General features: G+C 42.1%; 48 protein-coding genes (1 of these 48 only partly in view). 27 read left to right on the top strand and 21 right to left on the bottom strand.

Going from position 1 to position 57,671, the window contains the following annotated elements:
- Positions 1 to 280: 280 nt before the first annotated feature.
- Entirely contained in the window at positions 281 to 2,623 is a 2,343-nt protein-coding gene (locus H5164_RS05265) for an FdhF/YdeP family oxidoreductase (RefSeq protein ID WP_182755095.1), read from the bottom strand.
- Entirely contained in the window at positions 2,616 to 3,431 is an 816-nt protein-coding gene (gene fdhD, locus H5164_RS05260) for a formate dehydrogenase accessory sulfurtransferase FdhD (RefSeq protein WP_124015494.1), read from the bottom strand. The genes H5164_RS05265 and fdhD overlap by 8 nt, the downstream gene beginning before the upstream one ends.
- A 135-nt stretch (positions 3,432 to 3,566) precedes the next feature.
- Here fdhD and H5164_RS05255 point away from each other — a divergent pair, with 135 nt between their 5' ends.
- From H5164_RS05255 to H5164_RS05230, 6 genes are all read left to right on the top strand, one after another.
- Positions 3,567 to 4,463, top strand: a complete 897-nt coding sequence (locus tag H5164_RS05255) for a LysR family transcriptional regulator (RefSeq protein ID WP_182755093.1) — start codon at positions 3,567 to 3,569, stop codon at positions 4,461 to 4,463.
- 292 nt (positions 4,464 to 4,755) lie between these two features.
- Positions 4,756 to 5,040, top strand: a complete 285-nt coding sequence (locus tag H5164_RS05250) for a J domain-containing protein (protein WP_124015496.1) — start codon at positions 4,756 to 4,758, stop codon at positions 5,038 to 5,040.
- A 7-nt stretch (positions 5,041 to 5,047) separates the two neighbouring features.
- Positions 5,048 to 5,578 (top strand): hypothetical protein, encoded by a 531-nt coding sequence (locus H5164_RS05245; protein WP_182722656.1) that lies wholly within the window; start codon positions 5,048 to 5,050, stop codon positions 5,576 to 5,578.
- Positions 5,575 to 6,330: a hypothetical protein gene (locus H5164_RS05240; RefSeq protein ID WP_124015498.1), complete on the top strand. Its 756-nt coding sequence runs from the start codon at positions 5,575 to 5,577 to the stop codon at positions 6,328 to 6,330. The genes H5164_RS05245 and H5164_RS05240 overlap by 4 nt, the downstream gene beginning before the upstream one ends.
- Before the next feature lie 11 nt (positions 6,331 to 6,341).
- Positions 6,342 to 7,235 (top strand): hypothetical protein, encoded by an 894-nt coding sequence (locus H5164_RS05235; RefSeq protein ID WP_182755091.1) that lies wholly within the window; start codon positions 6,342 to 6,344, stop codon positions 7,233 to 7,235.
- 246 nt (positions 7,236 to 7,481) lie between these two features.
- On the top strand, positions 7,482 to 8,729 hold the full coding sequence (locus tag H5164_RS05230; RefSeq protein ID WP_182755089.1) for a dicarboxylate/amino acid:cation symporter: 1,248 nt from the start codon (positions 7,482 to 7,484) through the stop codon (positions 8,727 to 8,729).
- Positions 8,730 to 8,781: 52 nt separating this feature from the next.
- On the opposite strand, the gene H5164_RS05225 is transcribed toward H5164_RS05230, so the two are convergent.
- A complete protein-coding gene (locus H5164_RS05225; protein ID WP_220492651.1) occupies positions 8,782 to 9,948 on the bottom strand; it encodes a diguanylate cyclase in 1,167 nt (388 codons plus the stop codon).
- A 535-nt stretch (positions 9,949 to 10,483) separates the two neighbouring features.
- Between H5164_RS05225 and H5164_RS05220 the strand changes: the two genes are divergently transcribed.
- Positions 10,484 to 11,014, top strand: coding sequence for an NUDIX hydrolase (locus H5164_RS05220; protein WP_124015502.1), 531 nt, complete (start codon positions 10,484 to 10,486; stop codon positions 11,012 to 11,014).
- Between the two features lie 117 nt (positions 11,015 to 11,131).
- On the opposite strand, the gene proC is transcribed toward H5164_RS05220, so the two are convergent.
- The 5 genes from proC to H5164_RS05195 all read right to left on the bottom strand — a co-directional run bounded on the left by proC (position 11,132) and on the right by H5164_RS05195 (position 16,088).
- The gene (gene proC / locus H5164_RS05215) at positions 11,132 to 11,971 is read right to left on the bottom strand and encodes a pyrroline-5-carboxylate reductase (protein ID WP_182755256.1); all 840 of its coding nucleotides are present in this window, start codon (positions 11,969 to 11,971) and stop codon (positions 11,132 to 11,134) included.
- A 75-nt stretch (positions 11,972 to 12,046) separates the two neighbouring features.
- A complete protein-coding gene (locus H5164_RS05210) occupies positions 12,047 to 13,294 on the bottom strand; it encodes a glutamate-5-semialdehyde dehydrogenase (protein ID WP_182697533.1) in 1,248 nt (415 codons plus the stop codon).
- Positions 13,291 to 14,397, bottom strand: coding sequence for a glutamate 5-kinase (gene proB, locus H5164_RS05205; RefSeq protein WP_124015505.1), 1,107 nt, complete (start codon positions 14,395 to 14,397; stop codon positions 13,291 to 13,293). The genes H5164_RS05210 and proB overlap by 4 nt, the downstream gene beginning before the upstream one ends.
- A 14-nt stretch (positions 14,398 to 14,411) precedes the next feature.
- On the bottom strand, positions 14,412 to 15,908 hold the full coding sequence (gene putP / locus H5164_RS05200; protein ID WP_124015506.1) for a sodium/proline symporter PutP: 1,497 nt from the start codon (positions 15,906 to 15,908) through the stop codon (positions 14,412 to 14,414).
- A 3-nt stretch (positions 15,909 to 15,911) separates the two neighbouring features.
- A complete protein-coding gene (locus tag H5164_RS05195) occupies positions 15,912 to 16,088 on the bottom strand; it encodes a hypothetical protein (RefSeq protein WP_165870053.1) in 177 nt (58 codons plus the stop codon).
- A 1,060-nt stretch (positions 16,089 to 17,148) separates the two neighbouring features.
- Between H5164_RS05195 and H5164_RS05190 the strand changes: the two genes are divergently transcribed.
- From H5164_RS05190 to H5164_RS05155, 8 genes are all read left to right on the top strand, one after another.
- Positions 17,149 to 17,790: a TetR/AcrR family transcriptional regulator gene (locus tag H5164_RS05190; RefSeq protein WP_259395604.1), complete on the top strand. Its 642-nt coding sequence runs from the start codon at positions 17,149 to 17,151 to the stop codon at positions 17,788 to 17,790.
- A gap of 89 nt (positions 17,791 to 17,879) precedes the next feature.
- Entirely contained in the window at positions 17,880 to 18,863 is a 984-nt protein-coding gene (locus H5164_RS05185; RefSeq protein ID WP_182697530.1) for an MDR family oxidoreductase, read from the top strand.
- A gap of 332 nt (positions 18,864 to 19,195) precedes the next feature.
- Positions 19,196 to 19,633, top strand: coding sequence for a response regulator (locus H5164_RS05180; RefSeq protein WP_124015509.1), 438 nt, complete (start codon positions 19,196 to 19,198; stop codon positions 19,631 to 19,633).
- Positions 19,626 to 21,365 (top strand): bifunctional diguanylate cyclase/phosphodiesterase, encoded by a 1,740-nt coding sequence (locus H5164_RS05175; RefSeq protein WP_182697529.1) that lies wholly within the window; start codon positions 19,626 to 19,628, stop codon positions 21,363 to 21,365. Before H5164_RS05180 ends, H5164_RS05175 begins: the two co-directional genes overlap by 8 nt.
- A 44-nt stretch (positions 21,366 to 21,409) precedes the next feature.
- The gene (locus tag H5164_RS05170) at positions 21,410 to 24,328 is read left to right on the top strand and encodes a PAS domain S-box protein (protein WP_182755087.1); all 2,919 of its coding nucleotides are present in this window, start codon (positions 21,410 to 21,412) and stop codon (positions 24,326 to 24,328) included.
- 433 nt (positions 24,329 to 24,761) lie between these two features.
- Positions 24,762 to 25,277 carry a VF530 family protein gene (locus H5164_RS05165; RefSeq protein WP_124015512.1) on the top strand — a complete coding sequence of 172 codons (516 nt, stop codon included), beginning with the start codon at positions 24,762 to 24,764 and terminating at the stop codon, positions 25,275 to 25,277.
- A gap of 336 nt (positions 25,278 to 25,613) precedes the next feature.
- Entirely contained in the window at positions 25,614 to 28,196 is a 2,583-nt protein-coding gene (locus H5164_RS05160; protein ID WP_124015513.1) for an acylase, read from the top strand.
- A 227-nt stretch (positions 28,197 to 28,423) separates the two neighbouring features.
- A complete protein-coding gene (locus tag H5164_RS05155; protein ID WP_124015514.1) occupies positions 28,424 to 29,893 on the top strand; it encodes a carbon starvation protein A in 1,470 nt (489 codons plus the stop codon).
- Positions 29,894 to 29,967: 74 nt separating this feature from the next.
- On the opposite strand, the gene H5164_RS05150 is transcribed toward H5164_RS05155, so the two are convergent.
- On the bottom strand, positions 29,968 to 31,182 hold the full coding sequence (locus H5164_RS05150) for a 4Fe-4S binding protein (protein ID WP_182755085.1): 1,215 nt from the start codon (positions 31,180 to 31,182) through the stop codon (positions 29,968 to 29,970).
- A gap of 245 nt (positions 31,183 to 31,427) precedes the next feature.
- Here H5164_RS05150 and H5164_RS05145 point away from each other — a divergent pair, with 245 nt between their 5' ends.
- Positions 31,428 to 32,450: a DUF2817 domain-containing protein gene (locus H5164_RS05145; protein ID WP_182755083.1), complete on the top strand. Its 1,023-nt coding sequence runs from the start codon at positions 31,428 to 31,430 to the stop codon at positions 32,448 to 32,450.
- A 9-nt stretch (positions 32,451 to 32,459) separates the two neighbouring features.
- A complete protein-coding gene (locus H5164_RS05140; protein WP_182755081.1) occupies positions 32,460 to 33,260 on the top strand; it encodes an alpha/beta fold hydrolase in 801 nt (266 codons plus the stop codon).
- Between the two features lie 40 nt (positions 33,261 to 33,300).
- Here H5164_RS05140 and H5164_RS05135 read toward each other — a convergent pair whose 3' ends face one another.
- The 4 genes from H5164_RS05135 to H5164_RS05120 are packed head-to-tail and all read right to left on the bottom strand — an operon-like array spanning position 33,301 to position 37,504.
- Positions 33,301 to 34,200, bottom strand: coding sequence for a LysR family transcriptional regulator (locus H5164_RS05135; protein WP_124015518.1), 900 nt, complete (start codon positions 34,198 to 34,200; stop codon positions 33,301 to 33,303).
- A 28-nt stretch (positions 34,201 to 34,228) separates the two neighbouring features.
- Positions 34,229 to 35,815 (bottom strand): cryptochrome/photolyase family protein, encoded by a 1,587-nt coding sequence (locus H5164_RS05130; protein WP_182697522.1) that lies wholly within the window; start codon positions 35,813 to 35,815, stop codon positions 34,229 to 34,231.
- A gap of 11 nt (positions 35,816 to 35,826) precedes the next feature.
- Entirely contained in the window at positions 35,827 to 35,967 is a 141-nt protein-coding gene (locus H5164_RS05125) for a DUF2256 domain-containing protein (RefSeq protein WP_182741590.1), read from the bottom strand.
- Positions 35,957 to 37,504 carry a cryptochrome/deoxyribodipyrimidine photo-lyase family protein gene (locus H5164_RS05120; RefSeq protein ID WP_220492649.1) on the bottom strand — a complete coding sequence of 516 codons (1,548 nt, stop codon included), beginning with the start codon at positions 37,502 to 37,504 and terminating at the stop codon, positions 35,957 to 35,959. Before H5164_RS05120 ends, H5164_RS05125 begins: the two co-directional genes overlap by 11 nt.
- Before the next feature lie 192 nt (positions 37,505 to 37,696).
- Between H5164_RS05120 and H5164_RS05115 the strand changes: the two genes are divergently transcribed.
- Entirely contained in the window at positions 37,697 to 38,335 is a 639-nt protein-coding gene (locus H5164_RS05115) for an NAD(P)-dependent oxidoreductase (protein ID WP_182755079.1), read from the top strand.
- 1,234 nt (positions 38,336 to 39,569) lie between these two features.
- On the opposite strand, the gene rnk is transcribed toward H5164_RS05115, so the two are convergent.
- Both rnk and H5164_RS05105 read right to left on the bottom strand, forming a co-directional pair.
- On the bottom strand, positions 39,570 to 39,983 hold the full coding sequence (rnk, locus tag H5164_RS05110; RefSeq protein WP_124015522.1) for a nucleoside diphosphate kinase regulator: 414 nt from the start codon (positions 39,981 to 39,983) through the stop codon (positions 39,570 to 39,572).
- 254 nt (positions 39,984 to 40,237) lie between these two features.
- Complete coding sequence (locus tag H5164_RS05105; RefSeq protein WP_124015523.1) at positions 40,238 to 41,140, bottom strand: LysR substrate-binding domain-containing protein; 903 nt, start codon at positions 41,138 to 41,140, stop codon at positions 40,238 to 40,240.
- A gap of 172 nt (positions 41,141 to 41,312) precedes the next feature.
- Here H5164_RS05105 and H5164_RS05100 point away from each other — a divergent pair, with 172 nt between their 5' ends.
- Both H5164_RS05100 and ybaK read left to right on the top strand, forming a co-directional pair.
- Complete coding sequence (locus H5164_RS05100) at positions 41,313 to 42,278, top strand: TDT family transporter (protein ID WP_124015524.1); 966 nt, start codon at positions 41,313 to 41,315, stop codon at positions 42,276 to 42,278.
- Positions 42,279 to 42,350: 72 nt separating this feature from the next.
- A complete protein-coding gene (ybaK, locus tag H5164_RS05095; protein WP_124015525.1) occupies positions 42,351 to 42,824 on the top strand; it encodes a Cys-tRNA(Pro) deacylase in 474 nt (157 codons plus the stop codon).
- Between the two features lie 130 nt (positions 42,825 to 42,954).
- On the opposite strand, the gene H5164_RS05090 is transcribed toward ybaK, so the two are convergent.
- Together H5164_RS05090 and H5164_RS05085 are read right to left on the bottom strand one after the other, a co-directional pair.
- Entirely contained in the window at positions 42,955 to 43,638 is a 684-nt protein-coding gene (locus tag H5164_RS05090; RefSeq protein ID WP_124015526.1) for a DUF2057 domain-containing protein, read from the bottom strand.
- A gap of 22 nt (positions 43,639 to 43,660) precedes the next feature.
- Positions 43,661 to 44,506, bottom strand: a complete 846-nt coding sequence (locus H5164_RS05085) for an RNA pseudouridine synthase (protein WP_182755077.1) — start codon at positions 44,504 to 44,506, stop codon at positions 43,661 to 43,663.
- Between the two features lie 179 nt (positions 44,507 to 44,685).
- Between H5164_RS05085 and lgt the strand changes: the two genes are divergently transcribed.
- A complete protein-coding gene (gene lgt, locus H5164_RS05080; protein WP_124015528.1) occupies positions 44,686 to 45,462 on the top strand; it encodes a prolipoprotein diacylglyceryl transferase in 777 nt (258 codons plus the stop codon).
- A 114-nt stretch (positions 45,463 to 45,576) separates the two neighbouring features.
- Here lgt and H5164_RS05075 read toward each other — a convergent pair whose 3' ends face one another.
- Positions 45,577 to 46,428, bottom strand: a complete 852-nt coding sequence (locus H5164_RS05075; RefSeq protein ID WP_124015529.1) for a sulfotransferase domain-containing protein — start codon at positions 46,426 to 46,428, stop codon at positions 45,577 to 45,579.
- Positions 46,429 to 46,739: 311 nt separating this feature from the next.
- Here H5164_RS05075 and H5164_RS05070 point away from each other — a divergent pair, with 311 nt between their 5' ends.
- The 4 genes from H5164_RS05070 to H5164_RS05055 all read left to right on the top strand — a co-directional run bounded on the left by H5164_RS05070 (position 46,740) and on the right by H5164_RS05055 (position 50,267).
- On the top strand, positions 46,740 to 46,961 hold the full coding sequence (locus H5164_RS05070; RefSeq protein WP_182755075.1) for a hypothetical protein: 222 nt from the start codon (positions 46,740 to 46,742) through the stop codon (positions 46,959 to 46,961).
- Between the two features lie 38 nt (positions 46,962 to 46,999).
- Positions 47,000 to 47,452: a hypothetical protein gene (locus H5164_RS05065; RefSeq protein WP_182755073.1), complete on the top strand. Its 453-nt coding sequence runs from the start codon at positions 47,000 to 47,002 to the stop codon at positions 47,450 to 47,452.
- 437 nt (positions 47,453 to 47,889) lie between these two features.
- Entirely contained in the window at positions 47,890 to 49,380 is a 1,491-nt protein-coding gene (locus H5164_RS05060) for a SulP family inorganic anion transporter (RefSeq protein ID WP_182697514.1), read from the top strand.
- A 32-nt stretch (positions 49,381 to 49,412) separates the two neighbouring features.
- A complete protein-coding gene (locus H5164_RS05055; protein WP_182755252.1) occupies positions 49,413 to 50,267 on the top strand; it encodes a universal stress protein in 855 nt (284 codons plus the stop codon).
- Between the two features lie 157 nt (positions 50,268 to 50,424).
- Here the strand turns inward: H5164_RS05055 and fdhF are convergent, their stop codons facing one another.
- The 3 genes from fdhF to H5164_RS05040 form a co-directional block, all read right to left on the bottom strand.
- Positions 50,425 to 54,639, bottom strand: coding sequence for a formate dehydrogenase subunit alpha (fdhF, locus tag H5164_RS05050; protein ID WP_182755071.1), 4,215 nt, complete (start codon positions 54,637 to 54,639; stop codon positions 50,425 to 50,427).
- A gap of 493 nt (positions 54,640 to 55,132) precedes the next feature.
- Positions 55,133 to 55,849: an oxidative stress defense protein gene (locus H5164_RS05045; protein ID WP_124015534.1), complete on the bottom strand. Its 717-nt coding sequence runs from the start codon at positions 55,847 to 55,849 to the stop codon at positions 55,133 to 55,135.
- Positions 55,850 to 56,036: 187 nt separating this feature from the next.
- Entirely contained in the window at positions 56,037 to 57,050 is a 1,014-nt protein-coding gene (locus H5164_RS05040) for an AraC family transcriptional regulator (RefSeq protein WP_182697512.1), read from the bottom strand.
- 156 nt (positions 57,051 to 57,206) lie between these two features.
- On the opposite strand from H5164_RS05040, the gene H5164_RS05035 reads away from it, so the two are divergent.
- Entirely contained in the window at positions 57,207 to 57,536 is a 330-nt protein-coding gene (locus H5164_RS05035; protein WP_182741343.1) for a 2Fe-2S iron-sulfur cluster-binding protein, read from the top strand.
- A 10-nt stretch (positions 57,537 to 57,546) separates the two neighbouring features.
- A protein-coding gene (locus tag H5164_RS05030; RefSeq protein WP_220492648.1) for an alkane 1-monooxygenase crosses the window boundary here: on the top strand, positions 57,547 to 57,671 show its 5' portion. It continues 1,033 nt past the right edge of the window; only the first 125 of its 1,158 coding nucleotides appear in the window; the start codon lies at positions 57,547 to 57,549; its stop codon lies beyond the right edge, outside the window.

The following is a 57,671-nucleotide window of genomic DNA, read 5'->3' as shown; positions in this document are numbered from 1 at the left end:
TAAAGATGGCGTGATTGAGTAGGTTTCAAGCTTTACTGTAATTCGCCGTGCGGCTATTTAACCCAAGCTAAGGTTAATTGATTTACTGACCACTGTGGTTAAGGTGTTTACTGACAAATCATCACTCTTTGTAGGCTGGCGCATTATAACTCGCTAGCATGGACTCTTAATATGACCCCTGATATGACCGCTAATACCAATGCCAGTGTTTACACAAATGGCATTGGTATTATTTACGCTTAGTCATAGATTTTTTGTGAAAGAGTGTCTGTCGACACTCTTATACTAGTGCCACATTAATCACTTGTTTACTTGATGGCGTAATGATCACCGGGATCGATTTTGATGTTGGGGTAGATGAACCGACTCCGACACTGTTAATGGAGACTAGCGGATTTGTTTCAGGGTAATAGGCGGCAATGTTACCGCGCGGGATATCATAAAAAACCACACTGAAGCCTGATACTTTGCGAACGATGTTGTCGTTGGCGATAGACTGTATATCAATAAGTTGGTCTTCAACGAGATTAAGCTGAACGGCATCTTGTTGGTTCATGAACAATACATTCCGCTTGCCTTTAATCCCGCGATATCGGTCGTCCATGCCGTAAATCGTGGTGTTGTACTGGTCGTGAGATCGCAGACTTTGCAGTAACAAAATAGGGTGTTGTTCGGCGGATGACTGAGTTGTTTGTGCGTTGCTTGAACAATCTGCGATGACAGAATCGGGCAACTCACTCGGATTAAATTGAGCTAATTGATTACTGGTATTCCAAACCAGCTCAGCTGCGCTATTGCCGAGATAAAATCCGGCTGGTTGTTCGATTCGTTGATTAAAATCGTTAAATCCAGTAATCGTGTTTTCAATAAGATTGCGGATAAGGCTATAGTCGTCGCGCAGAGCTAGCCAGTTGAGCTTATTGCCTGCATGACTTTGATTGGTATGGCTGTGATTGAGATGACTGAAGGTAGCATGAGCCATTTGGGCGACAATATCGATTTCAGATAAACACTGTTCTGAGACGGGGTCGGTCATACCTGTTGACGCATGAACCATGCTGAAGGTGTCTTCAACGGTGATTTTTTGAATACCGCTAACTTGCTGGTCTAATTCGGTGCGACCTAGACAAGGCAAAATTAATGCATCGTGAGTCACTTGTAAGTGGCTGCGATTAAGTTTGGTGCTAATTTGCACATTGAGTTCAGCATTGCGCATTGCTTGGTAAGTAAAGTCGGTATCAGGTGCCGCCGCTGCAAGATTACCGCCTAAGCATATTAACACTTTACTCTGTTTACTGTGCAGCGCTTTCAGTGCTTCAACCACATTGTGGCCCGCTAGGCGCGGTAAGGTGGTAGCAAAGTAATTATCCAATTTATCGATAAAATCGGCAGATGGCTTTTCATTAATGCCCATAGTGCGGTTACCTTGCACATTACTGTGACCACGGACAGGGCATAATCCAGCGCCTTTTTTACCTATTTGACCACACAGAAGGTGCAGGTTAATCACTTCGCTTATGATGTCGACCGAATGCTTGTGCTGAGTTAACCCCATGGCCCAGCAGCTGATCACGGTTTTACTGTTACTGAACAGCGTGGCCGCTTGAATAATCTGTGCTTTTGTTAGCCCAGATTGTTGTTCAATTTTATCCCAGCTCGTGTGCTTAACTTTGTGTTGATAGTCTTCAAAAAACGCACTGTGCTGTTGAATAAAGTCATGGTCAATTTTGTCTGGACGTTGTTCAATAATAAATTTAGCCATACCGCGTGCTGCTGCCATATCGCCGCCCAACTTAGGGGTTAAATACAAGTGACTAATGGTGGTGGCTGCTGGAGTGAGCAATTCTATGGGATTTTGTGGACTGGCGAATTTTTCTAAGGCGACTTCTTTAAGATTATTAAAGGTCACAATTTTACAGCCTTGCTTGGCAGCCTTACGCAGAGTATTCATCATTCTGGGGTGGTTGGTACCAGGGTTTTGGCCAAACACAAAAATGGCTTCAGCGGCGTCAAAGTCTTCAAGTACCACGGTGCCTTTACCAATGCCGATTGATTTTGTTAGTGCAACCCCGCTGGCTTCATGGCACATATTAGAGCAATCGGGAAAATTATTGGTGCCATACAGCCGCCCAAATAATTGGTAAAGATAAGAGGCTTCGTTACTGGCGCGGCCAGAAGTGTAAAACTCAACTTGATCAGGGCGACTTAAGCTGTTGAGCTTGGTGGCGATGATCGAAAAAGCTTCAGACCAGGTAACCGGTTCATAGTGATCGGTGACAGCATTAAAGCGCATAGGTTCGGTTAAACGGCCCTGATACTCTAACCAATAGTCCGTTTGTTTTGCCAGTTGGCGCACTGAATATTGGCTGAAAAACTCGCGTCCAACTCCTTTACCGGTCGACTCCCATGCCACTGCTTTAGCACCATTTTCGCAAAACTGAAATGCACCTTGTTTGTTATCACCCCATGCACAACCTGGGCAATCAAAACCATCGGTTTGGTTAACGCGAAGTAAGTTTTTGAGATTTTGCTTGGTCTGTTGACTACGCAGTACATGAGTAAACGTCGCTTGCAGTGAAGGAAAACCACCGGCTTTGGTTGGTTTTTGATAATGACTAGACATTGATTTCTCCGATAGGGCTCAGCGATAAACGGTTAACATCGAAATGAGCATCGTAATTTGAATAATAAATAGGCGCTGAATACTTGGGGATGTGAATAATATTAAGGTTATATTGTAGTGCCAGTTTGACTGCGAGTTGGCTGGGCGAGGCAAGACTAATAAGGTTATTAGCGCCAAAAAGAACCGCTTTATGGATTAACTCACTACTGCAACGACTGGTAATTAATAAGGTATTACATGATGTTTCTTGAGTCGTGGTTGTTTGCCTTAGTAACATGCCGATAAGTTTATCGAGGGCATTATGGCGGCCGATGTCTTCACGACAGGCAACAATATCACCTTGTGCTGTTAAGCCCAGGGCAGCGTGTATTGCGCCACTTTGCTGCGCTTTTATTTGGCTGTCAGTTATACGCTGTTTCAGGCTTTCAACATCAGTAATGTCAATGGGACGGGTGATGGGCAATATGGATAATTGTGGCAGTGCATGTTCTATTGCTTCAACCCCGCAAATCCCGCAACCGGTAGCCCCAACGAGTCGACGTTTTTTACTGTTTAAGGCGTATAGACAACGATTAGAAATGGTTACTTCAATAATAAAGCCGTTATCAGATGGCGTTATTTGAATATCATGCACGTCATGATCGTGTTGAATAATCGCTTCTGAAAACAAAAAACCAATGGCAAAATCTTCAATGTTATCTGGCGTTACCATCATCACGGCATAGTTAATGCCGTTAATGCTAATGGCCGCCGCCGCTTCCTCTACCAGATGTTCTATGGGGGGTAACCATTTGTATGCAGCATTCATGGGCGTAGACTCAAAACGGGATCTTAATCACAGTTTAGTGACCGCTAATGCACAAAGCCAATCAAACAAATTTATGCGGTGATAGTTTTTATCTATTAATATGTTGAAATTGATAGCTAGTATTTAGGGCGAGGGATGAATCTTAGGCAGTTACATTATTTTTATGAGCTAGCAAAGTTTAAGCATTTTGCTAAAGCAGCCAAGGCTTGCCATATTACTCAGCCTACCTTATCGGCCAGTATCACGGCTTTAGAAAAAAGTTTTGGTACTGAGCTGGTGGTGCGTGGCAGTCAGTTTGTCGCGTTAACCGATGCTGGGCAGATTGTGTTGCGCTATGCTGAAAAAATGCTCTTGGATCAAGTGGCGTTAAAGCAAGAACTCAGTGTATTTAGTGGGCCGTTAATTGGTTCTCTTCGGATTGGTATTGTGCCGCAGTCGAGTGTGGATATTATGCCGATCATTAAACAATTTAATGAGCTGCATCCTAATATTACAATTACCTTGTTGGTGACCACTAATGAAAAGCTCATCGAGCAACTGACCTTACATCAAATCGACATAGGTTTGGGGTTTGATGACAATCTTACTGAGGCGAATCGGCGCACATTTTATTTTTATCCTCAAATGGATAACGATATGGCCTTGCTAGCAAGTCAAACATTAGTGTCGCAACTTGATACACCACTGAGCGATGGGGCATTAGCCCTTAAGGATTTGCAGCAAAGGCCATTGGTATTGTTAAGCCAAAATATGCAGTTTAGGCAATATATTGATAATGCGCTGGCACAATCTCAGTTACGTTTTAATGTGGTGTTAGAAACTGATTCGCTATTTCATTTAGTCAGTGCGGTAAAGCACGATATTGGTTATGCCATTGTCAGTAGTGGTATTGCCAAATCGGCTGAAAAATTATTTAATTTACATTATTGGCCATTGCAACATATTCAATCAGGTAACACAGTGTTTATTACCCGTAAATACAGTGTGTCGCCAGCAATGAACGAGTTTGTGAGTTTGATTAATACGGGCTAATTTCTGCCTTTGTTTACCATTTGAGCGCCATGCTAGTCAATCTATGGTGGTGAATATGATGCATCACACTTGATTAAGCTTGGCTGGTGACATCCTAACGGCAGCAAACATCAACCCCACTTAAGACAACAGTATTTTTGATAGGTTATTGGCGCTTTAAATGATTAGCAGTTAACTGTGGTTTATGTTTGCTGCTAGCCTGTGAATGTTGATATAATAGCGGGCTAAAAAATTATCTATTCACAGACTTTTTTATCTCGCAATCACTGCCACATCGCCTGCAGGAATAACTATGATTAACCACTTTAGTGTGCTGGGCGTTAGACCCAATGCCAAAGAAGATGACATAAAAAAAGCCTATAAACGTTTATCGAACAAGTACCATCCTGACAAGTTACTTGGGGCGTCTGATGACGAGAAACAACAAGCATCGGTTCAGCTCCAACGAGTCAAAAAAGCTTACGAAGTGTTATCAGATAAAAAGCAGCGAAATGCGTTTATCAATGATTTCAATAACGTAATTGTCACTGATCCCACTGCCGCAATGCGGGAGTTGTGGGACGAATATTATTCCTGAGTATCCCATGGCTAAACATCTTAATATTTCACGCATTAATGAGCTAAAAAATAATGCCCATGACAATATCGAATCTTATAACGATCCTGATACGCCCAATGCACTAGCAAAGTTTACTAGCCAAATCAGAGCGATATTGTTGGCTGATCCTGGGATGCTCGATTCTGTCCCTGAATATTTACCGGTAGCGCTTTATGATAGAGTCAAGTTCTCTCCTGAATCAAAGCGTCAATGGGCACATTGGATTAGCTTGAATATTCATCCTAGCTGGGATGAGTTTAAAACCACGATTGCATTTAACAATGCCGATCTACCACTAGCACTTGCGGTACGCAAATACAGCGAAGATCTGCTCATTGAAAGTTGTGCTGTGGTGTATTTGTTGGAGACGCAGGGAGAATCAGCGCCCAAGCAAATCGCTGATGAGGATGATTCTGATGGTCTTCATGAGCATGAGCGTGACGAGAACGATGACGACAATGACTATGATAGCGATGAAGAAGGTTATTATGACCAATATGATGAGGATATCGAATGAACAGTCTCATTGAAATAACCGCCGCTGAAATACAAGAGCTGGCGAATGTTGAGCCTAAACAGGCAAGCAAGAGATTTGAGTTAATTGCGTCGTCAATGTCTGATGATCAGTTGGTTGAAGTTATAGAAAAAATGGACATAGTTACGCTGACGCAAATTAACAGTCAGCATGATATTTCGTGTCCATCGATCATGTCTGAGCTTATGTCGCCAGAACAGATCCGTGACATCGTCTGCCAGCAACCGCTTTACTGGGAAGAAAAAATCAAGAGTAATGCTGAAGAGTTAATGCATCATACGTTTGATTTTATGACTTACCTTATCCGTATCCAGGACAGCGAAGAAAAACAAACTGCTATTTTAGAATGTTTGGCTGAAGACCCTGCAGCACTGTTTTATCTATCGATCCCATTTATTGAGCTTATCTTAGGTGGAAGCAGTGATGATGAAGATGAGATTAACGATACTTTTGATGATGAAGCGGATGAGGAAACCGTAGGGTATTCTGATTGGCAAGCCGATGAAGAAGCTCATAGTCTGAGCATTGATGATCCGCGAAGTTTGCTGGCGCTGATCCGCGATAGAGCACCTAATGTCGAGAAGTCGATCAAGAACATGCTGCGTAATACTGGCTCTGACTGGCAGTTAATTATCAGCCAATTTGCTAGCGAATTAGTGATTCAGGCGAAAGAAAAGAACCAAGTCACTGACGAGTATGCTGAAGTTGATGACATGTTTAGCTTTCTTGATTAAGGGTTCTGCAAATGCAATTGGTATTACGTGACGAAAATCAGGGTCCCTATTTGAGTCGGGTGTTGGCTTATGGCCGAACCGAAGATGTGCTTAGTAATGAGCAATTGGGACAGATCAAAGCGAAAGCCATTTTGATGAGCCTTAAGTTCGCAGATAAGTTTTATAACAAGTATAAAATGCATTTGCTTGAAGAAGCGGCGCAAGATGTGATTGGTATTGTGAGTATTGGTTTGATGGCGTTGTCGAACCAAAATCAAGATATTGCTATTGCGTTGCTGCTCAATGATGACGGCGTGGTTAAGTCGTTTCAGAAAGGCTGGGGTATGCTAACTAAAGTGAGCCAGTACAGGCTTCATGGCAAATCGGTTTATGGCGATGTGGATAAAATCTTGCTTGATCAAGTGTCGAGTCCACCGGATTGTGATGAGTGGCAAGGTTGGGTTTATTATCAAGAAGCCTTAACCGAGCATAATCGCCAGCAATCTATTAATGCATTGTTAGCTCAGTTTTATATTTCTGGCACCTTTGACCCTATGGATTATATCAATCTGGAAAGTACCTTAGCAGAAGCTGTGCTTTATCGGATATTTTTCGACGGTAAAAAAGTGCGCCCAGATCTTAAACGGCGTATGACGAGTGTAGAACTTCAGCCGCAGTGGTTTAGCCTCGAATTTATCGAGCAACAAACTAAGCTCGCCCTGGCTGAGTTACCTAAGGAGCTTGAAGCTGCTATCCGTTTGGATTTAGGTAAAAACTTTAACTCTGCACTGCTACGCACATTAAATTTCTCTCGAAGTTATCAAGAGTTGGCTGCTCAAAATGCCTCTCCTGAGCGATTAGAGCGATTTGAATACAAGGAAGGTTTAGTCGGTCTTCTTGGTTGGCCCATCTATATCGTCATGTAATGTCACTTTAGGAAGCTTACTTGTGTGTAAGCTTCCTCTATTCGCTTGGTATCTTATTGGTTTTGTGCCATATTTTAGTTCTAGCCATCATCTTGTCGTTACATGTTTTCGAGAGAAATACCGCTCAACTGAGTGATAAGTGACTGTATTTAAAAGTTAACTCATTACTAGCTTGTACGTTAAGTGTTCCTTAGGCCGAGTCTGCTGGCCATTTTTTGTGTTGATTAACTGTCTTTAGGAGCCATTATGTTCAGTAGCCTACGCGCTTATCGTTCGTCAATTATATTGCTGGGTGCTTTATTGCTTGGTGGGCTATTCGGTGGCTTAGTGCCTGAACTCGCCATAAAGCTCAAGCCGATAGGGCAAATTTTCCTTAATCTATTGTTTATGATCATCGTGCCTCTGGTGGCTGTGAGCGTGATGTCATCTATCGCGCACATGACGGATTTAAAGAAATTAGGCGCGATACTGGTGTCGATTATGCTGGTATCAATTGTGATGGCAATTATTCCCGCTGTCGGTGTCGTATTGCTGGCGTTAGCGTACGATCCTGCCCAAGGCGTGACACTTGATTTAGCCAATACGGTTGATGCTGCATCAGGCGGTATGGATTTTGTTAGCTTGTTAACCACCAATGATTTTGTCGGTTTATTGTCTAAATCAAACATTTTAGCTTTGATCATTATGTCGGTGATTGGCGGTGTGGCCATTGGTCAATCAGGTGAAGATGGCCAGAGAGTTGGACGCATGCTAGACAGTTTAAATACTGTGATCATGAAAGTTATTTCGCTATTAATGTATGTTGCGCCTATTGGGCTTGGAGCTTATTTTGCTGCGACCATGGCTAGCCAAGATACTGAGTTAATGGGCACGTTTGCTCGAGCTGTTGGATTATTTTTTGTCGCAATGGCGTTATATATTACCTTAGGTTCAACCCTATACGCATGGATTGGTGGCGGAGTAAAAGGGGTTAAGCAGTTTTGGCAACATATGCTTGAACCCGCAGTGACGGCATTAGGCACTAGTTCATCATTAGCGACATTACCTGTGACCATTCGCAGCGCCGCTAAAATGGGCTTAAACGAGCAAATTGCAGAGATTAGTTTGCCATTGTTAGTGAATCTTAATAAAGGTGGTGCAGCAGCGATCACTGCGCTAAAAATCGTGTTTATCTATTCGCTATTAGGTCTCGATTTTACTCCAGATGTGTTTATGCTGACGATTTTGATTTCGGTATTGTCTGCATTTATCATTGGCGGAGTCCCGGGAGGAGCATTTTTAGGCGAAATTTTTATTGTGACTACCTTAGGTTTACCGATGGAAGTTATCCCTATTTTAGTGGTCATTGGTGCAATCACCGATGCCGCATCGACAGTGATTAATGTGGTACATGATTTAACCGCGACCCAAATTATTCAGCGTATTAATGGCAAACATTATGTGCCTAAAATACTCGATAGCGAGCTGAGTGAGGCAATTAATAAAGCCAATTAAAAAGCTTACTATGCTATGTCACTGCTTGATATTGATTATGCAGCGGCATTTATTAAGCCACTGCCACGCAATTGCGCCCTTGTGATTTAGCTTTGTATAAGGCTTTGTCTGCACGCTCTAATATGCTGTCAGCAGAGTCTTGTGAATTGTATTGTGCAACGCCTAAGCTTATTGTGAGTGCCATACCTTGAATATTTTGCTTGGCGACATATTGGCGTAATCTTTCGGTTAGCTCTATGGTGTCATTTAAGGTTGTATTGAGTAATACCATCACAAACTCTTCACCTCCCCAACGTACTAATAAATCATCATTGCGCATTTGGCTTTGGAGTAAATGCGCCAGTTCACATAAGACTTTATCACCTACCAGATGACCGTGATTATCATTGATGCGTTTAAAATGATCGATGTCGATCATCACTACCGAAATAGGCGATTGAAAACGAGATATCAGCTTAAGTAACCTTGGTTCGGTGGGGGTTTTATCATCTACGCCTATATCAATCGATGGCGATTTATTATCTCGGCTGTCAGAATCAGGCATTACGTCGTTATTCACGGCTTTAATGGTCAGCAGTTGTTCTAGAACCTTATCGAGTTTGTCGCGGTTATACAGCCCGGTGAGTTTATCTGTTTCAGCCATTTTTTGGATTTCTAAATTGCGAAGTGCGAGCTTCTGATAGCCGGAAAAACGAGTTTTTTCGTAAAACCTAATCAGTAAAACTTGTGCTATACACACTTCGATAATATTAAATAAGGCTTGAGTTCTAATCGTTACAGGCTCAGGGTCTTGAGTTTGCTGGTACACCAAAAAAGCACATACGGCGAAGGTGAGGCATGAAATTAGTGTTCCCCATTTCCGTCCTATAAGAAAAAATGAAATCAGTGGGACGAGCGTTGACCAAAATAATGAGTAGGATTGACCCTTAGCTGAAATGGCAAATAGCATGATTAAGCTGCTTACCATTATGGTGGTCGCCCAAGAGGCTATTTTAACACGTCCTGTTTTGCGGAAATGGTAGAAAATAACAAATGAAATACATAACCCAACACTATCGAGTAAGGTGTATTCCAAGCTGTTAAAATACAAAAGATTAATCAGGGCAAGAATGAAAAAGTAGCTCATTGTAATCAGCAATGTATAGCCGATTAATTGGACTCGCCAGTAATCGGGATGATCTGGTGGATATTGGGCGAATTGTTTTAACCAAAATTTCATCGTAAGCAAATTCCAAAGTAAAATTCTATCAATGCTAACCGTTAAGCCTGGTAATAATAGGGGCTATATTTCAGATTATGCGAGCACCAGCAATAATGATTATGAGAGAAAATATAATAATAACGGCCACCTAGTCAGTTGTTTTATGTGCTGTGGTATCGAAAAAAACCTATTATTGTATGACTCGGTTAAAACAGACTTAACTTGATGATAATTAGCGTAGAGCCCCGAGATAAGCTGTTTATTGTATGGCTGATGGATATTTCTTTTGATTGTCTTTAGTTCAGCGGCAAACCCAACAGCCCCTAATGCTCAATAATTTGTCTGTATGAGTATAGGCTATTTTAGCTATGCCATTGTCTATATTGATAATCACTAAGGTGACATTAGTTAGCTTCACTTTTTGAGTGAGTATATTTTGCAATAAACGGGTGTTAACTTGTTTGTAAGCAGCTATTGAATGAGTGTATACGCACACTTGAAGCCTGAGCTCTGGCACAGTATCATGCGCTTTTTATTGCGATGAGCCCGTATAATGCGCTATTTAACCACTCGTTATCATACTGATACTCCAGCAGAATTTATTGATGCCAATCAAAAAACTATGCTGACTCGTATTGCTGCCCGTGCAATTGTCATTCGTGATAATCAAATATTGATGCTTTATACCCAACGCTACCATGACTATTCATTACCAGGTGGTGGAGTCGATGCGGGCGAGGAGATAGAGCAAGGGCTCATTCGGGAGTTACAAGAGGAAACCGGCGCGCAAGAGATCCGCAATATTAAGGAATTTGGCTTATATGAAGAATACCGCCCATGGCAGCGAGAGGGTTATACATCGGTGAACATGCTGTCTTATTGCTTCACTTGTGAGATCGATAGTCAGCTGGGTGAGACTCAATTTGAAGCCCATGAAATCAATAATGGCATGGTGCCGGTGTGGATTGATATTGATGAGGCTATAGCGCATAACTTAGATACGATTGCCAATAGCAGTAAAAAAGGCTTATCGATTGAACGAGAAACCTTTCTACTGAAGCTGATCAAACAAGAGTTACTGTGAGTGAGGCGTAAGCTACTCGTGAGCCTGTCATCAGTGAGTGCGGGCGATAATCAAGTCATTCTCAGCCAGAACAGTGCCATTGGGCCAATGGTATTAACATCAGCCTAGTTCATCGACCTAACCAATAGATAACTCTTTTGCTCTTGATGTTGCACACGCCATTGCATTGGCGACAAGCTCATCGAGATCGCCATCTTGAAATGCCAATATTGCCTGTTCTGTTGTGCCCTTAGGGGAGGTCACTTGGTGGCGCAGGTTAGCCAAATTATGCTGACTTTTCATCGCCATAGATATTGCTCCCATTGCACTTTGAAGCACTGCTTTAGTGGCAGTTTCTTGTGGCAGCCCTTGTTCTACAGCCGCTTTTTCCATTGCTTCTAAAAATAAGAATAAATACGCTGGAGAGCTACCCGCCGCCGCCACTATGGTCGACATTTGGCTTTCTTCTGTTAACCATACCGTTTCACCAACAGCCCGCATGAGTTTTTCTGCTTGGGCAATATCATGTTTGTGAGTGTCGGGACTTGCGTATAATCCTGTTAATCCTTCACCAATGGCGGTCGGTAAGTTTGGCATGGCGCAAATGACTTTGGGTGAAAAATGTAATTTCTGGCGCAGTGTGGCATGTTTGACTCCTGCGGCAATTGAGATAACTAATTTACGGTTATCGTGCTGCATCACTTCACTTAATTGCTCACACACTACCGGTACAACAAAAGGTTTAACGGCAATAATGATGACATCTGCAAACGCAACTGCGGCGGTATTGTCTTGATGTACTTTTACATTGAATGTATCGATTAAGTCGTGTCGGGTGGTTTGACTTGGGGCGCATACTAGAATATTGGCACTGTTGTGACCTTGTTTCAGTAGGCCGCTGATAATAGCTCTGGCCATGTTGCCACCACCGATAAAGGCGATACAGGTATTGGGATCTAATGACTGATGTTGAACGATGGGAACCTCCGAAAGTGTCGCTAAAAAGAAAAGGCCATGCTTTCGCTTGGCCTTTTATCTGTGGTGCCGATTGGATTATGCGCGAACTTGACCTTCACCACTGACTAAGTATTTCTCAGTCGTGAGTGACTCAAGGCCCATTGGGCCGTAGGCATGTAATTTACTGGTCGCAATACCAATTTCTGCACCTAGACCGAGTTCGCTACCATCAGAAAAACGTGATGATGCATTTACCATCACGACTGAGGCATCCACTGTGCGTTGAAAACGCGTAGCCGTTAACTCATTTTGAGTACAAATCACTTCTGTGTGATGGCTACCAAAGCGACGAATATGATTAATCGCATGGTCAAAGTCAGTCACTTGGCGAATAGCAATTTCTAAATCTAAATACTCTTGGCCAAAATCATCATCGCTAATAACATTGGCATGCTCAAAGTATTGTTGGGCATTCTTGCTGACATTAATACGTACTTTATGTGCGGCAAGCTCGGCTGCTACTTTCGGTAAAAATGTGGCTGCTACGTCTTGATGTACCAGTAATCCCTCTAGGGCATTACATACGCCGGTGCGTTGGGTTTTACCATTCAGTAATAAAGACATTGCAATATCGAGGTCTGCGTCTTTATCGACATATAAGTGACAAACACCTTTAAAGTGTTGAATAACAGGGATTTTACTGTTATCTGTCACAAAGTTGATCAAACCTTCTCCACCGCGTGGAATAATCACGTCAATAAAGTCACGTTGCTGCATCAGCTCCAGCATTAAAGCGCGATCTGGGTCGGGTACAACTGTGATCAGTGCGGTAGGTAACTGATATACTTGCAACACATTTTGTAAGATAGAAGCAATGATTTTACTTGAATTAAGCGCTTCTTTACCACCACGCAATATCACAGCATTACCTGATTTAAAGCATAACGCACCGGCATCAGCGGTAACATTAGGGCGTGCTTCATAAATCATGCACACAACCCCTAAAGGCACGCGCATTTTTTGAATGTTAAGCCCATTAGGTCGCTGGCATATTTCGCGCACCATACCGACAGGATCGGGTAATGACGCAACGGTTTCGATGCCTGCCGCCATGGATTCAATACGATCAGGTGTCAGTGTCAATCTGTCTATCATCGCCGCGCCTAAGTCAGCTTTTTCGGCGTGTTCAAGATCTAATAAATTCGCTTTAATGATATCGTCGCTGTGTGCCCTAAGCGCACGAGCCATATCAAGTAAGATGGTGTTTTTAACTTTTTCATCTAATAGGGCTAGAGTTTGTGCAGCTGTTGCTGCGGCTTGCGATAAATCTTTAATTAAACTCATATGTGCTCCAAAATGGCGATGTTTTTGTCAGAGATCAGTGGGCCCGTTTTTTGTTGGGCGTTATTGGCAAATTCACGATCTTCCTGGTCTGCAATAAAATGTAATAAACAACTACTGTAGTTTGATTTGGCTTTTGCCAATTTAGTGCCATCGCCTTTGCGCACTAAAACAGTATCGCCGACGGAAAAGTTGCCTCTTACGGCCACTACATCGTCAGTGGTTAGTTGGGTATCATGTTCTTCAAGGTCCGCGCTAAAGTCATTGTCGACAATTAACTCACCTTGAATTTGTGAGGTATGCATCATCCAATGCAAGTGTTCTTGCATCGGTACATCATACGGGGTAAATAACGTGCCCGGATTCTGACCTTTTAAAAGTTGATTAAAGGTATCTGCGTCGAATCCATCGACAATCATGGTTTCAATTCCGTGAGAAATCGCTTTCTCTGCCGCTTCGATTTTAGTTTGCATCCCGCCAGTACCTACACTACTGGTCGCTCCGCCAGCCATTGCGTAGATTTCAGCATTAATCTCACTTACTTGCTTAATTAGTGTGGCATCTTCATGTAAATTAGGGTTTTTGTTATAAAGCCCTTTTACGTCAGAGCAAATAATTAACGCATCAGCATCTGCTGCAGCTGCCACCATGGCTGATAAATTATCATTATCACCCACACGTAATTTGGCTGCTGTGACAGCATCATTTTCGTTAATAATGGGCAGCAAGCCATTGTCTAACAGAGTAAAAATTGTATTTTTAATGCTGATATAACGGTCACGGTCGCGTAAATCACCATGGGTCAGTAATAGCTGCGCTGAAGGGAAGTCAAATAACTTATCCCAGGTCGCCATCATATCTGCCTGGCCTGCTGCAGCCATGGCTTTTTTAAGTGAAATACTTGGCTCTGCAGTTTCAGCAAATCGATGTTTACCAGCGGCAACTGAACCCGAAGATACCAAAACTACTTGGCACCCTTGAGCACGACAGGTCGCGATAAATTGGGCTATACCTAACAAATAATGGCTGCTACAACCTTGTTGATGGGGCGCAATTAATGCGCTTCCCACTTTAACCACAATCCGTTTCCAATGTGAAGTTGACATAGTATTGTTCTCCATTACTGTTGCTCGGTTAAAACACGATTCGCTTCATGGAAGGTATCGACTGTTTTATTACAAGGATCCGAGTCAAGAGCACTGGTAATCCAAATCACTACGCTACTAACAATAAAACCTGGGATCATTTCATAAATCACGCTGGTTAATGCTTTTCCGTCGCCAAGTACAGGAGCATATATCCAAAAGAGGACGGTAGCTGCACCCGAGACAATACCCGCAACAGCGGCTTTATGAGTAAGGTTTTGTTTATAAAGACTGAATAATACTAATGGACCGAACGCTGCACCAAATCCTGCCCAAGCATTACTCACTAACGATAAAATACTGTTAGAACGATCAAGTGCTAACAAACTCGCCACAATGGCTACGCCTGCTACACCATAACGGCCCATTTTAACCATTTCTTGTTCAGTTGATTCTTTCTTTGATACCACTCGATAGATATCTTCAGTTAGTGAGCTTGATGATACTAATAACTGTGAAGATATCGTGCTCATAATTGCGGCTAAAATAGCTGCCAATAAGAAACCACTGATTAGAGGGTTAAACAATAATTCTGAAAATATAATAAAGATGGTTTCAGGATCACTGACTTTCATATCAAATTTATTGGCATAAGCAATACCAACAAGACCTGTCGCCAGCGCACCAACGATAGTGACTGTCATCCAGCTCATGCCAATTCTGCGGGCAATTTTGATATCAGACACTGAACGGATAGCCATAAAACGCACAATAATATGCGGTTGGCCAAAATAACCTAATCCCCAAGAAAGACTAGAAATTAACCCGAGTATGGTGACATTTTGCATAGCATCAGAAAAGTGCGGAATCGACTGATAAGCGTAGTCCAACATTTTATCTGCACTACTAAACTCTTGGTAGGCAACAATAGGTACCAAAACCAAGGCAACAAACATAATACAGCCTTGAACAAAGTCAGTCATACTCACGGCTAAAAAACCACCTAGTAGGGTGTAAGAAACCACAACACCTAAGGTAACTATCAGACCAAGTTCATAATTTAAATCAAATGCCGAAACAAATAACTTTCCGCCAGCAACTAATCCTGCAGAGGTATATAAGGTAAAGAAGATGACAATGATAACCGCTGCGATAATCCGTATATGGCTATTAGGTGCATGAAAGCGTTTTGCAAAAAACTCTGGGATGGTCAACGAGTTGTCCGCTACTTCGGTATAAACCCTCAGTTTTGGCGCGACAATTAAATAATTAACCAGAGCACCAAGTAATAGGCCTATTGCAATATAGATGGTTTCAAAACCCACTAAGAACATTGCACCAGGCAAGCCCATAAGCATCCAACCACTCATATCCGATGCGCCAGCTGATAGTGCGGTAACTTGTGGGCTGACTTTTCGGCCACCCAAAATATAGCCAGATACATCGCTTGTTGATTGTTTATAAGCAAACAATCCAATGCCTAGCATTACCATGAAATAAATTGCTAATGAGACATAGGTTAGGTAATGCATGAATTATTTGCCTCCCAACGCTTTGTGATTTTGAATCCCTTCAGGTTTCAACATAACAAAGAGATAGGTGCTTAAAAGAGCGCACAAACATAATAATTGCGAAGCTTCTTTCAGCTTTAACGTCACTGTGTTCCACATATTCGTAATGAGATTTTCTTCGCTTAAAGTGCCTGTTGACATAATGTCCTCCTGGGTTAGAGCTAATCGGTTTATTGTTTAAGGATTTAAATTTAACAATAAAAAACCACCAAGATAGTTAGTGGTCTAATCATAATAGCATGATTAGACGTCAAATTTCCAATTGATTATCGGATAAGGCTACTTTAGAGGGTTTTATCTCGACTGTGCATGCTGTTATTGGCCATGCTATTTGAGCTGACAGGGCCATACTTGATGAGCTGGAGAGGGCTTTTTTACGATTGTTATTATTCAATCATGTAGCTGAATACTCTCATGAGAATATAAATTGTTGTAAATTATATTTTTTATTTATATGTAGGATCAGTTTTATTGTTTTAGGGCCATTTGATTGGCATATTAGAGTCTTTGATAGGGTGTTTAATCATCGAAATATTAATCGAATAATTATTTTTATATTTTATTTCAGCATCTTATGTTTTTTTTGATAGTTAATGTGTAACAAGTAAATAGACTTTTCATTATGTTTTATTGATTTACACACTTTTTATTGATGCATATAGAGGGTTAGGATAAATGGTAAAGCCATAACACTATTGTTATTGCCGACTATGATTTTTCATCTCAGTTAAAGTGACACGTTGTGTTATGGCGCGATTATCTAATCCATTACTCGATTCAATATGCACGTTCGCGCAGCGGATGTATCGATTAGTTCATCTTGCTAATAATTACAGCTCAAATGGTTTTTGTTCAAATTATTTTTGTGGTTGACAGTTTGTATCGCAAAGCCACTTTTAGCGTTAACGGCTCGATTTGCAATTGGGGTTGAGTTGATTATGTAAAGTAGTGGATACATTTTATCGAGGTTACTAGTGCCTGATTTTGCCAGTATCACCTTGTTAAACAATCTAAAATTCTTATTCAGTTTAGTCAGTCTTAGGCATTTATCTGATGTATTATTAACATAAGTTGCCCCAGTGATAGCGTTGATATTTGAAGAATGTGAGATCCAGGTTGCGCTTAAACACAATAATATTGTATTTAATTAGACGTTCGGTCTAATATGATTATTATGAACAATTTAAGCTTAGATATAATAATGAGTGCAGATATAAGTCCAAGCCAGAAACCCCGTCGTGGAAGGCCTCCTAAAGTGTCGCGTGATAATCCAGATACACGGGCTGAGCTTATTCGAAGTGGTCTCGAACAACTGACAGAACAAGGCTTTGCCTCATCGGGTATTGAACCGATTTTAAAAAAAGTGGGCGTCCCCAAAGGCTCCTTCTATCATTATTTTGCTAGTAAAGAAGCATTTGGTCAGGCGGTATTGAAAAATTATGCCGACTATTTTTTACATAAGCTGGAAATTCATTTACTGGACGAATCATTTTTGCCACTAAGGCGAATTAGGAATTTTGTCGACAATGCCAAAGCAGGCATGATCCGTTATGAATTTAAGCGTGGTTGTCTAGTGGGTAACTTAGGGCAAGAAGTTGGCGTATTACCAGAAAGTTTTAGGCCGCAAATTATTGAGATATTGGTGAGTTGGCAAGACTGTCTAGCTCGGTGTCTTAAAGAGGCGCAATTACATGGAGAGCTGGCAGAAAGTGCAAACTGTCAACTTTTAGCTGAAAACTTTTGGGTCGGTTGGGAAGGGGCTGTCAGTCGAGCAAAGTTGGTGCAACAGGCCACACCGCTGGATAATTACTGCGATCTTTTTATGGCTGCATTACCCAAGTAATTTTAGCTTAGCCACTCTATTTTAAGTTGGTACAAGTTCACTCAAAATGTATTCATTAATAGACGAGTAGTCTAAATTAGGAGAAGACAATGTTTCATGGCATGTTAATTGAAAAAGATGATCAAGGTTATCGTACTACAGTGAAAAGCATTGATGAAAATGTGCTTCCTGCAGGAGATGTAACGGTAAAAGTACTTTATAGCACGCTTAATTATAAAGATGCCCTCGCTATTACAGGCAAAGCACCTGTGGTGAGAACATTTCCTATGGTGCCTGGTATTGATTTAGTGGGCGTAGTCGAACATAGCGATAGTGATAAATTTGCCGCTGGTGATACGGTATTATTGAATGGTTTTGGTGTCGGTGAAACCCATTGTGGTGGTTTAGCCACTAAAGCACGTTTAAAAAGTGAATGGCTCATTCCACTACCAAGCGCATTTTCCCCGCAGCAAGCCATGGCGATTGGCACCGCAGGCTACACGGCAATGTTATGTGTAATGGCACTTGAGAAAAATGGTGTCACACCCGATAAGGGTGAAGTGTTAGTGACCGGTGCTAATGGCGGTGTCGGCAGTTTTGCTATCGCAATTTTGGCCAAGCTTGGGTATCAGGTAGTGGCATCTACCGGGCGGGTTGATCAAAGTGATTATTTGAAAAAGTTAGGCGCTAAAGACATTATTGATCGTGCCAGCTTATCAGAAGCTGGTCGACCTTTGGCTAAGGAGCGTTGGGCTGGGGCGGTAGATTCTGTTGGCAGTCATACATTAGCCAATGTGTGTGCCAGTACAAAATATGGTGGGACTGTGGCTGCATGTGGTTTAGCACAGGGGATGGATTTTCCAGCGAGTGTCGCGCCTTTCATTTTACGCTGTGTGACGTTAGCGGGTGTTGACAGTGTGATGCGACCGTTAGCCGATCGTATTGAAGCATGGCAACGTCTTGGTGAAATCCTTGATCCTGCCATTTTTGATGACATAGTTCATGAAATCAGTTTGATTGAGGCGATTGATGTCGCCAGTGACTTATTGGCAGGTAAGGTTCGCGGCCGTGTTGTTGTTGACGTAAATCGTTAACATTCATGTTTAATCAGTTAGCCTAAGTTGATGATCGATTAGCTCGCTAAATATTAAAAATGCGACTAAGTAGGGTTATTTTGTTTAAGATGAGCTAATATTGATTTGTGGTTTATTTTTGAACTATTATGTTTGTGAGATAGTATCAAGCAATCAGTAAATAAACGCTGATATTAAGATATTTTTAGTGTTGATATCAGCGTGATAAGGCCATTAAATACTTTAAATATTATAATCTTAACTCTTTTTTATTTTACGATTATTTTTATGATGACTGAACCGTAACAGTTCTTAATCATTATGGTTAACATGTCAAGGATGATGAAATATTTATGCGCGAGAACATTCTGCTACACAAGCAAGTGACAATATTTATTGTTGATGACGACGATGTAGATGTCCTTGGTATTGAAAGAGCCCTCAAGAAACTTAGAATCGCTAATCCCACCATACGCGCCAAAGATGGTATCGAAGCGCTAGAACTGCTTCGTAAAAAAGCCATTGCCAAACCTTATATTATTTTACTTGATATCAATATGCCTCGAATGGGCGGAATCGACTTTTTGAAAGAACTCCGTGCTGACGATGACCTATGCGGAAGTGTTGTCTTTATATTGACTACTTCAAGTGACGATCAAGATAAAATGTTAGCCTACAAAAAAAATGTTGCTGGATACATAGTCAAAAAACAAGTTGGCGAATCCTTTTTGAACATTGTTGATATGTTGGGGCATTATTGGCGTGTAGTGGAGTTGCCGTACAATGAATAACGTCGCTGCTAACCAAGAGTTACCAATCACGCTGTTAATTATCGATGACGACCTTGTGGATAGGAAATCAATTAGGCGTGCTTTAATGTCCAGTCATCGGCCTATTATTATAATAGAGGCCAAAACAGGCGCAGAAGGGATCGCTCAGTTCGAAAACAACATTGTTGATGTGCTCTTGATTGATTACCGGTTGCCAGATATTGACGGTTTAGCATTAATTAAAGTTCTATTAGCGCGAAAAAAAACAGACGCAACGATTATTATGGTGAGTCAGCATGAAGATGAAATTTTATCATTAAATGCACTCAATGTTGGCGCGCACGACTTCCTGTTAAAAACCGAGGTCAATTCCGAACGTTTAATGAGAACTATCCGTCAGGCGCAACATCGTCAGTTTCTTGAAGGCGTAGTGCGTGAGAAAAATAACGCATTAGAATGGCTAGCAAATAGAGATTCATTAACACAATTAATCAATCGTTATACTTTTGAGAAAACACTTAAAGATGCTTGTACTAGAGTTTTATTCACCGGTGATAACATCGCGCTTCTGTTTATCGATTTAGACAATTTTAAAAAAGTGAATGACACATTAGGCCATTTTACTGGGGATAAGCTGTTACAAAACGTAGCCACTAGATTAGCTTCAGTAATTAAAGACGGTGATTGTTTAGCGCGTCTTGGCGGTGACGAATTCGTTATTTTGGCGAATAATATTGATTCAGAGCAACAAACATTCGCCATTGCCACTCAAGTTATTGATGCATTGACCCCTCCTTTACAAGTCGGAAATACGGCTTTTTCGATAACAGCCAGTATTGGTATTTCTATGTTAGGTGAGTTTGCCTCTTCACCTGAAGCAATGATGAAGTGTGCTGATATTGCCATGTATAAAGCTAAGCAGAACGGTCGAAATCACTTCTGTTTGTATACCGATATTCTTCATCAAGAAACACAGAGCAACGCCATTCTTGAAGAAGAAATGTCTTATGCGCTGCAATTGGAGCAGTTCGTAGTTTATTACCAACCTCAAATTTGTACAAAAACGAAAAAAGTTAAAGGGGTTGAGGCACTGATCCGTTGGGATCATCCTACCCGAGGTGTTTTAGCGCCAGGCGTATTTCTTGATATGGCTGAAGAATTAAACTTAATTAGTGAGATCGGTCAGTGGGTATTACAAACGGCTTGTAATCAATTAAAGCAATGGCAGTTGCAATATAACCTCTTAGACGAAGAGCTGACCATATCGGTCAATTTGTCTGCCTTACAATTACAAGATGTGCGATTGCTCAGTTTAGTTTCTCATGCCTTAGAATCGAGTCAATTATCACCATGTTGTTTAGAGCTAGAAATTACTGAAAGCTCGATTATTCATAGCCCTGAAAACATAGTTGAAAGGCTCCATGAGCTGACCAGAAAAAATGTAAAATTAGCTTTGGATGACTTTGGTACCGGCTATTCATCGATTAAACATTTACACCTGTTTCCTATTCATTCTTTAAAAGTGGATAAGAGTTTTATTGCTGCCTATAAGCAAAAAAAATCCCAAGATAAAGTGCTTGAAGCCATGATTAACTTTGCTAAATACCTTGGACTATGTGTGATTGCCGAAGGGGTAGAAACTGCAGAGCAGCTTGATTTTTGCCAATCTCAAGGCTGCGATTTGATACAAGGTTATTATTATTCTAAACCGATTTGCGCCGCAGATTTTGAAGCTAAATATTTAGCCATATAGTGAGTGAACTGCATATTTGGTAATGAAACACTATTGAGATAATTATGTTAAAGCAAATACCTTTGTTAAATCGTATTAAACCGCATTCATCGGCAATCACTTTTGTATTTGCGGCAGTGTTAATGCTGATTATTTGTCATTTTGTTTATTGGCAAGAAGTCGGCTCGATACAGCGTGAAATTGATACCGTCGCGCGCGCGAAAGCCGACATACTTAGAGAACACATAGATAACTTAAAACGTGAAACTTTATTCCTATCTAAACTGCCTGATGTAAAAGGCATTGCATCACTTGCTCACCAACCAGTATTAGACACTGAACAGCAAGCCCAATTTAATACCCATATTGCTCACTTAAAAGACGTATTTAAATATTATATTCAAAGTATTCCTGAGCTAGAACAAGCGCGTTTTATTGATAGTAAAACGGGCTTTGAGACGATTCGAGTAGAACGAATGAAAGGTAGCGTAATCGCGTTACCTGATTCATCTTTACAACAAAAAAGTGATAGAGATTATTTTATTGAAGCTCAAAAATTACAAGAGGGTGATGTATACGTATCGCCTTTTAATCTCAATCAAGAAAATGGCTCACTTGTCTTCCCTTACTTACCGGTAATGCGGGTGAGTACATTAGTTTTTTCTCAAGCGAAACCGCAAAAAGAATCGATTGGGCAAATCGTGATTAATGTGTCTGCTGAAGTACTATTTTCTCAACTAGATATCACCAGCACTTACTCAAATATTAATATCTATTTAGTCAATGATGCTGGTGATTACTTACTTCATCCAGATAAGACGAAAACCTTTGGCTTTGATATTGGTCAACGATACACACTAGAAGACGATTTTACTGATGTTGGTGACGGTATGTACCTCACCAAGGATGACAGTGATTTTTTTAGTTGGCTTAAGGTATTATTTTTTTCTGAGGAGAATGTTTACTTAGATAGCACCAATACACAGCGAAAAGTGGTGGTGCTTGCGGTGGCAAATAATCACCTAGCAATAACCAAAACACTCACGGTGATTTTTTGGTATTGGGTCATTATTGGCATTTTAATACTGCTATTGAAGAACACAAAAAATGAAGTCGCATTAAAGGCTAAGCAACAACACCTCAATACTGTTTTGACTATGGAGCAAGAACTAAACTCAATATTAAGCCATGCCCCTAATGGTATTATGGTGGTTAATCGACAAGGTATTATCACCCTCGCCAATACTCAAGTTGAACGTATTTTTGGCTACTCTCAAGGTGAGTTGTTAGGCCAATCGATGAATGTACTATTACCGGCAAGGTTTTGTCATGTACACCCTAATTTTATGCAAGCGTTTTTCTCTGCACCTGAAACTAAATTAATGGGCGGCGGTCGAGAATTATATGGCTTACACAAAACCGCCAAAGAAGTACCGCTTGAGATAGGTTTGAGTGTTATTGAATATAAGGGTGAGTTACAAGCTATTTGCGGTATTGTTGACATCACATTGAGAAGGCAATTAGAGCATTTGTTTGAGATGGTTGTAGATACCTTACCCAATGCGGTTTTGCTGGTTGATTATAATGGCGTTATTGAGTTAGTTAATAAACAGACTGAGAGGCTGTTTGGTTATTCAAGAGACGATCTCTTAGGTAACAATATTGCTATGCTGGTGCCTGAGTCTTTTCGTGAACAGCATTTAGCCTGGCGACAATCGTTCTTTATTGCCGCAGGTGAAGAGATTGATACCGAACGCTATTATATTAGTGGTTTATGCAAAGATGGCACTATATTCCCGTTATCCATTGGGTTATGCACTATTGAAACGCATAAAGGTAAAAAACTGCTTTCATCTATTGTTGATTTAACGGATAGCGAACTCGAAGCAAGCGCATTAAAAAAGGTCACCGAAAATTTAGACCGCACCAGTAAAATGGCTGGCATTGGTGGCTGGGAGCTCGATTTAATCACCAACGAGTTGTTTTATTCTGAAGAGACCTATCGTATTCATGGCTTGCCATTGGGTTCTAAATTATCTCTAGACGAAGCAATTGCATTTTATACGCCAGATTCACAACCGATTATCCGCAAAACCCTTATAGAAGCCATTGAAATGGGGAAAGATTGGAATGTTGAGGTGCGTTTTACTAATGCTGCCAATAAGCTCATATGGGTCAAGGTTGCGGGCACTATAGAGTATGAAAATGGTAAAGCCGTTAGGCTTGCAGGAACCATGCAAGATATTTCAGAACGCAAATATTTCATTGAGGAACTTTCCAGAAGTAATACCGAACTGGATAACTTTGCCTACGTTGCCTCGCATGATCTTAAATCGCCTTTACGCGGCATTGATCAATTAGCCAGCTGGTTAGAAGAAGATTTAAAAGACAAATTAGAAGATGAAGATGCTGAGCATTTACGCTTAATGCGTGGTCGTATTAGCCGGATGGAAAAACTGTTAGATGACTTACTCTCCTATTCAAGAGCGGGCAAAAAAGGCGATGTTATTCATTCAATTAATATAAAGTCTGTGGTCGAAAATGTGTTTGATTTATGCAATACCAAAAATGCCTTTTCGCTGGAGTTTGAGTCCGCGACAACCGACATAACGACTGCTAGTGTGCCACTTGAGCAAGTGATAAGAAACCTGATTAATAATGCGATTAAACATCATGACACCGGAAAAGGCACTGTATATGTATCTATGGTGGTGAACGCTCCTTTTTATGAATTTGTGGTTAGAGATGATGGCCCAGGGATACTTGATGAGTTCTCTGAGAAAATATTTACCATGTTCACCACCTTAAAACCTCGAGATGAAGTGGAAGGCAGTGGCATGGGATTAGCGATTGTGAAAAAGATAGTGGTCGCCATGGGGGGCGAAATTAGCTTAGATACGAGTGTGCAAAAGGGCGCTTGTTTCAAGTTTACTTGGCCAATGGAAATACAAAACTTGATGCCTAACTCCAGAGATGTCGAGTAGTGTTAATTTTGCCATCGTATGGATCATTCTTGAAAAAAGATTTTATAGGCGCCTCAGCACTTTAGTTTAGCACTTTAGCTCAGCTTTTTAGTTCAGCAACTTAGCTTGGCACCTGATTGGTAAGCTAAATTCCGCTGTAAATCGCCACATAAACTGAAATGTTTAGCCCCTACGGATAACTCAACAGTTAGCGTATCTGTTGAGTCTTTTGGAGGCGATGTTTGGTTAATTTATAAAGTTGTTTATTTGGGTGTCACTATTTATCGCTTATACGCTTAATAATGAAATAAGTGATAGTGAAGCGTCATCTGTAAGAAAGTCCATTTAATTTCAATGCGCATCAGCGACTATGCAAGATGCATAAAGACGATAGCGTCATTTCACGGTAAACTATGTAGATTGTAGAGACAGCTTTTTGAGGTCATGAGAAAACATGGTAGAACTGCAGCAAAATAATCCACTTCACGGTTTAAAATCAGAAACGATGATTTCTGAGTTAGTGGCATTTTATGATTGGAAAATTTTATACGCCGCGTTGCGTTTAGAATGTTTCAACACTAATCCCAATATAGAAGCTTGTGTTAAGTTTCTTAAAAAAACCGAATGGGCCAGAGAACGCGTTGAAAATTTTTATTTGTATCGTTTTAAGCGTATGCCAAAAGGTAACTCTGCACAATTTGAACTAAAACCCCGAGAACGTGGCTTTGCTGACGGTATTTTACCACGCAAACCGCAACCTTTAACGGTTGAGTTAGTCGCAGAAATGAAAGCCAAAGCAACCGCCGATTATGAACAAATGAAGCATAATCAAAGTCGTTCATATGCTTCTCCGTCATCAGTTTCATATTCATCATCGAGTCGTTCAAATGACAGCGATGCAGCGACACAGCGTAGTAATAAAAATAAGCCTCAGCCGACATTTGATCCAAACAATCCGTGGAATAAATAACGGCTCGATTAATCTCATGTCCATACTAACGCAACCCAAAGATAATCATAATATTTTTGGGTTGCGTTTTTTATTGGGCATAAATTATATCTTAGTTAGCGATATAGCGTTCAGTGCCTTTCTAAGATTAGGTTGGCTATTTTTGTCAAGGTGTAGACACGCGACACAATGATTGCTTAAATAGAAATGCATGTCTTTGTTGTAATTAACTACGGCGCATTCGTATCAAGGTAACTGGGGTTATGTTGGTCGTGCTGTTAGCTTAATTTGAGGCATAAGGGATTAAGTACCTCACCCATTTTGCTATTAGCATTGGGATACAACAGGATAATAATAATGAAACTGAATAAAACCTTACTCGCCATGGGTATCGCATCTAGCGTGGTTATTGTTGGTTGCGGTGACGACACTCAATACGGTAAAACACCTCAAGTCACACCTGAGCCTGAAGCCGCTCCTCTACTGCAAGCTTTTGCTCCTAATGGCACTTTAAAAGCGCAAATTCGTCGTACCCAATATGGGGTGCCGCACATTACCGCTGACAATTTAGAAAGTCTTGGTTTCGGTAACGGTTATGCCCAAGCGCAGGATAATTTATGCGTGATGGCGGATGGATTTATCAAAGCCAATTCAGAACGGTCGATGTACTTTGGTCCTCATGCATCGCTTGATTTTACAACAGGTCTTCCGACCAGTGAAGACAACGGTAACCTCATTTCCGACTTTGCATATAAAGCGTTAAAAATACGACAGCTTGCTGAAAACCAATATTCGCAGTTTAGTTATAATTCGCGAGCACTAATGGAAGGGTTTAGTGCTGGATATAATCAATATCTTAGCGACATAGAAGCCGGGACTCAAACCGGCGAGCCATTTTGCGCCGGTCAGCCGTGGGTTAAACCCATTACCGGTGTTGATGTGGCCAGCTATTTATTTTCTATCGCATTATTACCTGGTGCGGCAAACTTTTTAGATTTGATTTTTTATGCTAACCCCGGTGATGGCCAAGAATATTTACCGCGTATAGTGGGGCCGGCACCGTCTGCAGCACAGACCGCGTTTGTACATGATATGAACAACACCTTAATTGCCCGTGCAGCAAACATTACCACTCCAGAAACGAATCCTCGTAATTTGGGATCTAATGGTTGGGGATTAGGCAAAGACAAAACCGAAAATGGCAAAGGTATGGTGTTGGGTAATCCACATTTTCCGCATACTGGTAATTTACGCTTTTGGCAGTCACATTTAACCATACCAGGACAAATGGATGTGATGGGCGGTTCGTTAGTCGGCATGCCAGGGTTGGTTAACATAGGCTTTAACAAAGATGTTGCTTGGACGCATACCTTTTCTACCGCCGAACACTTTGTAATGTATAATCTTGAGTTAGTTTCAGGTGATAGATTGCAATATTTGTATGACGGGTCGCCATTGCCGATCACCAAAGAAACGGTTTCGATATTAGTTAATGGCGGCGCGGCAGGCATGCTGGTGGCGGAAAAAGATATTTATACCACAGCTAAAGGTCCAATGGTTGAAGCGCCGCCCACATTAGCGCCGTTTGGGTGGGATGATGGCCAAGCTTTCTTTATTCAAGATGCCAATATGGCCAACAAGGATCCGATTGATCATTGGTTAGCCATGAACCTCGCTAGCAATAAAGATGAATTTCAACAAGCGTTTAAAAATTATGATGGGGTAATATTCAATAACACCATGTATGCCGATAAAGAAGGTAATGCATTTTATATTGATGATTCTACTGTGCCGGGTTTTTCTGATTTAATGATCGATATTATTAGAACCACCCCAGCGATTGTTGCGGCTAAAGCACAGGCAGGATTTACTATTTTACCTGGTAATACCTCCGCATTTAGTTTTAGCGAGCCTATGCCTTACGAGCGTGCGCCTAAGCTTGAGCGAAGTGACTTTGTACAAAATTCAAATAACTCATTTTGGTCGACCAACCTTGCCGCTCCTTTAGAAAACTTCTCTCCTTTATACGGACCAGAACGAGGCCCATTGTCGCTCCGCACTCGCATGGGGTTAACCTTAATGAATGATGCCGCGGGTGATGACGGGAAATTTAATATTGACGAATTAGAAGCTGCTTTGTTATCTAACCGCGCCTATCTCGCTGAAATAGTGTTAACTGATTTAATTAGCCAATGTGATCAACAAGGTTCTACGCCTGTGATGGTGAGTGCAACATTGTCTAAAGATATCTCAGCATCGTGTGCAGCATTAAAAGCCTGGAACGGTAAACAAGATAATGACAGTAAAGGGGGAGCGTTAATTCGTGAGTTTGCCCATCAATTTGATCAAAATACTATGTTAACTGAGCCGTTTGATTATATGAGCGCCGCAAGCACACCTAATAAGCTTAATACTGATGGCAGCGCATTAATGGCTTTAGCCCATGCTGCGTTGAATCTCGAAGCGGCAGGCTTTGCTGTTGATGCTGCATTAGGGGACGTGCAATTTGTTGAAAAGTCACTCCCTGATGGCAGTGCTTCTGGGGTTAAGTTACCTTGGCCTGGTAGTCATAATGCTGAGGGGGGATTCAACGTATTTTCAACCAGCTTATCTGGTGATGACACCTTAATCCCTCAACATAAATACGCACCAGTATTAGATGTTGTGACAGGTAAAGCGACAGCATCAGGATTAACCGCACAAGGATATCAAGTGCGTTATGGTTCAAGTTGGATGATGACCGTCAGCTTTACTGATGATGGTCCTAAAGCAAAAGGTATTTTGACTTATTCGGAATCGAGTAACGTACTAAGCCCGAGCTTTTCTGATCAGAGTGAATTGTATTCTACACAAAAGCAGTTACGTCCATTGTTATTCACTGAGGCAGAGATCCAAGCATCACTTGAATCCACTACAGAGCTGACCTACCAACGAAATTAGTAGTGGTCAGACCAAATAAACCAACCTGTTAGTTGCAGGTTGGTTTTCCATCAACAATTAACTAAGTTTGTGATTAAAATCAATAAAGCTATCAAATTAGCCCCATTCTGTGCCGCTTTTAGATTATCAACCCCTACTTTGGTATAAGAAGACCTAGCTTGACCTATTCTTGTAACTACAACAAACTCACAACTAAATATTATTATAATTAATGGGATAACAAAACAATGTTGATTTTTCTTATTTGTATTGGCGTGCTGCTGCTTGCATACAAGTTTTATAGTCCGTTTGTAGAACGACAAGCTGGTATTGACCCTAACGCAAAAACCCCCCAAGCGCGTTTTGAAGATGGTGTTGACTATGTTCCTGTTCATCCAGCGAAAGCGTTTTTAATTCAATTTCTTAATATTGCCGGAGTTGGACCGATATTCGGCCCCATTTTAGGTGCGTTGTACGGCCCTATTGCACTGGTGTGGATTGTGCTGGGTAATATACTGGGTGGTGCAGTACACGATTATTTTTCTGGCGTAATGAGCATTAAGGAAGACGGTAAAAGCTTACCTGAAATTGCAGGGCATTATTTTAACATCTACTTTAAAGCGGCCATGTTGATCTTTACCGCTATGCTGCTGTTCTTTGTTGGCGTGGTGTTTATCATGAGCCCAGCAGGTTTGCTGAGTAACTTAGATTATTTTAAAGATACTATTTTTGCTAATAATACCTTTTGGGTATTAGTTATTTTAGCTTACTACTTCTTCGCAACATTACTGCCGATAGACAAAATTATTACTAAGCTTTATCCTTTTTTTGGCGCGCTAATGATAGTGATGACAACCTCTATTGCAGTGGCGTTATTAATCCATGCGCCACAACTTCCAGAATTTGGCGATGTGTTTGCTTACTTTAATCACAGCCACTACAACAATGATTTATTAGAGCCTAATCCAGACGGTTTACCTGTATGGCCATTATTGTTTGTCACCATTACTTGTGGTGCCATCAGTGGTTTCCATTCAACGCAAGCTCCGATTATGGCCCGTTGTTTAACCAACGAAAAGTATGTTCGTCCAGTGTATTATGGCGCCATGGTTGCTGAAGGTATTGTTGCTTGTGTATGGGCAACAGCGGGTATTGCTGCATTCCCTGGTGGTTATGTTGAGCTAAAAGCTATTCTTGCTCAAGGTGGCCCGGGTATGGTGGTTAACCAAGTCGCAACCACTTACTTAGGTGTTATAGGTGGTATTATGGCGGTTATCGCGGTTGCTGTATTCCCTATTACATCTGGTGATACTGCATTTAGATCGTTACGTCTAACCATTATCGATGCGTTTAAAATTCCACAAAGCATGACTAACCGTCTGTTAGTTGCGGTACCTGTGTTAATTATCGCTTACTTTATGACCAAAATTGACTTTACGTTAATTTGGCGTTACTTCGCATTCTCTAATATGTTGTTATCTACCAGCGTATTGTGGCTAGCGACTAAGTATCTGTTTGATCGCGGCGCGTTCCATTGGATTGTTAGTCTGCCTGCTATTATCGGTACTTGTGTGACTCTGTCGTACATTTTAACCGCCGGTATTGGCTTAGGTTTTCCACAAGAGATGAGCCAGCCAGCCGGTATCGTGGTGGGGGTAGTGTGTCTTATTGCTCTGATTATTGCGCACAATAAGCGTAAAGTGACTCCTGCTGCATAATTTTTACAGCGTTAATTCATTCAAAGGGCTGCTTAATGCAGCCCTTTTTATTGTTCAGCTAAAAATCGATGTGATTAGTGACCCACACGATCAAGCTTTTGTATCAGTTCCATCTTAATACTATTGGGTGTTTGACTGTGCCAGTAGCCACTGACGTAAGCAAATAGCGGTAACATAAACATAGTGGTCAGCAACACTATTAATATCCCTCTGGCGGATAGCTGAATACCATTACGAGTACTAAATTGTAGAGCTTGTTTTTTTGGACAAGCTGATACACAACGCATACAGGCTTGGCACTCGTCGGAGCGAATATTTTTTTGAGTATGCACTGATATATTAGCAGGGCATGCGCGAGTACATTTATCGCAACTCATGCCTTTGGCATCAATTAAACAATGTTGAGTATCGCGGCGTATTTTGAATGGGCTTAAAAAACTGACAATACCTAACAGTGCGCCATAGGGGCAAATATAACGGCAAAAACCTTGGCGACGCCATGCTGCTAAGGCAAAGATAATACTAAAACCTATTAGTGCCACTATGGATGGCATCATAAAAAACACAGCCATTTTTAAGTCAGCTACTTTGTGATAATTGCCCTCTAAGTAGTGTGGAATACTTGCCGATGGCATAGAAATGACCAAATAAATCAGCGCTGCGAGTAGCAAATACTTGACCATTCTCAGTGGCCAGTCAATCCATGCTGGTGGTAATAGTTCAGCATGAATAACACGCTTTCTGAGTTTATACAGGTATTCACCAGCAAGTCCCAGCGGGCAAGCCCAGCCACAAAAAGCGCGTTTGCACACCACACCGGTAAGTAGTACGACACAGAGCATCACTACAGCCGCGGGGTGATTTTGATCCCACAGGCCTAAGGTTAAAATTGCTTTAAGTTCTATGCCGCCAGCAATAGGTAAAAATGCATCACCGATATCGGGTCGCATTAACCAAGGTGTTTCTCCTGCATATAATAAGCCTGCGTTGATGGCATATTGCACCCCGACTAATAACATCGCCAGGGCAAAAAAATGTTGGCAAATTTCACGTACTTGATTGGGTCTACCTTCAGCATTAGCAAATGCAGGTTGGTATTGCCCTACTGCGGTGACGATTAATACTGACACGAGCAATAGGAGCAATAATGGCCAAAAAAAACTGGCTAAGGTGGCACCAAGTAATAATGCTCCGCTAGCGAGTGCCCCCCATTTTTTGCCACTCCAATACAGTAGGCTAGTGCTATACACTAGGGCTAGCATTAAGGTGATTGATTCAATTGTGCTCATTATCCAATGCCTGTGCTGTGGTTCTCTCGGTTAATAATGATAAAACCTCAGCATTCAAGCGAATGTGAGTTGGGTCGCCAAACTTAATAATAGTTTTCTAAATATATGATCTATATTGATTTGTTCTATTTATGTAAACATTGTTAAGTCTTGTGTTAATTAGCTTGTTTCAATTGATTGTCATTAACCTGTCTTATTTTTTCGTTAACGTATTAAGATGATTTTGTGACAGTAAAAAGTGGCTAATGGCTAGGTTTTCATTTGAGCATTCCTTCGAGATAGACACCTTAAAGCGCTTGATTGCTCAGCATCAGCAGCAATTTCGCCATCAGTCCTTGGCAGATTTATATTACCGTGGTGAAAAATTGTCGGTTACAGCCATTGAGCTAGGTCAACAGAAACAGCCATGTCCTACGGTATTGTTTGTTGGCGGGGTCCATGGGGTTGAGCGTATCGGTGCCCAAGTGATTTTGGCCTTTTTAGACAGCTTACTCAATCGGTTACCATGGGATACTCACTTACAGCAATTATTGCAACACGTGCGCTTAGCCTTTGTCCCCGTGGTGAATCCGGTTGGCTTTTTGCGTGGCAGCCGAGGCAATGGTAACAATGTTGATTTAATGCGTAATGCTCCCATTGATTCAGATGAAGACGTGACCTTTCTCGTCGGCGGTCAGCGACTTTCGCCGCGTTTGCCTTGGTATCGAGGGCAAAATGGTATGGAGCTAGAAACCCATGCGTTAGTGAGCTATGTGCAACAATTACAGCAAGACAGCAGCAGTGTTATGGTGCTCGATGCTCACTCAGGTTTTGGTTTACAGGATCATTTGTGGTTTCCACATGCGCATACTCGACAACCCTTTGAAGGCATAGGTTATATTTATCAGTTAATGCAGTTGTTCGAAAAAGGCTATCCGCATCACAGCCATTATCAGTTAGCACCTCAAAGCCATTTCTATCGTACCCACGGTGATATTTGGGATTATTTGGTGGCGAGTAATGTCAGCGGGAAACCGTTTATTCCGTTAACCTTAGAAATGGGCTCGTGGGCTTGGGTACGTAAAAATCCACGTCAGCTATTTAACTTCTCTGGTTATTTTAATCCGCAAAAAACACATCGGCATCAACGTATTTTACGCCGTCACCTGGTATTAATGCAGTTCATTATAGATGCAGCTTATGCGCAAATTATTGAACAAATAAACCCCCAACAACTGACACAATTGACTCAACAAGCTAAGCGCTTCTGGTCTAAAAAGGCTAAGTGAGGATAAACGATGACCACCTTAGTGTTACTCAGAGGCTTAATGCGCGACAGCCGCCATTGGTATGGTTTTGACCAGCGTTTAAACCAGCAAGGGCTCAATGTCATTTGTGTTGACTTGCCTGGTAATGGCCTATTAGTCAATCAACCTAGCCCAGGTAAGATGCAAGACAATTGCGAGGCGGTGTGGCAACAAATTGATGCCGCTTTGCTCAAGCAGGCCATGCGGCCAAGCCAAGTTAAGTTGGTCTTGGTGGGATTATCTATGGGCGGTATGTTGGCGCTAACCATGGCGGCGCAGTGTCGCTCAAGAATTCAGCATGTGGTGTTAATTAACAGCAGTGCGGCCAACTTGTCGCCTTGGTATTATCGGTTTCAATGTGTCGGCTTAGTGACCTCTATAACGCATGTTTTGCTGAGTTTTTTGCGCTCTGGTTTAGCGAGCTCTCAGCAAGCCAACACAGGCAAAGGTCACTGGTTAGAAGCGATTGTCGTTGATTTTACCAGCAGGCATTTTAGTCACAACATTGAAGTGATTAATGCTTGGAGTTTACTGAGATTGCAATGCCATACATCATTTATCAATGGACTAAGGCAATTGTACGCCTCGGCCCGTTTTCATAGTCCTGAATTGAATAACATACCGGTCAGCGTGATAGTCGCCAATCAAGATAAGTTAGCTCACCCCAAATGCAGCGAACAGTTAGCGCTATTTTATCAAACACAGTTACATAAAATGGATGATTGCGGCCATGATGCCAGTCTCGATCAGCCACTGAAATTACAACAAGTATTACTGGATATTATTCGTTAGAAGTCATTTATTAGGGCTTATCAAATCGTGATTAGTGACTCTAGCTTGCTTGCCATTTTTTTATGTCTTGCTGCCAAGCATTGGCGGTAAAGTCGATAAATGCTCTGACGACGGTTTGTTGATAACTGCGCGACAAATACACGGCCCATATGGTTTTACCTGGTACCGTCAGTTGGGGTAATACTTCAACCAGTTCTTGGCGTTCAAGGTAGCCATTGGCTAAATCGGTAGGTAAACACACTATGCCATTGCCGCGACGGGCTGCATTGATTAATACGCCCATGTCGTTGGCTTGTAAATTACCGCTCACATCCAATAGGTGAGGTTGTGAGTCTGCAATTATTTCCCAGCGTTGCTGACTAGAGTGACGCAAACAGTTGTGTTGCAATAAGTCATTAACCGATTCGATGGCTGAGTGTTTGGCGAGATAGTCTGGGGAGGCACAAATGACGCTATCGATGTGCATTAAGCGTCTAGCTATTAAGCTTTCATCTGGCTGATGAGTGTAACGCAGGGCGATATCAACCCTGTCGTTAACCAATTGTGAGACATTATCCGACAGTAATAGTTGTATATTAACCTGAGGATGTTGCAGGCAAAAAGCCTCAACTACGTCATACAGTTTGTGTTGCCCAAGTCCAATGGGCGAGGCGATACGGATACTGCCTACCAGTTCATTATTATGACTATTGGCGCGACTCTCCATCGCGGTGACTTCACTTAAAATACGCTGGCAATAATTCAGTGCTTCTTCGCCTTGTAAGGTAAGACTCACTTGGCGAGTGGTGCGATGTAATAATCGCAACCCCAACCATTGCTCAACTTCTTTGATATGGCGTGACACTTGTAAACGGCTTAAACCTAGTTGCTCGGCCGCTTGGGTAAAGCTGCCACAACTGGCCACTTCCACAAAGCTGCGTATAGCAGATATTTTGTCCATAACATCATCCTATCGCGACAGCCAAAGGTTATAAGCTTTCTATATTTTCCAATAGGTTATCGGCTTTGTTAATAATGGCCTGTTGCGTGTGCGCATCCATTTTTTGCCAGTTTTTATACACCATAGTCATGCGAGGGTTGTGTTGAAATTTCTCTTGATGGCGTTGAATAAAATGCCAATATAAACTGTTGAATGGGCAGGCGTTATCTTCTGTCTTGAGTTTGACATTGTAATGGCAGCTTTTGCAATAGTCGCTCATTTTGTTCAAATAGTTACCGCTGGCGGCATACGGTTTGGTGGCCACAATGCCGCCGTCGGCAAATTGAGTCATCCCGCGGGTATTGGGCATTTCGACCCATTCGATGGCATCAATGTAAATGCCCAAATACCACTGGTCGACGTCATCTGGATTGATACCCGCGAGTAAACTAAAACAGCCCGTGACCATTAGCCGTTGAATATGGTGGGCATAGGCATAATCGAGCGACTGTTTTATGGTGTGGTGCATGCAATTCATCTTAGTGTTGGCGGTCCAAAAATACTCCGGCAGGGGGCGTTGTGCTTGCAAGGCATTTTGCGTCGCGTAGTCGGGCATATTGATCCAATAAATACCGCGGACATATTCGCGCCAACCGAGTATTTGGCGGACAAAACCCTCTACTTGGGCCAGTGAAATATCATCTTGATGCGCTTGCCAATGGGCGATAACTTTATTGATGACTTCGCTAGGTGAAATCATTTTGCTGTTAAGCGCAAACGATAATCTTGAATGATATAGACTCCAATCCGCACGACTATTTTCGGTCATTGCATCTTGAAAATGACCAAAGCGGATTAATAAATGCTGGCAAAAAAAGTCAAGTAACTCACGTGATTGGCGTCGATTAAGCGGCCATAATAATTGGCTTTCTGCTTTGCCTATGGTGTTGATATTATGGCGCTTAAGTCGGGCTAAAATATCACTGACGTCATTGGCAAACATTAATGGCGCAGGAATATCGCCAAGGTCATTCTTTTTAAAGCTGGCACGGTTTTGCTGGTCAAAGTTCCACTGGCCTCCCAAAGGTTCTCCATCTTGCATCAGCACATTAAAACGTTTGCGCATCCGCCGATAAAAGAACTCCATTTTGGCGTGTTTTTTCGGGGTGAATTCAGTTTGAATATCGCTAAACGGCAGTAAAAAATGTTCACTGTCAGTGCTATTGATAGCAATGCCTGGTAGTAAAAGAGAGCCCAATTGCTGCGCTAAACGGTATTCGTCAGCGTGTTGGTATTGAAAATGGGTTAATTGATGCGTTGCAGTAATGTGTTCAAGCAAGGCGGGTAGGTCGGCATAGTGCTGGGTTTCATCTAAGGTCAGGTACAAAACTTGATGACCACTCTTGGCTAAGGCCTGTGCAAATTGCGCCATAGAGGCAAAAAAGGCGCAGACCTTCTGAACATGATGAGTGACGTAGCTTGCTTCTTGTCCCAACTCGGCAATCAAATACACCACATTAGGATCGACTTGTTTAAACCAGGAGTGTGACGCATTAAGTTGATCGCCCAAGATGAGTCTCAATGTGCTGGTTTCCGGCAATAATGTTGGTGAAGCATTGGTGTAAAGTGTCGTCATGGTGATTACCTTTATTCAGATTTATGTCGGCGACAGCGTTCAGAACAATATTTAACCTTGTCCCAATCTTTAGCCCATTTTTTACGCCACGCAAACGGGCGTTGGCAAACTAAACAGACTTTATGCTCAAGATGGAGTTTTTTATGTGTCATGACGGTCTTTAGCCTGAGTTGTTGTGGCTATCGGTTTGCCCTTAGTTCGTTTTCGCTTAGGGCTAACATGACGACCTAATACCGCAGCGATATGGCGTTTAACTTGAGGTTGATCGCGATATGACCACAAGCGATCGCGGGCAATTTGTGATGCCAGAGTAAGATCTATCATAGGTTCAGGGTAATCACGGCCTAAGATTAGGTCATTGAAAATAGCTTCCATTGGCGGTTGCAGCCAAGGTTGATGAATATACTCATTGGGTAAGTTGGTGAGCTCTGGGCACCACAGTCGAATAAACTCCCCGCGTGGATCTTGGTCTTGTGACTGCTTGATGGGATTGTATAAGCGTATGGTGTTAATGCCTGTCACCGAGGCTTGCATTTGCAGTTGCGGGTAATGGATCCCAGGTTCAAAATCGAGAAAATAATTGGCTAACGGTAAGCTAGCATGTTGCCACGCAATGTTTAAATGATGGGTCACAAAACTGACCAACATGGCGCGCATTCTAAAATTGATATAACCAGTCTCTCGTAAACAGCGCATGCAGGCATCAATAATGGGGATCCCCGTTTGGCCTTCAGCCCAGCGCTGAATATCTTGCGCTACGTTGTCGTCGCTGCGATAAGGATAATCTAAATACCCAGGGTTTACCGGGGTGAATTCCATGCTGCATTGGCTTTCAAATTTCTGCATAAAATGGCAATGCCAATGTAGGCGCGACATCATAGCTAATAAAGGCTTTTTCCACGCTTTATTGCTGGTTTGCACCGCGTTATAACGGGTTAATGTCGCTTGATACACTTGCTTTAAACTGATGTTTCCCCATGCTAAATAAGGTGATAAGCGTGAACAGTGGCTGCGACTTAAGCTCGGGCTCGAAATACTGCGTTGGTAGTCTTTACCACGGTAGCTTAGAAAACTGCTCAGTATTGCTCTAGCCGCTTTAGGACCACCCGTTTGGAATTGATCGTTGTCTGTAATGATGGCCTGATCGATAAGCGGAGTATGGTAGTTGTCGAGCTTTTGCAGCTGACATTGTTGCCAATTGGGGATCGCAATAGGGCTGTTCATCACTTGTTGCCAGTGTTGATCCCAGGCTTGACGATGCTTGCGACCTCGAACTACCGCACCTGTTGGTGATTGTTGCCAATGGATCTGTTGCTGATGACACCAGAGTGCCACCGCTTTATCGCGCTCAAAGCTGTTGTGTAGACCAATCTCTTGATGGCTGAACATAGTGTTAATTTCAAACTGTTGTGATAACTCGTCCAGTAAATCAATTATTGGTACACAAAAGGCATACACCTGACCATTAAATCGCGCCAGTTGTTGATTCATATCTTGCAGCGACTGCCACACAAAGCGCCAATGACGTTGATTATAATGCGGGTCAGCCAGCATAAAGGGTTCAAAATCATAAATAAGCAAGCAGGGTAAATCATGGTTAAACGCATCGACCAGCGGCTGATGATCAGACAAGCGCAAGTCGCGTTTAAACCAGACGATATTAATAGCCTGTTTGATCGTGTCGGGCATGGCGCCAAAAATCTCATGGTGAATTAGGCTATTAGATACGCATTAGCACGCCGTTTAGATTGCTTTAAACTACACAATTATGATTTATTTTGTATCTCTAAATGAAACAATTAAGCGCAATAAGTGATATTTATCTCGGATTATGTTGTCTATACACTGGCTTCATTGTTAATTAATAGAGCGAGACAAAACATGAAACTAGCAGTATTAGGCGCAACAGGTTGGATTGGTGGCACTATCATGCAGCAGGCTATTAGCCGTGGTCATGAAGTGGTTGCCGTCGTTCGCGACGCCAGCAAAGTCAGTCAAGATGTGGCCGTACGAACACTTGATTTAACCACTATGACAAGCGATGCCATAGCTAGCGCATTTGCCGACGTTGATGTGGTGATAGCGTCAATCGGTGGCCGCGCCGCACAAAATCATCAAGTGGTAGCACAAACCGCACAGCAATTATTACAGCACTTACCTCAAGCAGGCACACCGCGTTTGTTGTGGGTCGGTGGTGCTGGTAGTTTAGAAGTCGCGCCAGGCGTGGCGTTAGTGTCAACAGCAGAATTCCCTGAAGAATATAAAGCCGAAGCCATCGCCCAAGGTGAAGCATTGGCAGTATTTCGCGCTACCGATTCTGCTATCAAGTGGACTTATGTTAGTCCGGCCGCCTTTATCTTCCCTGGCGAGTCCGAAGGCCCGTACCGTGTAGGTGGCGATGAATTCTTTACTGATGCAGACGGCCAAAGCCGAGTGTCAGTAGTCGATTACGCCAAAGCCATGTTAGATGAAGCCGAAAATGCCAAGCATATTAATCAACGTATTAGCGTTGCTTACTAAGTTTATTGAGTGTGCTGATTTATAGAAACAGGCCTAAAACTATACGTAAAGGCTATGCTCTAAAAACGATGCTATTGATAGCATTTTGAGTTTAATAGTACATGCCAGATAACCATGAAACAATCATTTATCATCGTTAAATAGGTACTAGGCACTACCTATTATCTTTTATAAATCATAGCTATAGTAAAAAGGGTGCCAAAATTATTGGCACCCAGTAGCCTTAACCTTTTTTCTTTCTAGGTTTGACTATCTCTGTGGTATTTGACTCTTTTTTCAATTTACGTTTTTCTTTTAACGATAACAATGGTTTTTTCATTTCATGCTTAGACATATTATCACCTAATAATAAATAAAATATTAATAATGCTTATTTAATGCAATAAACGAGATTGTTGAAATAAATAACCCATCGCCCTCCTTAATCATCTGTCAGAGTTAAAGCGTAGCTTAATTTAAAAATTTAAGCGTAGATTACCTTTCTACTCAGAATAACGTTTCTCAACCATTTAATAAGATTGTGAGACATGACTATTTAATAAATCTATTTTTAACAGTCAATATAATTAAAATTCGCCATTCTAAGCGAGATTAAAACGATAGCAACTCAATGATTTAATTAAAGATGAGTATTTTTTTGATCTGTAAAAACAGATGGGCGTAAAGGGACGCCCGCTTAAACGGGGAATTTTAGGGCGAAGCTCCCTAAAAAAATAATAGAATAAAATATAGGAATTGATATTTTCATAACGTCAATATAGCAGCTTAAATAATAACTTCAAGCAAATTTTTTGAAATAAAAAAGATAACAATAACCTTAGTAATTTAAATATATGACAAGTCATGAAACCATCAGTTTTCGCTAGATTTAATAAAATTACGGTCACATCGTTATGGTCTGCTATTGATTGAAATCGCTTAATGATAAGTATGCACTATTGGCAACGTCAGTGGATCCAACTCGCTAAATCTCTCGACCCAACATACACAGATTTTTAACAACATTGAGATTAACACTTCTGGGTAAAAAGCTTCGGGATAACATTTTTAGGATAAAAAAGGCTCAATGATGTATTACATCAGAAGGTGAAAAGTTTAGTAAGAGCATGATATATATTTCTATGAAAAATATATCATGCTCTTCGATTTTAATATTAAGTTTATAAATTTCAAATTATTGATTTAATTTTAATTTTTTGCTAGGTAAGTTCAACGTGTATCAATAATTTCGAGCTTAGCGGTTGTATTCGCCAGCTCTTTCTGGTTGATAGAAAATTTCTTTAATTTTAATTTTTATTAACCCTCCACCAGGCTTAGGCCATTCAATTTCATCACCTTGAGAAAGCCCAAGTAACGCACTGCCAACAGGTGCAAGAATAGATATTTTATCACCACTTAAATCAAGGTCTTTGGGATAAACAAGAGTCATCATAAATTCATCACGAGACGATTCTACAGTAAATTTAACTGTTGAATTCATCGTCACAATTGTAGGCGGCACTTCCGTTGGTTCAACTATATTTGCACGGGCGAGCTCTTCTTCTAGCTCACTAATGCCGACCATTTTTTTTGTCGGTAATGACTCAATTAACTTAAAGAGTCTTATAGAATCTAGTGACGAAATGGTTATTTCAGGTCGGTTACTCATTTATCCCTCAAACAGTCCAGTAATTAATGCATTAAAATTCACCTTATGATCAAACTTTAATTTAAAAGAAAGTTTAATGAGGTAAAATATATTGATTATAAATTTATGTACGATCTGAGATGCTATCCCTAATACATTAAAAATACCTTAATAAATTTAATTATTAATCTATAGTGATAAAAATATATACGCCGCCTAAATGATTAACCATAAGGACATTAATAAATCAACTATCGCAACCGACCTCGATATTTTTATGTATTATCCCATTGATGGCAAAACTCAATAAAGCTTTTCAGCAGCGGGCTATGGTATTTGTCTTTATGAACCACTAACCAAAATGGTCGTTGCATATTAAGATGATTGCTCGCTTGAGGTAGATCCAGCCGAACTACGCGGCCATCGTTAATGGCATATTGTGCCGCTAAAGTTGATAAGCAACCTAAGCCGAGTCCCGCGGAAACACTGTTAATTAGTGCTTCTGTAGTATTAAGTTCAAACACTTCATGCCACGCCGCTATTTGTGGCGCTATGGTATGTAAGAAAAACTCTCGCGAGCCTGAGCCTGCTTCACGTAATACCCATTCACTGTGTTCTAAATGGCTAAATTTGCACTTAGCTTGTTGGCTTATAGGTAACTGAGGCGCTGCGATAATACACATCTCATCATGGCTGAATTGAGTAGCGATAAGTTCTGGATGATGACTTTTCCCTTCGATCAAGCCGATATCTAGTTCGTAATCCAGCAGTTTTTGGCAAATAAGCCGTGAATTAGAAATCACCACACTTTGCGAGAAATGCTGATATTGCTGCCGAAATTGGCTCAATAACCCCGGAACAACATGGTTCCCTAGGGTGTCACTGGCACCTATTTTCAATTGACCTGAAAAAGCGTGGTCTGCATCAAACAATTGGCTGATGTTATTTGCTCTACTAAGCAGCTCGTCGGCCAGTGGTAACAGCTTGTGACCTTCTTGATTAAGAATTAAGCGGTTGTTAACCCGATCAAATAGCGCATGACCGAGTTGTTTTTCTAATTCTGCCAGTGCCATGCTCACCGCTGCTTTAGACAGATATAACGCCTCGGCGGCTGCCGTTAGGGTTTTATGTTGAGTAATGCTGCTAAAAACATTGAGCTGTTTGAGTGAAATATTCATCGCGCCTGACTTAGTGAAGGTATTGGTTAATAAACCGATAAAATGGCGGCAGTGACTTTTAAACCGCTAATCGTTTAGTTTTTCTGAACGTGTGTTCCGTATAATTGGATATATATAAACAAAGTGCAAGCGTAATATTGGCTTATTCTCTGATGGGCAGTTTGAGGTTGTAATGATTCGAGCAGTAAAAAATTCACTAATGGCCGTACCAACGCCGATGGCAGGGCTGGCGTTAGGTATTGCAAGTTTAGGTTGGAGTTGGGAAAACCTTGTGGATTTACACCATTATGGACAATGGTTCTCGGCTGCTATTGCCAGTGTGTTGTTACTGATTTTGAGTGGTAAATTTATATTACATTCAAACCTATTGCGTCAAGATCTTGCTCATCCTGTGGTAGGCAGTGTGGTGCCTACCTTTGCCATGGCATTAATGGTGGTATCAAATTCGTTGGGCCATGTCTCTGCGCTAGCGGGTGATTTATTATGGTCATTTGCGGTATTGCTGCACATTAGTTTTTTAGTGGGGTTTATTTATCATCGCAGTAAGCAGTTTTCATTAACTCACATGGTACCGAGTTGGTTTGTTCCGCCGATTGGCATTGTGGTTGCCGACGTTTCTTTTTCAGGTAATGAGCATTTATTATGGGTTGCACATGGGGCACTGCTTTTTGGAATGTTGTGCTATGCGGTGATGTTACCCATGATGCTTTACCGTCTTATTTTTAGAGAACAAATTCCCGATGCAGCTAAACCAACACTAGCCATTCTAGCCGCGCCAGCCAGCTTATCTTTAGCAGGATATCTAACCATTACTCAGCAACCGTCTCCGGTGATCGTTGGGCTATTATTTGGTATTGGGGTGTTAATGACGGCAATTATTTATCTGTCATTTTTTAAGTTATTACGGCTACCTTTTAGCCCTGGTTATGCCGCTTTTACCTTCCCTATGGTGATAGGTGCGACTGCGTTATTTAAAATGTCGGTATGGATGGAAAGCATCGGCATTGCAAACGAGTATGTACAGCAAATTCATGCTTTAGCAGAACTTGAACTGCTTGTCGCTACTGTGGTGGTCAGTTATGTTTGTCTGCGATACCTGCATTTTTATCAGCCAAAGAAGGTACAACTGGCTTCTTAATTTGCAATAAATATACTATTGGTCAATGCCTTCACTAACACTGTATGCGGCATTTAATATGAGCGAACCAGCATGACTCCAGCAATTGAAATGGCGAAAAAGCATAAAATAGATTTTGAAGTGCATGAATATCATCATGATACTAATAGTGAATCTTATGGTTTAGAAGCGGCGCAAAAACTGGCTGTACCCGCTGCACAGGTGTTTAAAACCTTGGTGGTGAGTGTGGATAATCAATCGCTGGTGGTTGGCATCGTGCCTGTATCGTCGATGCTGAGTATGAAGTTAATCGCTAAAGCTGCGGGCGCTAAAAAAGCCCACATGGCAGAAGCATTAGCAGTAGAGCGTTCGAGCGGTTATGTATTAGGTGGTGTTAGCCCATTAGGTCAAAAAAAGCGTTTAATGACAGTGATTGACGCCTCTGCGCAGCAGTTCGATTGTATCTATGTCAGCGCTGGCAAAAGAGGCTTAGAGATTTCACTAAGCCCAGCCGATTTACAATGCTTACTCAATGCTAAGTTTGCCGATATTTGCGCTCAAACATAATGACATTTGCCATTAACTAATCGCGTTGCCTTTATGCGGGGCTCAAGCAGCTGATCATTGCGCTATCAAGATTCAAACTATCAAGAGTCAAACTAGCAAGATCCACTTCAGCAATCATAGTGATACAGGATTATTGATTTATTTTGGCTTTAAACTCTGCTTGAGTTTGGTTATTGGCTTTTTGGTACCAATAATCCAGCATTCTCATCACTTCTGCTTGGGTGATATCTTCAGCTGTAACTTCAATTACGTCAGCGCTCGGGCTAATGACCTGACTACTGTGATCGCTTGCTATGGTTGCCCCAGATACAGGATTAAGTGATGGGTTGATTACAGTGCTAGACGCGACAGCCGCTATGGCAGCAGAAGCATTATATTGAGCCATTTCTTGGACAAAATCGCGTCCAATTTGTAAGCCTGATTTAATCAATTTATCTTGGGTAAATGCAATCGTGTTACCACTGCTATCGGTTAATGTTATGGCTGGTTTTAGATTAAATTTTTTGGCACTTGCCGCTGAGTTTATTGGCGGTAGCGTTAATCGATAATCTTGCTCACTGGCGTTAAAGCGCAAGACAATTACGTCAGAGATAAAGTCATTTTGGCTACCATTATCGCGGTAACGAGCTTGATAGCGAAAGGCTATTTGCTGCATACCATTAGGCAGAGTTGAGTCTAGCAATACCTTAGACTGTTGGTGTGATGCCTTATTATTGACGAATACCGTTTCGGTTCTGTCGGGCAAAAGCAAACTAGCCGCGATAGCGTATTGGCTGAATAAACTAAAGCAAAGTAACGCGATAATGCTACGCATAATGTGATTCCGTGTAGATTGATTAAGTGGTTGTGAATGCTGGGCGATAATGCTCTGGTAATTCAAAGGTTTTTAGATTGTGACTGATGGGGCATACAAAGCGGAAAAAACACGATGTTAGCGCTAAATCGGGGCAATGTTCAGCACCATTTCCATGTAAACGGTCGCCCACTACCGGATGGCCAAGACTAGCCATATGAATCCGAATTTGATGTTTACGTCCTGTGTCTATTTTTACCTGCACCTTGGATTGATCCAACGTAGCGTCGTAGGTGAGTAAGGTGGCGTATGATAGCGCGGGCTTATTATCAACAGGGCTATCAATGGTAACGGGCTTGCTCGGAAATGCACCTTCAACAATCACTTGATAGTATTTTTCTAATGCACGTGTTTCAAATAACTTAGCGATGGCTGCAGTGGTTTTTTTACTGTGTCCAAGCACTAATAAACCGGTTGCAGCGCGGTCCAGACGATGAATAATAAACGCATTGCGTTGCGGTTGTAAGTTCAACTCGGCGTAGCGGTTGATGGTGGTGTGATCACTCCACTTTGAACCTTGGCAACGCATACCATAAGGCTTATACCAAATACTGTATTCACCTTCATCAAACAGTAACTCTGCCGGAGCAACTTGTTCGTCTAAAATATATTGATTGTAATAAAGATGCAGTTTATCTCCGGGTTGCAGAGGTTTTTTCGCGCGCCGAATACGATTGGTTTGCTTGCCGTGACTGTGCCATATAGCGCCTTTTTGCATGGCATCTTTTAGCACTTGTTTACTCAAACCACTGGTTTGTGCCAGTAAATTGATAGCATCAGTACCATGTTCAGTTACATCAATATGGTATTCAGTTTTATCTACAATCATTTGCAACTCTATAGATCCATTCGGTACACGGTCATTTAGGGATAAATGTTACCTTATTTGGCTGCTGTATGTTTATTAGTTAATGAAACTTTCTCTTGAGTCGCGTATCTGGGTATCATCTGCGGCAAAGTTGTTTTAGCATAATGCGACAAAACATAGCAGCAATTGGAGTAGGTAATTTGGAACACATCATTTGGGATCTTGACCCTGTGCTGATCTCGTTCATGGGGTTAAAGGTTCATTGGTATGGGGCATTATTTGCGTTAGCGATTGCGACTGGCTTTCAAGTGATGAAGCGCATTTACACAAAAGAGGGTTTAGATGTTGAATCTCTCGACAACCTGCTGGTTTATTGTGTGGTCGGCATTATTGTTGGTGCGCGTTTAGCTCATTGTATTTTCTACGATCCGAGTTATTACTTGGCACATCCGTTGAAAATTTTCGCCATTTGGGAAGGGGGACTTGCCAGCCATGGTGGTGGACTAGGGGCGATATTGGCCTTGTATTATTACCAGCGCAAAGTGAAGTTACCGTTTTTATTTTTACTTGATCGTTTAGCGATCGCGACTGCCATATTTGGCTTTTTTGTGCGTTTGGCAAACTTTGCTAATTCAGAGATTATAGGTGATCCAACCACGCAGCCATGGGGCATTATTTTCAAGCGGATTGATATGATACCGCGTCACCCTGCGCAACTGTATGAGTCGTTTGCTTATTTATTGATATTTGTTGGCCTTTACGCCATTTATAAATATACCAATATGAAGCAAAAGCACGGTGCGATATTTGGCGTGTTTTTAGTGTCGGTCTTTAGTGCGCGTATTGCGATTGAAAGCGTTAAAGTCAGTCAAGCGGCCTACCATGAATCAATACTCAGTGCCGGACAATGGTTAAGCTTACCGTTTTTATTCACTGGCATTGTATTGCTGATTATGGCTTACCGTAAACCTAGTTAAGCGCTGAGATACCATATAGAATCTATAACAAAAACGTCCTATGCCAGATGGCATAGGACGTTTTTTATAAGGATGATTTAGCCATAAGTGACTTATTTATCCTACTGTTATTTTCTATAATGGTTTCATACCAGCAGGCAAATATTTAAAGCGCTGCATTTGTTCGTAATGCGTGTTGACAATTTTTTGCACTTGTTCAGTCGTGAGTTTAGTTTTCCACTGATGCTTGCCACCATTTCTAAAGAAGGCATTAGCATTTTCGTGTTTCTCTACAAAGCCGCGTTTATTTTCTTGGGCTTTTAGTTGTGCGAAAGAAGAGTGTTTAATGGCATTTTTTAATCTAACAGGATCCTTTTTCAAGCCTAAAAATGACTCCACTTTTCTGAAAGCTTTTTTGGGGTCATCCAAAATATCTTCGTAGCGTAAAATCAACTTTGAAGCATCATCGGCGGTCCAACTAGACACATGCATAGACCAAGAGGTAATGATTTGTGGCACATGTGGTACTTCATTTGGTGTGCCAGTCATTTCTTCTGCCATATAAGCTATGGCTTCATCTATGGTGTAATCAAAGTAATTGGCCATTGAAATGGCCACATCTAGCGGGTTACGGACCACATAAATTGCCCCTGATGTTACCGTCGAATTATGCAGTGGCTGGCTATTATATTCGCCCAAGTAGTTGTGGGTTTTGACAAATGTAGTGCCATTGGCTTGGTGAGCAATATCAGCCTGAACCTGTGGCCTCAGAACACTAATTTCTTCTAAAGTCAGTTCGGTGGTGGCCGTTTTATCTTTGGGTAAATAAGGTCGATAACGGTGCGCAGCCGATTCCGCTGTCGAAATGGTGTGCATGGTATTGATGTCGATTGGCTGATCTTGATTTTGAATGTAATTTTCTAAAAATGCACGCACCCAGGTATTACCCGATTTAGGGTAAGAGGCCACCCAAAGTATGTTTCCCATCCGTAATCCTTTGTTATTATTTTTACGTCGTTCAATGCAGTAAAACTACCGATAATTATCCGAAATGGCAAGTTTACTGGGGTGTTTAGCGAGGAATTAGAGTGTGATTATAGCGATGATAATATCACTCAATGTAAACCTTGTTATGCATATCACCCTTGATCCCCCACGGTTTATTGTTAAGTAATAAGATTGATTGCTTTACATCAAATTGCGAGTAAATGTAACATGCTTGTTAATGAATGCCTTGCGACAGTTTGCTAGAGGTAATTTAGGCTGTATTAGGTATAAAACAACAAGGAGAGTTTTTGATGAATGTTAATGCAACGCTGGTTGGTCAGTTAATTGTTATTTTCGCATTGGTAGTGGGTGTTATCAGTTATTTTATTGGTCGTCGTAAAACACAATCGCCGATTCTGGCTGGTGTGCTTGGCGCTGTATTATCAATTGTACCGCTATTTGGTTTGATCTATTTAGTGGTGTTGGTGCTAAAGAGTGATGTTAATTTAGGCGCAGAAACCGCAAGTCGTTAGCAAGGATGTGTACAATATTGTGACTAAGGACAGCACATATGAAGTATTTACCTTGTTTAGTCGCTAGTGTTTTAGTGTTATATGCGAACTCACTAGCATTTCAACTATCGGTAAAATATTCGCCGGTAATCGATTATCTTCTATTGGTGCCCGATTTGAATAGTCACAGTTGGGAGTACTTATTAATCGCGGGTTATGATGCCTCGATTCGGCTGCTGGCAACTTTGTTTATTTTATTGATATTTAGGAAGATTGTTCCTCGGTCTCCCTTTAATGTTAAGGCTGCTGCTTTGATACAGTTGCCATTTGTGCTTCTAGTCGTACTAAATTTCGATTCAACTGATTCAACATTAATTCCTGGCTCTGCTTACGAAGCATTCCGTTTAATCGGTTCTATTTCAGAGTGTGTTTCAGTATTAATGGCTTACGGCTTAATCGTTGCGTACAACAAATTCACCTCAGAAAAAATTGCGGTTACCTCTTCACCATAGCGTTGGGTATTATCAGTTGAGCCTTAAAAGGTGATAGCCAAGTTTTGTGGTACTTTACCGCGCTAACTCGGCTCTCATTCAGTCGCTGTGTCCGTGGGGTTACCCTGTAAACGCTTTGATTTTACCTAAGCAACCCTTTATACTTGCCGCTGCATTTTTATGCAGTGCGCGTTTATTAAATTTTAAGCTTAATGTACATATATTAAAGAGGTTGTCTTTCCGTAATGAATATTAAGCCGCATTAGTTTTTCCTCCCCTATTTGGATCGCTAAGATCCGTCCGTAATTGCTGCCTTGTTGGTAGTTTTTGTTGTATATCATTATCCAATATCATTTTGTCGTATTAATGAGTTAATTTCACTGCTGACGCGCGCAGATATTTCTGGCGTTAACATCTGTTATTGGCATATTGGCTAACATTAAAACAGAGTAAAACACATGATACAAAGCATGAAAAAAGAGTGGTTCTCTAACATCCGTGGAGACCTATTAGCCGGTATTGTTGTCGCGCTGGCGTTAATTCCTGAAGCGATTGCCTTTTCGATTATTGCCGGGGTGGATCCCAAAGTTGGCCTATATGCTTCCTTCTGTATTGCAGTCGTGATTGCGTTTACCGGCGGTCGTCCGGGCATGATTTCGGCCGCGACTGGCGCTATGGCGCTATTGATGGTGACCTTAGTTAAAGAGCATGGTCTTGAGTATTTATTAGCGGCGACGTTATTGACCGGCCTGTTTCAAATTGCAGCAGGTTACTTAAAACTGGGCAGTTTGATGCGATTTGTCTCGCGTTCGGTCGTGACCGGCTTTGTGAATGCGCTGGCCATTTTGATTTTTATGGCACAGTTACCTGAGCTTACAAATGTGACGTGGCATGTGTACGCCATGACCGCAGCTGGACTGGGGATTATTTACTTATTCCCATTAATCCCTGTGATCGGAAAATCCTTGCCGTCACCTTTAATATGTATTGTTGGCTTAACCATTTTTGCGGTGTATATGGGATTAGATATCCGTACCGTAGGCGATATGGGGCAGTTGCCAGATACCTTACCGATTTTCCTTTGGCCAGAAGTACCATTAACTCTTGAAACCTTAATGATCATCTTGCCTTATTCTGCTGGTCTTGCGGTTGTTGGTTTATTGGAATCGATGATGACAGCAACTATTGTTGATGACTTAACCGATACCCCAAGTGATAAAAACCGCGAATGTAAAGGCCAGGGTATTGCCAATATCGGTGCGGGTTTACTGGGCGGTATGGCGGGTTGTGCCATGATCGGTCAATCAATTATTAACGTTAAGTCTGGTGGTCGTGGGCGTTTGTCGACATTTTCGGCGGGTCTTTTTCTGTTAGTGTTAATCGTATTTCTGGGGGACTGGTTAAAAATGATCCCGATGGCAGCACTTGTCGCGGTGATGATCATGGTGTCTATTGGAACCTTCTCTTGGGATTCTATCCGTAATCTTAAACATCATCCTTTATCGACCAATCTTGTGATGGTTGCCACAGTAGTTGTCGTTGTCGCTACCCATAATTTAGCGATTGGGGTATTTGTGGGTGTGCTACTTGCCTCGTTATTCTTTGCCAATAAAGTGGGCCGTTTTATGGTGGTTAAAAGCAGCGACACTACTGCAGAAACCGGGCGTCATTATCACATTATTGGCCAAGTCTTTTTTGCCTCAGCAGATAAGTTCAGTAACTCATTTGATTTCAGAGAAGTGGTTGATAAGGTGACGATTGATTTATCTCAAGCACATTTTTGGGATATTACCGCCGTATCTGCTCTGGATAAAGTGGTGATTAAATTCCGCCGGGAAGGGACTGAAGTTGAGATAATTGGCCTTAACGCTGCCAGCGCGACCATAGTTGATAAATTTGGTGTGCATGATAAACCAGAAGACGTTGAAAAAATGATGTCTGGTCACTAAGCCCATAGCAACAGCATAAAAGGATAATAATGATGACAAATGTGATTGCCTGTATTGATGGTTCAAAAGCCACACACGCGGTATCTGATGCTAGTGGGTGGGCGGCGATGAAGTTGCATGCCCCGGTGACGTTATTACATGTATTGGATAAGTCTGCCTACCCGACAGAGTTAAATTTGTCGGGAAATATTGGCCTTGGGAGTCGTGAGCATCTGCTGGCTGAAATGGTTGAGCTTGAAGGACGCATGAGTAAACTCGCGCTCGAACAAGGTAAATATATGCTCCAAGATGCTCAAACCAGCATTGTAGCTGCACAACCTTCAGTGGTGGTGCAAACACTGCAGCGCCATGGGGATTTAGTGGAAACGCTACTGGAGCAGCAAGCCGATGCCAGACTGGTGGTTATTGGTCGTCAAGGTGAGCAACATCAAGATCAGGCGCAAGCGATTGGCAGTCATTTAGAAAGTGTTATTCGCACCCTTAAACAGCCAATTTTAGTGGTGATGGCTGAGTTTACAACGCCAAGCCGTTTTATGATTGCCTATGATGGCAGTGCCACCTCGAAAACCGTGCTTGAACGAGTGATTAGCAGCCCACTACTTAAAGGGCTCGAATGTCATTTAGTCATGGTGTCTGATAATCAGTCTCAAGCGCTAACCGAATTGACCTCAGTTGCCGACTCTCTTACTGAGGCTGGTTTTGAGGTAACAACTGCGGTTTGTCAGGGCGAAGTGCAAACGGCTCTTGAAGCTTATCAACTCGCACACCAAATTGATTTAATGGTCATGGGGGCTTATGGCCATTCACGTATTCGTGAGTTTTTTGTTGGGAGTAATACCACACGGATGATCAGTAAAAGTCATATTCCATTGTTGTTATTGCGTTAAGTAAAAGACGGCGTCTTGATAGGGTCGCTTCGCTGCTAGGGCGTGATTTCGTCACTGCTAGGGCGTGACTTCGTCACTGCTAGAGCGTGACTTCGTCGCAGCGATCTAGGCTTCGCTTTTAAGCGTTCTGCGCTTTAATTCACTAAGACACTAGCGGTTAGGCCAAGCTCGTCGTACTTGGCCGTAGTGACTTTTCTGCTTTAACCGCACACACCTTATACTCAGGGATTTTAGCAATCGGATCTAATGCATTGATGGTCAGTTTATTGGCTGCCGCTTCGGCAAAGTGAAACGGTAAAAATAATACTCCAACCTGAGCCCGCTTAGTGACAAAGGCGGCTATCTCTATTTCTCCTCGGCGAGTGCTCAGTGTTAGCATATCACCGTTATTGACACCCAATTGCTCGGCATCAAAAACCGATATCATCACTCTGGGCGCACCTTTAATATCCAGTTCCGGGGTTTTGCGCGTCATGGTGCCAGTATGGAACTGTTCCAACAAACGGCCTGTTGACAGGGTTAATGGATACTCGCTATCGGGCATTTCGGCAGGGAGACGATAACTCACCGGGATCATTCTGCCTTTGCCGCGTAAAAATGTCTCTGTGTGTAAAATCGGTGTGCCAGGATGGTTTTCATCAAGGCACGGCCACTGTAAACCATCTACCTTGTGTTCAAGGCGTTGCCAGGTTAACCCTTGGTATTGCGGGGTAACCTGGTTAATTTCTTGCCAAATATCTTTGGTGCTGTGGTAATGCCAGTCTGCATCAAGGCTATTGGCAATCATTTGGATTATTTTCCAGTCTACCAGCGCATCTCCTGGTGGAGTTAACGCCACCCGTAATTGTTGTACCCGACGTTCGGTATTGGTGAAATGGCCATCTTTTTCGGCAAAGGCGGTTGCGGGTAATACCACATGAGCCATTTGGGCGGTTTCGGTTAAAAAGATGTCTTGCACCAGCATAAATTTAATTTTGGATAGTGCGGCGATCACATGGGCTTGATCCGGATCGCTTAGCACTGGATTTTCACCTAAAACATACAGTGCATCGATTTTGCCTTTGACAATAGCTTGCATGATTTCTGTCGCTGCTAATCCTATGTTTGGATTAAGCGAAGTATTGCCCCAAGCTTTAGCAAACTTAGCTTGATGAATCGGGTCATTAATTTTTTGATAGCCGGGATAATAATTGGGTAAGGCGCCCATATCACAAGCACCTTGAACGTTACTTTGGCCGCGCAACGGATTTAGCCCGCCGCCATTGACGCCGATATTGCCACACAGTAGTTGTAAGTTAGAGGTAGACACCACGTTGTCATAACCCGAGGTATGCTGGGTGATGCCCATGGCGTAATACAAGGCCGTTTTGTTTGCGGTGCCGATCATTTTTGCCATAGTGGCAATATCTTTTGCCCTTACACCAGTAATTAACGCCGCATTGGTTAAGTTATAATCGGGCTTCATCACTTCTTGCTTAAGCAATTGATAGTCTTCAATACGGCTATTGATGTAGTGCATGTCTTGCCAGTTATTGATGATAATTTGCTGCATGATGGCATTGAGTAACATCACATCTGTGCCCGGTTTATGTGAGACATATAAATGGGCGCTGTCTGCGATAGTGGTTCTCTTTGGGTCGGCCACAATTAAGCGCGCGCCGTGTTGATTGACGGCTCGTTTAATATGTGAGGCGATAATAGGGTGGGCGCTGGTGGTATCCGAGCCGATGATAAAAATCACATCTGAGTCTTTAATACTGGGAATATCATTGGTCATGGCCCCGCCACCAAGGGTATCGGATAAGCCGGCAACTGATGATGAATGACACAGTCTCGCGCAATGATCTATATTGTTGGTACCCATGATACTGCGGGTCAATTTCTGCATTAAATAGTTTTCTTCATTGGTGCATTTAGCCGAAGATAATGCGGCAAACTTGCTTGGCCCTGCAGCATCTTTAATCGGTTGCAGTTGCTGTGCTATATAACTAATAGCCTCGCTCCAAGTGGCCGGTTGCAGCTGACCATTTTTGCGAATTAATGGTGTGGTAAGGCGTTTAGGGCTGTTTAAAAAGTCAAAACCAGAGCGCCCTTTAACACATAGCATGCCTTCATTGACCACTGATTGAATGTCACCAGATACTCGCATTACATGATTTTTGGCCGGGTCGACATGCAGTTCAACCCGGCAACCGACGCCACAATATGTACACACGGTTGAGGTTTTGGTTAACGCTCTATCGCTGCCTTGGGTTTTATCGCGGGCATCAACCAAAGCACCTGTGGGGCAGACTTGTACGCAGTTACCACATTGCACACAATCGCTGTCATTCATCGACGCAGTAAAGCCAACACGAGGGGCGTTGCGGCTAATGCCTGCGGTTGTAGCGTCAGGAAGTGCTTGATAGCTATTGGCTTCAAAAGCGATAACATTATGACCACTTTGCTGATGGCAGGCGTCAATACAGGCTCCGCAACTGATGCAACGATTGGCATCAAAAGTAATAAAAGGTGCACTGTTATCGACTTTAAATTTACGCGCCTGGGTTTGGTCTAGAGTTTTGCCATCGACTTTATATTCGGTTGCATAGTCACGTAACTGACAAGCGGTATTAGCTTGGCAAGCACATTCTAAACAGCGCATAGCTTCTTTTATTGCCTCATCGGCAATAAAGCCTAGCTCAACTTCGCCAAAGTTCAGTGCGCGATTTAATTGCGTTAGCTCAGGCATTTTTAGTCGCGAACGTTTAACGGTGCCCGGGTATAAGTCAGCAGACAATGACGCCGTGTTATCGGTTTTTGTGGAGTTAAAATCTTGAGGCTGTAAATGACAGGTTAACCCCTCAGTGAGCAATCCTTCAATTGCTTCAGCGGCTTTTCGGCCATCGGCCACCGCACCCACGGCGGTTCCTGGGCCGGTGCGAGAATCACCAATAACAAACAGTTTCTCCACTCCTGCAGACATGGTTTGCTCACAACCAAGAAAAGTATGCCAGCGGGTGAGGGCAAGGTGACCGGTGTCGATTTGGTTTTCTGGTTGCTCTAAAAAGTCTAAATCCACCTGTTGAGATACCGCCGCAATAACGGTATCAAAAGCTTCTTCAAAGGTTTCACCGGTGGCTTTAGGCGAGCGTCGCCCTGATGCATCGGGCTCACCGAGCGCCATTTTAGCAAACGTCACAGACTTGACTCGGCCTTGGTCATCACTGTGGTTTTCAATTGGATTGGTAAGAAAGTGAAACTTAACCCCTTCGACTTCGGCTTCATGTATTTCATAGGGTTCAGCGGGCATTTCATCGCGGCTACGGCGATAGATTAAGGTCACATCAGCACCATCGCGCACAGCGGTTCGGGCACAATCAATTGCGGTGTTACCCCCACCAATAACGGCGACTTTTTTGCCAGTGATCAATGTCTTGTTGGTGCAATAATCGCGTAAATAGTCGACACCCAAATAGCAGCCTGCTAAATCGCTGCCAGGGTAATTCATTGGCACCGCTTTTTGTGCGCCAATGGCGAGGCAAACAGCATCATAATTGGCGACTAAATCGTGTAGATTGATGTCACGACCGAGTTCTACGCCAGTTTGTATCTTAAGTCCGTTGCGAGTGAGTAGTTCAATTTCTTTATCCAGAATGTCTTTGGGTAAGCGGTACTCTGGGATGCCGTAACGTAACCAGCCGCCCGCTTTGGCTGCTGATTCCATAATAGTGACATCGTGACCATTATTAGACAGATAATAACCGGCAGTTAGCCCCGCAGGGCCACTGCCGATAATGGCAATACGCTTATTGGTTGCCGGTGCTCTTGGTGGTACATAAGACTCTAGATCATGTAAATCTAAATCTGCGGCATGACGTTTTAATTGGCGAATCGCCACGGGTTCATCAACAAGCCCTCGGCGACACTGGGCTTCACAAAAAGCAGGGCAGACACGGCCAATTGACAGTGGCATAGGTAAGGTTTTTTTGATGACTTTGACCGCTTCTTTATGCTCACCTCTGCCGATATGATACAGATAAGACTGCACGTCAACGCCCGCAGGACAGGCAGTTTGGCAAGGGGCTTCACAATCGGCAAAATGGTCGCTGAGAATATGCTTAAGTGCATCTTGACGGATTTTGCTTAAAGCGCTCGACCGAGTTATCACCTCTAAACCCGCTTCAAGCGGCGTTTCACATGCGCGAACACATCGTAAACTGCCATCATTATTTTTTATGTGTACTTGGCATAAGTTACAGTGCTGTTTGGCTTGATTGTGGGAAAAATCACACAAGCTGGGGATATTAATACCGGCGTCAGTGGCAGCTTTTAATAAGTTATCTGCCTGAGGCAGCGATAACGATATGCCGTCGATAGTGATATCTATCATTGCAATACCTTCTAATTGGTTGAGTCACTGGCTAGGTTTTGCTGCCATTGAGAATACGACGATGAGGGCTTTATTGAGCGACCAAAGCGCAGATCGACTGTGTCTATAGAGGGGAGAGCTGTCAGTCATGCAGGTCCATCTTGATAACTTTTTCTCGCCTCCCTAGTCGTATTAACAGCCATTTACAATAGCCATATACAATGTAGCCAGTTTAATTTGCTGGGCGATACTCAATTGTGACCTAGATCATTTTTAATGAAGATAAATGAAATCCATAAATTTAATTGCTATTAAACAATTGCTTGGAGTATTTTTTAACTTGTTGAGATGACGAGTTTGGTGAGGTTTTTATATTGCTGTTCTGTATGTTAAACAGTTGGATGCGTTACTGGTTTCGCTGGCGCTAAATTGAAACAGGCTCAACGGATGCCGTTGAGCCTGTTTGTTGTTGCTGCAGTATTTGTTGCCGTTGTATTTGTGGCTATTACAGTGGTTATTTCAGTTTAAATACCACTTCGACTCTGTCGCTAATTGTCACTTGGCCCTGCTGATAAGTTTGCGCGACATCTGAACTTACTTTCATACTGGCGCGGTACATTTCTGGTTGATTTGATTGTTGCGGAAAGTATCTCACCTGCCATACTCCGTCAATTTCTTCACCAAAGCCTTTAGCTAACGATTGCGCTTTTTGCTTGGCATCCACAATGGCAGCTTGGCGTGCTTGCTCAATAATATCGGCTTCTTTGCTGGATTTTAGCTGTATATTACTGATGTTATTAATGCCTTCTACTAAAGCGCTGTCGAGTAATTCATTTAAGCTGTTCAGATCCACTACTGTGACTGTCATTTGGCGACTTGCGCTATAGCCGGTTAGTTTACGGGGTTCATTTTGCACATACATGTATTGTGGATTGAGTTGCAAATTAGCACTTTGAATGTGTTTTTTATCAACACCCGCTTTGAGTAAACGCTGCATAAATTGGCTGACCGCTTGGTCGGCTTGATCTTTAGCCGCTTTAGCGCTATCGGCTTCGACTAATACTTCAACATTGATGATAGCCATGTCTGCAGACGCTTCTATGGTGCTGGTTCCCACGGTTTCAATATTTGCGAAACTAAGCTCGGCCGCTTGCACCGTGGATAAACTGCTGCTGGCGGTTAAGGTAAATAATGCGCCAGAGATAATGCTGGTAAGTAAAGTTTTATTCATTGATGACTCCGCTAATGGTTAGCTTAATGCTGTGAAAATACAGGTTTAAATGGGTCTGTTAAGAGTGTAAACGTAGCCAAATTAAAAAAGGGTTTTTTTATTGATCATTATTTACATTAAAAGATATCAGCATAGGTTTTAAGCTGCTCAAGTCATATGAGCAACCCAGACTTTATCATCTTAACATTCATATTGCAGGGTGTGCTTTTTGCTGCAGGCGGTACTCGCTTGGCGTGGTACCTTGCCAGCGCTTAAATGCTCGTCGAAAATTAGCCACATCCACATAGCCTAATTGATAGGAAAGTTGTTTAATACTGCCTTGAGATTGTGACAAGTAGTGCTTGGCAATCTGATGATTGACCGACGCCACAATACTTTTATAGCTACTTTGCTGTTGGGCTAAATGGCGATGTACCGTGCGAGGTGTCATGTGAAAATGCGCTGCAGTGTCGCTTAAGCTTGGCAATGGCACCGGGCTTTGCAGTAAATACTGGTATAGCTTGTCGCTCAAACTTTGTTGACCGTTAAGCTGCTTAAGTTCGTTAATACACCATTGTTTAGCTTGCATAAATGAGCTGGGGTCAGCCATATCAAGAGGTTGTGTCATTGATGCTAGGGTTAACATTAGCTGGGTCTTAGCTTGATTAAAATGAACCGGAGCCTTAAATAATTCTGCGTACTGCTGCCAATAACTGGGTGGCGCAAAACTGATATTCACCTGGCATAATGGCGACGATTGCGGCGTGAGTTGTTGTAATAACTTAGTCAGGGTCACTAAAAGAGCATCCATATAGGGTTGCTGTATCATGCCCAGTGGTTGAACTGCTTCAAGGGTAACAACCAAAGCCTTGGTCGTTTCGTGGATGCTTATCTTAACCAGCGGCGTACGGGTGTTAATAAACTGCTTTAATGTCTCAATGGCTTGTTTGAGAGTGCTGCTGTTAAGCATGGCAAATCCCATCATGCCATGAGTGTTAATACCGATACGATTACCCACATGTAAACCTAAGTCTGGTCTGGCCGAAAGGTGAATGGCAGAGGCGATTAGGCGTTGATAATCATCAAAACTTACTTGATAGTGCGGGTCTTGTAATTGCTCAAGTGTCATACCATTATGAGCTAGCCAGATATTAACATTACAGTCCCACTGGCGCAGCTGTTGGTAAACTTGGTTTAAGTAAAAAATCGGCAGTGGCTGCATAGCATCCTTATCAATGGCTTTTATAGCAATCCTATTTATCAGTTGTAACGGATTTATCCGTACTTGTCTATTAATGACCCCTTTATGTCCATCTCCCCCTCTTTGCTAGCTTGTCTGCTGGCGTAAAGTAAACCTTTAACCTTTAAAGGACTGCATATGTTGTCGATGTTTACTGCCAAAGCTGTGACCTTAACCATTAATGACAACCTTGTGGTTGAACAAGCCAGCGTAAAACACACTATTTTAACTTCGGCACTGGCAGCCAATATTGCCTTTCCCCATCATTGCCAGGTTGGCAGTTGTGGCGCTTGTCGGTGCCAGTTAGTGTCCGGTGAGGTTAAACAATTAACCGACAGTGCTTATGTGCTGTCAGCCAAAGCAATCGCTCAAGGAATGATTTTGGCGTGTCAAAGCATGCCAATATCTGCTGTCAATATTAAGGTTAATCTGCTTCAGCGTCAGTTGGCTGATGAACCGCAAGAGTGAGGAGATGTTAATGTTTAAGTACCTTAAGTTTATGTCGCTTCACCTTATGGCGCTGATCGCCATTGCCAGTATTACTTTAGGTGAGTCGTACATTAGTATGGGTTTTGCCATTTGGGTAGCGGTGTACTTAGGCGG

The organism is Shewanella sp. SG41-3, from assembly GCF_014164545.1.
Classification (GTDB): domain Bacteria; phylum Pseudomonadota; class Gammaproteobacteria; order Enterobacterales; family Shewanellaceae; genus Shewanella; species Shewanella vesiculosa.
This window is presented reverse-complemented; position numbering and strand designations above follow the sequence as displayed.

Coding starts and splice junctions, on each gene's coding strand:
- H5164_RS05265 (WP_182755095.1), bottom strand. CDS start 2,623: ATGTCTAGTCATTATCAAAAACCAACCAAAGCCGGTGGTTTTCCTTCA.
- fdhD (WP_124015494.1), bottom strand. CDS start 3,431: ATGAATGCTGCATACAAATGGTTACCCCCCATAGAACATCTGGTAGAG.
- H5164_RS05255 (WP_182755093.1), top strand. CDS start 3,567: ATGAATCTTAGGCAGTTACATTATTTTTATGAGCTAGCAAAGTTTAAG.
- H5164_RS05250 (WP_124015496.1), top strand. CDS start 4,756: ATGATTAACCACTTTAGTGTGCTGGGCGTTAGACCCAATGCCAAAGAA.
- H5164_RS05245 (WP_182722656.1), top strand. CDS start 5,048: ATGGCTAAACATCTTAATATTTCACGCATTAATGAGCTAAAAAATAAT.
- H5164_RS05240 (WP_124015498.1), top strand. CDS start 5,575: ATGAACAGTCTCATTGAAATAACCGCCGCTGAAATACAAGAGCTGGCG.
- H5164_RS05235 (WP_182755091.1), top strand. CDS start 6,342: ATGCAATTGGTATTACGTGACGAAAATCAGGGTCCCTATTTGAGTCGG.
- H5164_RS05230 (WP_182755089.1), top strand. CDS start 7,482: ATGTTCAGTAGCCTACGCGCTTATCGTTCGTCAATTATATTGCTGGGT.
- H5164_RS05225 (WP_220492651.1), bottom strand. CDS start 9,948: ATGAAATTTTGGTTAAAACAATTCGCCCAATATCCACCAGATCATCCC.
- H5164_RS05220 (WP_124015502.1), top strand. CDS start 10,484: ATGCGCTATTTAACCACTCGTTATCATACTGATACTCCAGCAGAATTT.
- H5164_RS05210 (WP_182697533.1), bottom strand. CDS start 13,294: ATGAGTTTAATTAAAGATTTATCGCAAGCCGCAGCAACAGCTGCACAA.
- proB (WP_124015505.1), bottom strand. CDS start 14,397: ATGTCAACTTCACATTGGAAACGGATTGTGGTTAAAGTGGGAAGCGCA.
- putP (WP_124015506.1), bottom strand. CDS start 15,908: ATGCATTACCTAACCTATGTCTCATTAGCAATTTATTTCATGGTAATG.
- H5164_RS05195 (WP_165870053.1), bottom strand. CDS start 16,088: ATGTCAACAGGCACTTTAAGCGAAGAAAATCTCATTACGAATATGTGG.
- H5164_RS05190 (WP_259395604.1), top strand. CDS start 17,149: ATGAGTGCAGATATAAGTCCAAGCCAGAAACCCCGTCGTGGAAGGCCT.
- H5164_RS05185 (WP_182697530.1), top strand. CDS start 17,880: ATGTTTCATGGCATGTTAATTGAAAAAGATGATCAAGGTTATCGTACT.
- H5164_RS05180 (WP_124015509.1), top strand. CDS start 19,196: ATGCGCGAGAACATTCTGCTACACAAGCAAGTGACAATATTTATTGTT.
- H5164_RS05175 (WP_182697529.1), top strand. CDS start 19,626: ATGAATAACGTCGCTGCTAACCAAGAGTTACCAATCACGCTGTTAATT.
- H5164_RS05170 (WP_182755087.1), top strand. CDS start 21,410: ATGTTAAAGCAAATACCTTTGTTAAATCGTATTAAACCGCATTCATCG.
- H5164_RS05165 (WP_124015512.1), top strand. CDS start 24,762: ATGGTAGAACTGCAGCAAAATAATCCACTTCACGGTTTAAAATCAGAA.
- H5164_RS05160 (WP_124015513.1), top strand. CDS start 25,614: ATGAAACTGAATAAAACCTTACTCGCCATGGGTATCGCATCTAGCGTG.
- H5164_RS05155 (WP_124015514.1), top strand. CDS start 28,424: ATGTTGATTTTTCTTATTTGTATTGGCGTGCTGCTGCTTGCATACAAG.
- H5164_RS05150 (WP_182755085.1), bottom strand. CDS start 31,182: ATGAGCACAATTGAATCAATCACCTTAATGCTAGCCCTAGTGTATAGC.
- H5164_RS05145 (WP_182755083.1), top strand. CDS start 31,428: ATGGCTAGGTTTTCATTTGAGCATTCCTTCGAGATAGACACCTTAAAG.
- H5164_RS05140 (WP_182755081.1), top strand. CDS start 32,460: ATGACCACCTTAGTGTTACTCAGAGGCTTAATGCGCGACAGCCGCCAT.
- H5164_RS05135 (WP_124015518.1), bottom strand. CDS start 34,200: ATGGACAAAATATCTGCTATACGCAGCTTTGTGGAAGTGGCCAGTTGT.
- H5164_RS05130 (WP_182697522.1), bottom strand. CDS start 35,815: ATGACGACACTTTACACCAATGCTTCACCAACATTATTGCCGGAAACC.
- H5164_RS05125 (WP_182741590.1), bottom strand. CDS start 35,967: ATGACACATAAAAAACTCCATCTTGAGCATAAAGTCTGTTTAGTTTGC.
- H5164_RS05120 (WP_220492649.1), bottom strand. CDS start 37,504: ATGCCCGACACGATCAAACAGGCTATTAATATCGTCTGGTTTAAACGC.
- H5164_RS05115 (WP_182755079.1), top strand. CDS start 37,697: ATGAAACTAGCAGTATTAGGCGCAACAGGTTGGATTGGTGGCACTATC.
- rnk (WP_124015522.1), bottom strand. CDS start 39,983: ATGAGTAACCGACCTGAAATAACCATTTCGTCACTAGATTCTATAAGA.
- H5164_RS05105 (WP_124015523.1), bottom strand. CDS start 41,140: ATGAATATTTCACTCAAACAGCTCAATGTTTTTAGCAGCATTACTCAA.
- H5164_RS05100 (WP_124015524.1), top strand. CDS start 41,313: ATGATTCGAGCAGTAAAAAATTCACTAATGGCCGTACCAACGCCGATG.
- ybaK (WP_124015525.1), top strand. CDS start 42,351: ATGACTCCAGCAATTGAAATGGCGAAAAAGCATAAAATAGATTTTGAA.
- H5164_RS05090 (WP_124015526.1), bottom strand. CDS start 43,638: ATGCGTAGCATTATCGCGTTACTTTGCTTTAGTTTATTCAGCCAATAC.
- H5164_RS05085 (WP_182755077.1), bottom strand. CDS start 44,506: ATGATTGTAGATAAAACTGAATACCATATTGATGTAACTGAACATGGT.
- H5164_RS05075 (WP_124015529.1), bottom strand. CDS start 46,428: ATGGGAAACATACTTTGGGTGGCCTCTTACCCTAAATCGGGTAATACC.
- H5164_RS05070 (WP_182755075.1), top strand. CDS start 46,740: ATGAATGTTAATGCAACGCTGGTTGGTCAGTTAATTGTTATTTTCGCA.
- H5164_RS05065 (WP_182755073.1), top strand. CDS start 47,000: ATGAAGTATTTACCTTGTTTAGTCGCTAGTGTTTTAGTGTTATATGCG.
- H5164_RS05060 (WP_182697514.1), top strand. CDS start 47,890: ATGATACAAAGCATGAAAAAAGAGTGGTTCTCTAACATCCGTGGAGAC.
- H5164_RS05055 (WP_182755252.1), top strand. CDS start 49,413: ATGACAAATGTGATTGCCTGTATTGATGGTTCAAAAGCCACACACGCG.
- fdhF (WP_182755071.1), bottom strand. CDS start 54,639: ATGATAGATATCACTATCGACGGCATATCGTTATCGCTGCCTCAGGCA.
- H5164_RS05045 (WP_124015534.1), bottom strand. CDS start 55,849: ATGAATAAAACTTTACTTACCAGCATTATCTCTGGCGCATTATTTACC.
- H5164_RS05040 (WP_182697512.1), bottom strand. CDS start 57,050: ATGCAGCCACTGCCGATTTTTTACTTAAACCAAGTTTACCAACAGCTG.
- H5164_RS05035 (WP_182741343.1), top strand. CDS start 57,207: ATGTTGTCGATGTTTACTGCCAAAGCTGTGACCTTAACCATTAATGAC.